Genomic DNA, 57,671 nt, shown 5'->3' on the forward strand with positions numbered 1-57,671 from the left:
GCGGCTTCGGTCCTGATTGTGAACCGTAATGAGGAACGGGCCCGTCAGCTGGCAGATAGCTTCAGCAGCCGGGGCAGCTTATGCGGAGCAGGGATGGATGCCGTTCCCGGCGTGCTTGGCAGCATGGATATTGTAATTAATACGACATCCGTAGGGATGTACCCGCATATGGAAGACATGCCGATCGATCCATCCGGGCTGCATGAAGGGATGATCGTCAGCGATCTGATCTATAATCCGCTGCATACCCGGCTGCTTACAGAGAGTCTGAAGCGCGGCTGCACCGTGCACGGCGGGCTGGGCATGTTCGTCTACCAGGGAGCTTATGCCCTGGAGTATTGGACGGGGCTTGTGGCGCCCGCCGCAATTATGCGGCAGACTATTGCGGATTGCCTCGGCCAGGTGCCGGGCAAATGATTTTCACTGAACAGGGTAATAATATATGTTAATTAAGGAGTTTTCACATTTATGTTAACAGGCAAACAAAAACGTTATCTGCGCTCTTTGGCTCATCATCTGGATGCTGTATTTCAGGTCGGTAAAGGCGGCGTAAACGATCATCTGATCCGTCACATTGAAGAAGCTATTGAGAAACGCGAGCTGATGAAGATCAGTGTATTAAATAACAACGCTGATGATCCCAAGGAAATTGGTGCCGCGCTTGCCGAGCAGTCCGGTTCGGAGCTTGTTCAGGTGATCGGCAAGACTATCGTTCTGTACAAGGAATCACGCGACAACAAAACGATTGAGCTCCCTTAGATAGGAGGTTGACCTCTTGAGAGTAGGCATAATGGGAGGGACCTTCGATCCTCTGCATATCGGCCATATGATGGCTGCTGAGACGGCGCGCGAGAGCTACGCTCTGCAGGAGGTCTGGTTCATGCCTTCGCATATCCCGCCTCATAAGCATGAGGCCGGGGCCACCGGTGAACAGCGGCTGGCTATGGTGGAGGGAGCGGTGAAGAATCACCCTTCCTTTGGCATTCTTGACTGGGAAATCGTGCGGGGCGGAGTATCTTATACGCTGGAGACTGTAATCAGCCTGCAGGAGGAATATCAGCAGCATGAGTTCTTTTTCATCGTGGGTGCGGATATGGTTCAGTATCTGCCCAAGTGGCAGGGGATCGAAGAGCTGGTGAAGCGGTTGACCTTCATCGGTGTTGGTCGTCCGGGCACTCCGCTGGATCTGGGACTGCTGCCGGAGTTCATTGCGGATAGAGTGCTGCTGGCGGATATGCCGCTGGTCGATCTCTCCTCCACCATGCTCAGAGCCCGGGCCGCCGAGGGAAAGTCGATCCGCTATATGGTTCCGGATGCTGTATATGAATATGTTCAAAGGAGTGGATTGTATGGAGTACAGCCGTGAAGCGCTGATTGAGGCGGTATCCGGCCAGATGCCGGACAAACGCTGGAAGCATACACTCGGGGTGATGGAGTCTGCTGTGAAGCTGGCGCAGCGTTATGGCGCTGACCCGCAGCGGGCCGAGACCGCAGCCATCCTGCATGATGTGGCCAAGTATTGGCCGGTAGAACGGATGCGGGAGATCATTGAACAGAACGGATTATCCGCCGAGCTTTTGAAATATGACAAGCAGCTATGGCATGCTGAGGTGGGTGCTTATACCGCCAAACATGATTATGGTATTCAGGATTCGGAGGTGCTGGACGCGATCCGTTACCACACCTCGGGACGGGAGAACATGGGCCTGCTGGAGCGGATCGTCTGTCTGGCTGATTATATTGAGCCGGGTCGGGACTTCCCTGGTGTGGAGGAGATCCGCAGGCTGGCAAAGGTCAGTCTGGAGCAAGGGCTGATTGCCGGGCTGGATTCCACAATTCGCGTGCTGCTGGAGAAGCGCAGGGTCGTATTTCCGCTTACGGTGCTGGCGCGCAACGATTTAGTTAGAACATTGGAGGAAAAAAAATGAGTGTACAATCAAACAAGCTGTTTGAGCTGGCGTTACACGCCGTTCAGGATAAAAAAGCAATGAATGTGGTGGCTCTTGATTTGCGCAGTGTGTCGCCGATCAGCGATTATTTCATCATCTGCCACGGTAATTCCGATACCCAGGTTCAGGCGATTGCCACTGAGGTGCGCAAGGTAGTTCATGAAGCTGGCGGAATGATCAAAGGCATTGAGGGGATGGATGCGGCGCGCTGGGTACTGATGGACCTTGGCGACGTGATTGTCCATGTCTTCCACCGCGATGAACGTGAATATTACAATATTGAGCGTCTGTGGTCGGATGCCAAGGTCGTGGAGACGGTATGAGTCTGATTGCAGGAACTACGGTTACGCTTGAAGTGATGCGGGAGGTCTCCCCTTACGGATACTTCCTGAGCGCAGGCGACCAGGATATCATGCTTCATTACACCGAGCTTGTGGGCAGCAAGCCGAAGATCGGAGATAAGGTTGAGGTGTTCCTTTTCTTCGATACCGAGGACCGTCCTGCAGCTACGATGAAGAAGCCTTATCTGACGCTTGGCGAGATGGCGCTGCTGGAGGTGGCGGATATTCATCCGCGGCTGGGCTGCTTCCTGGAAATGGGGCTTGGACGGCAGCTGCTGCTGCCGCTCAGCGAGCTTCCTGAGCTGGTGGAGCTGCGTCCGCAGATTGGCGACAAGGTCTTCGCAATTATGGAGCATGACAAGCAGGGACGTCTCCGTGCCAAACTGGCCGGAGAGCAGGAGCTTGCGCCGCTGGCCTTGCCTGCACCGGAATCCTGGCAGGGGCAGAGTGTCACCGCCCGGGTGTACAAGCCTCTGCAGATGGGGACCTTCGTGCTTATAGACGCTGGTGTTCTTGGCTTCGGCATCATCGGGATGGTCCACTCCTCTGAACGCACCCGTTTGCTGCGTCTGGGCGAAGTGATTGAAGCTCGCGTGGCGCATATCCGTGAGGATGGCCGCGTCAACCTTAGCATGGGCCACCGCAAGGAAGTGGGGCGTGATGTGGATTCGGCGGCTCTGCTTGATTTCCTGGCTTCCCGTCCGGGCGGCGGAATGCCGTATTCGGATGCTACGCCTCCCGATATTATCAAGCAGCGCTTCGGCATCAGCAAATCAGCGTTCAAGCGTGCGCTTGGCAAGCTGATGAAGGAAGGGCTGGTTGTCCAGAAGGAGAACTGGACCTATCTGGCTGCCCGCGAAGAGGAGCAGGCCGGACCGGACAGCGATTCCGACAACCAATAGTATAGAGAAAGCGGTGTACGCAGTGTCTTCCTATGGCAAATTTGCTTATGTATACGATGCGCTTATGGCGGATATGCCTTATCCGGATTGGCTGGCCTTTGCCGAGACGGCATGGGGCAAATACGGCAAGCCGCGCACGGTAGCCGAACTTGGCTGCGGTACCGGCAGCCTGACGATTCCGCTGGCGGCGGCCGGTTATCACATGACGGGGATTGATCTCTCTTCGGACATGCTGTCCGTTGCCCGGCGGAAGCTGGAGCAGCAGCCGCAGGGACGGCGCTTTTTGCGGGAGGGCAGTGTCCAGTGGGTTCAGCAGAACATGAAGGAATGGGAGCTGCCGGAGCCAGTGGACGCCGTCATCTCCTTCTGTGACTGTCTGAATTATGTGCTGGAGGAGCAGGACATCCGGTCTGTGTTCTCCAGTACATATGACGGACTGAAGCCGGGCGGGACCTTCTTGTTCGATGTGCATCATCCGAACACGCTGATCCGCTATGAGGAAGAGCAGCCTTTTGTGCTGGATGAGCCCGACATCTCCTACATCTGGACTTGTGAGCTGGACGTCCCCCGCCGGGAGATTGAGCATCACCTGTCCATCTTCGCCTGCGAGGAGGGCCGCTCAGACACGTACCGCCGCTTCGAAGAGACCCATACCCAGCGTGCCTATGACCCGGAGTGGATGAAGCAGGAGCTGCTTGCGGCCGGATTCAGCGAGGTGTCGGTGTATGCGGACTTCGAGTGGGTGGCGGCGGATGATTCCGCACAGCGGCTGTTCTATGTGGCTGTGAAATGAGGCTGCGAAATGAAGCTGCGAAAGAAACCTTGAAGCGTAATCGTCTCTGCGGAGAACATTTGGACTTCCGGCCGCTGTTGTCTGCAGATTTCTTGATTTAATACCGCTGCTCGCGGTAGAAATCCGCAGACAAAGGCGGACGCTCCCGCTCCTACAGTTCCAAATTTCCCCTCCGTTCCTTTTTGCTTCTTCTTGTTAAATTCTTTAGAGCTTCATATATGGTTGAGGTTGTATGGGAGGTCCTTACCTGAATTGGGTAAGGGCCTTCTTTGATCTTGATATGGACCAAATGTATGTGGAAAACAGCATACAATCGGCGTGACTGGTACATAGACCAACTGTGTGCGAAAAACCGAATGCTAGCTTCTGCCCCTCGTTCCCGCCGACAGCCCACTTTCAGCGAATTCAGGGGCACTTCTGCCCCTCACTCCCGCCGTTAGCCTATTTTCAGCGAATTAAGGTGCAACGAGCTGGGCACGAGGTGTATAGCGGCTCCTTCCCGCACAACACAGCAAACCAGACCCTATCCGATGGATAGGGTCTGGTCATCTTCCAAGTAGGCTTACCGGTGTTCGAACAAATCGATGGTGCCGAGTACAATATGCGCCAGACCAAATCCAAGAATGCCGGTTGCCGCGATCTTATATCTGCTCCCCAGAAAAGCTGCACTCGAAGCAGTAACTACGGTCCCCAGTACGGCTGGTATTAACCCTTCACGCATTCGAAACACTCCCTCACGGTAGTTTGAAAGACATTCGTTAGTGTGGGTTAAGGCCGGGACAATTATACTTCGAGTTTATACCAGCGGCGGCAGGGAGCGGCTGTCTGTTATAAACGATCAATCTGCCACTCCCGCTGTAGTCGCCTGGCCGGAAGGGTCTTCAACCTCATGCACATTGTAGAGCACACGCGCCAGCAGATCCTGGCTGTAATTGCCGAAATGCTTGCCGTAGATGGTCAAGCCGCGCTTGTTGACCGGCTTGTCGGTGACGGCAATACGGAAGGTCAGCTCGCTCTTGTAATCCAGCTTAATGTCATCCAAGGTGATGTCAGAGATGCGGCAGCCGTCAATGAAGCTGCCCTCCTGATTAATGCGGATCAGCTTCAGCATGCCATACTGGTTGAGATGGGGAGGCCACCAGTCCGGGTTGAAGGTGCCGCGCATGTCGCCGAAGTCCCCGGGGCTGGTCCAGAAGCCGATCTCGATGCCGTTCACATAGAAGTACAGATCCGAGGGGTAATTGTCGTTGAACCCGGGAGCCTCGGAGCCAATCTCCATGGAGAACTGGATTTCCCGGAAGGTCTGGTTGGCTTTGAGATAGTTAGGGATGCGGTACTCCAGGAAGCCTTCGGCCATCCAGATGATCTCGGAATCGATCCGTTGGGGATCGGCGAAGTAACGCGGCTCATCGAAGTCCCCAATGATGCTGTCCTTGGTGGCCAGACCGCAGGTCGGAACGGCCTGATAATTACTGTAATGGCCCACCTGAATCTCGACCTCGTACAGATTATCCACATCCTTGCTCCGCAGATCCACCATCAGCTTATCCTTATTCAGGTAGCAGACCTTCTGAATTCCGTGCTTGCCTACGGCAGTATTAATCTCAATTAAGCCGCTCTCCTCCAGCTTCTTGATATGCATTGTAATCGCCCCGTTGCTGAGATTCAGCTTCTTGGCAATTTCATTGAGATTCAGGGCCTGATTGGTCGCCAGCAGCTCCAGAATCTGGATGCGGATTTCCGAGCTGAGCGCCTTGAAGATATCAATCCCGCTCATCAGATCTTTAATATAAATCATATTTAGGGTACCTTCTTCCACTAAGGTCATGAGAATCGAAACTATTTTATAAAATTATAAACTAACCCGCCCTAAAAGGAAAGTATTCTGCCTTTATTTGTAGATAACGATTAAATTTAAGCTAAAAGTAAAAATTAAAGCCTATTTATTTTATATAAATGTGAACACTCAATGCGCTGTTAAGTCAATATTGAATGATTTTTTTCAGTAAAAGGACAATAAACAACGTTTAGTTTGAGTTTATTTAAAAAGATTTATACTTTTATATTTACACTCCGCTTTATATATGCTATTTTATACCTGTAAGCGAATACATTCAATTGTTTCTCAATTATTTAATTAAAGTATGAAGCATATGCATCACACGGTAGCTTGAACTACCAGAGCCGGTGAGGTTCCTAGTTCTTCTATATAGATTGTATCAATCGAGTTGCTCAGCAAATCCTAGGAGGGGTTACAGTGTTAAAGAAAAAGGGCTGGTTCACACTGCTGTCGTTGGTTCTGATGGTATCGGTTGTACTTACAGGCTGCGGCGGGAAGAACAATGCATCATCCGGGGGCAATAGCGGAAGCGAAGCTACGGCGAATGCCGGCAGCAAGGATTCCAAGGAAACCAAGAATCTTACCTTCATGTTCCGTGGGGGAACCGACGAGCAGAAGGCTTATGAGGGTGTTGTGAAAAAATATGAAGCCGATCATCCGAACGTCAAGGTTAAGATCGTTGTGACTGCGGCAGATCAATATGCGACTAAGCTGAAAGCCTCTATTACCGGGAACAGCGTGCCGGACGTATTCTATTTTGAATCCGGTGACCTGAAGGCTTATGTGAACAGCGGCGTGCTGCTGGACCTGACCAGCTATGTGGAGAAGAACCCTAACATTGATTTGAATAACATCTGGAAATATGGCGTGGATCTGTACCGTTACGACGGCACCATGGCCGGGCAAGGGAATCTCTACGGGATGCCTAAGGACGTAGGCCCTTTTGCACTCGGCTATAACAAGACCATGTTCGAAGCTGCGGGTATCCCGCTGCCGGACAAAGACAAACCTTACACCTGGGATGAATTCATCAAAGTCGCTCAGCAGCTGACGATTGACAAGGACGGAGACGGCAAGCTGGATCAATTCGGCGCGGGCTTCAACGTGCAATGGGCCTTGCCTTCCTTCGTCTGGAGCAACGGGGCGGACTGGCTGGATGCTACCAAGACCAAGGTTACCATTGATGATCCCAAGTTTATCGAAGCCCTGCAATTCTTCGCCGACATGCAGCTGAAATACGGCATTACTCCATCTACGGAGCAGGCTCAGACACTCGATACCTACCAGCGCTGGATGAAAGGTGAAATGGCCTTTTTCCCGGTAGGTCCGTGGGATATGAGCACTTACGAGAAGCTGCCCTTCGATTATGACCTGATTCCTTATCCTGCCGGCTCCACAGGCAAATCCGCAACATGGACCGGCTCACTCGGTATCGGTGCTTCCGCCAAAACCAAGCATCCCGATGAAGCCGTGGATCTGATCAACTATCTGACGGCCTCCAAGGAGGGAATGGAAGCGCTGGTGAAGGCTAAGGTGCAAATCCCGAACCTGATGGATATGGCTAAGGAATGGGCCGCTGATACTACGACCAAACCGGCGAACAAGGAAGAATTCCTCCAGGTTGTGAATGAATACGGACGGGTGCTGCCTGGCCACTACACGTACAATGCTGAATGGTATAACCTGTTCTACACGGACATCCAGCCGGTGCTTGACGGTAAGGTTACCCCGGAGGAATATGTGAAGGCGGAACAGCCGAAGATGCAAAAGCTGCTGGATAAAGCGGTCGAGCAAGAGGCGAAATCCAAGAAATAAGGGTTATAAACCGTTCTTATCTAGCATACAAAGTGATGCTCGGTCTCCTGTAACAGCGGGCCGGCATCACTTTATTCTGAGATAAACTTGTATATATTTTGGGAACCCCGCAAAGTATCTGGGGGAAAGTTATGGACTATCCGAATTTGAGGTGATTCTAATGAACGCTAAGTCCAATTTGTACCGCAAGGAGAAAATCTACGGATTTCTGTTTATCCTGCCTCCGCTGCTGGGACTGCTGATATTTACGCTCTACCCGATGATTTATTCAATCTATGGCTCATTCACGGATTGGGATGGGCTCGGCCAGATGAACTTCATCGGCCTAGGCAACTTCAAGGATCTGTGGTCGGATGAGCTGTTCCATAAGGCCTTATTCAATACCTTGTTCATGATGCTTGGCATTCCGATCGGCATTACGCTGGCGCTGCTGCTGGCACTTGGGCTGAACCGGGGGGTGCCCGGGACTACAGCATTCCGGGTCATCTATTATGTTCCGGTTATTTCTTCTCTGGCCGCAGTATCGATCATGTGGAACTGGGCCTATAACGGTGATTATGGTCTCGTCAACCAGTTCCTCGATCTCTTCGGAATCAGCGGGCCGAACTGGATGGCGAATAAATATACGGTCAAGCCGGCGCTGATCATTATGGCAGTATGGAAGGGCCTCGGTTATACGATGCTGCTCTATCTGGCGGCGCTGCAGAGTGTCTCCAGATCTTATTATGAAGCGGCGGAGCTGGACGGGGCGAATGGCTTCAAGTCCTTCTGGCATATCACCTGGCCGATGGTGCGCCCGGTAACGTTTTTCATCATCGTGACCAATATTATTGGAGGATCGCAAATTTTTACCGAGATGAACATTATGACCCCTACAGGCGGGCCTGAATATGCTTCAGCCTCCGTGGTGTTCTACATTTGGCAAAAAGCCTTCGGCAACTTCCAGATGGGCTATGCCTCTGCTATGGCAGTATTCCTCGGCGTGTTCATATTTGTTGTGACTCTTATCCAATTCCGAATGAACGAGAAGCAATCGTTCGATGTCGATTAACCGAAGAGGGAGGAGACCATAAATATGACGAGCAGAAGAAGAGTTACCCATAGCATTATTTTTGTTCTACTTTTAATCGGCGCGGTGTTCATGATCGGCCCGCTGCTCTGGATGCTGTCCACCTCGTTCAAGGATAAGCAGGATGTGTTTGCTCTGCCTCCGGTGTGGATTCCGCGGCCGTTCCATTTCGATAAATACAGTGAGATCTGGGAGGCGGGCCCGCTGCTGAGCGGGATCAAGAACAGCTTGATTATCGCCGTCACGGTAACGATCGTTGGTACGTTCACCTCCAGTCTTGCGGCGTTTTCCTTTGCTAAATTGCGGTTTCCGGGTAAAAATAAAATATTCCTCCTGATGCTCTCATCCCTGATGATTCCGTATCCGGCAGTCATGATTCCGCAGTTCTTCATGTTCTCGAAGCTGGGCTGGATTGACACACTGCTGCCGCTGATTGTGCCGGGCTTATTCGGTAATATCGTGATGATCTTCTTCCTGCGGCAGTATCTCAGCAGTGTGCCGAATGCGATTATCGAAGCGGCCAAAATCGACGGAAGCTCGTACTTCCGTCTGTACAGCTCCATCACTTTTCCGCTGATCAAGCCGGCAGTGGCGGCACAACTGATCCTGTGGTTCATGGGCATCTGGAACGACTACCTGTCTCCGATCATCTATCTGAATTCACCGGAGAAGCAGACACTTCAGCTGGTCATCGCCAACTTCAATGCGACCTATGCAATCCAAACGGACTATCCGCTGATTATGGCGGCTTCGATTATTGCCCTGCTGCCGATGCTGATTATTTTCCTTGTTTTCCAAAAGCAAATTATTGAATCTGTTGCCATTTCCGGAGTGAAGGGCTGACACAGACAAGACCACCAAAGGAGAAACCATAATGAATACAAATAGAGAGTACACTAATCCGCTTGTCGAACAGCGTGCAGATCCCTGGGTATACAAGCATACCGACGGCTATTACTATTTCACTGCTTCTGTGCCGGAATATGACCGGATTGAAGTACGCAGAGCGTTAACGATTGAGGGACTTCGGGAAGCACAGCCGGTAGTGGCCTGGCGCAAATATGAGAGCGGCCCGCTCAGCGCTAATATCTGGGCACCCGAAATTCATTACATGGACGGCAAATGGTATATTTACTTCGCGGCGGCCCGGACCACGGAGACGAAGGAAGGGCTGTTCGACCACAGGATGTATGCCTTGGAGAATACTTCAGCGAATCCGCTGGAAGGGGAGTGGACCGAGAAGGGGCAGGTGAGAACCGCCTGGGAATCCTTCGCGCTGGACGCTACAACGTTCGAGCATAGGGGCGTGCATTACTATGTATGGGCGCAAAAGGACCCAGAGATTGACGGGAACTCCAATCTGTATATCTCAGCCATGGAGAACGGCTGGACGCTTAAGGGTCCGCAGACGATGATCTCTTCGCCTGAGTATCCTTGGGAGGTCATCGGCTTCAAGGTCAACGAAGGGGCTGCCGTGCTGAAGCGGGGCGGCCGGATCTTCATGAGCTTCTCGGCCAGCGCCACCGATCACAACTATTGCATGGGGCTGCTTACCGCAGATGAGGACAGCGATCTGCTGGACGCTGCATCCTGGACCAAGCATCCCGAGCCGGTGTTCCAGACCAGTGAAGAGAACGGGCAATACGGCCCGGGCCATAACAGCTTCACCGTGGATGAGCACGGCGGGGATGTGCTGATTTACCATGCCCGTAACTATAAGGAGATCACCGGCGACCCGCTCTACGATCCGAACCGCCATACCCGCGCCCAGCGCCTGCACTGGAACGCGGACGGTACGCCGGATTTCGGCGTGCCGGTGAGGGATGGCGTGAAGTAGGGCGGATTTCAGCCGGGAAGAGAGTGGGATAACACGAAGAACTGCGGACATCTGTTGAAAGCCGCTCCGCAGGCGGGCTACCGGCTGCATAGAGTGAAAGGCAAAGAGTCCCGCAACCCTTTGAAGGGGGCGGGACTTTTGGTGCTGAGCAGCGGAATCAGGATAAGGAGACGGAGGTGCGCTGTAACAGTACTCTGCTGTTTGTACAGGATTTCCGAGCTGGCGGCTTCCATTTAGCCGCATTGTTGCACTAATTGCAGGATTTATCTAAATTTGTTACTGGCTATGGCGCATTGATGCAACTTTTGCAGGAATTCGGACGATAAGGTGCTAGTTGGGCTGACATTGTTGCATTTAGTGCAGGATTTTCGCATAGGCCGCTTCTACCGAGCAGCATTGTTGTATTCTGTGCATGATTTCCACGCAGATGGCTTCAAATGAGTAAGCCGTATAGTGTATTCCGCACAGGACTTCCGGGCTGGCTGGTCACTAGTAAGTTGCTCTGTGCATACGCCTCTATTTATTCCCTACAGGGACCGGAATAGTATGTCTATAGTACTTAATATAGTGAAAACCATCCATCTGCAGGAATTCCGGTCTCTCTGGTGTCTGGAAGGAATAAGTGCGTTCCCGCAGGATGTTGCCATTCTTCAGGTCCCAGGGCCGCGAGTCGGAGATGGAGGATACAGGCACAGTCGTTCCACCGGCCTGAACCGCTAAGCTATCCTTATCCAGACTGGTGAATTGTCTCCCGGCGATCACGATATCATAGCCGCCGGCAGTCCTGGTGACACTTCGAATCCAGAGCTTCTCCTGACCGACCGTAACGGAGTGGTCTGAGGGCGAGGCCAGCGGGATCGGCTGCCCGGCCTTCTGGTATCCGCTGAAGTTATCCAATACAAGTTCAACACTCTGCAGCTTGTCTGTCGGCAATGCATCATATTCAATCTGAAACTCTGCGACACCCGTTTTCTCATTGATACCCGACCTCATGGACAGGAAATTCGTTTCAATTCCATTGACATATAGTTTGGTTGCAGCAGAGAATCGCGGATGTTCCCCGTTATCCATCTTATAATGTCCTTTTACAATGGTTGACGTGGGGGAAGCCGTAATCGTGTCATAGTATACGGTTCCTTGATCCACCGGAACGGCTTGATGAATATCGGCGACCAGGATACTTTTCATGGCAAGGTTCGGGTCATATTTGAAGGAGACGGGAAATTGAATTCTTTCTCCGGTGGTGAGCTTTGCATTGAGATTCACAGTCAACTTCCTGGAGAAAGGGCTGACCGGCTCAAATTTGTATACTCCTTCGAACCCAGTCTTGTCCGGGTTGAAATCTCCGCTGCCTCCGGTAGGAGCAGAGTCCGTAAACAAGCCTTTAATATTGCTGAAGGAGTAATTGGAGAAGTCCGTCTCCTTAAACACCTGGCCGGGCGGATACTGTATACTGTAATGCATCAGCAGGTTATTGTCGTCTGCGATCACATCTTTGACCGTGAAGATGGTCCCGTCCTTAAGGGTTTCACTTTGGTTGACCGTTTGTCCGTAGCCCTGCTTAACCACTTCAGCAAAGTTCAGTGTAATCAGATCACTTTGACTGAACAGCTTTCCGCCGTAATAAGCCAATACCGGATACTGATAGACCCCTACCGTCAGTAACATAGCTGCGGCAGCTGTGGCGGCCCAGGTCCGTGCCCGTCCAGCCCGTGATTTCCGTCTAACCGGAGCCTGCTCCAGCGCCTTCCGCAATCTGCCTTCAAGTTCTGACGGCGTCATGGTCTGCTGATGCTCCTGTAATCTCTCCTCGATCGTTCTCATAACGGTCACCTCCAATCATAGCTTTTAGCTTCTGTATTCCCTGCGAGATTCTGGACTTGATCGTGCCGACTGGCGCTTCCGTAATATCCGCTATGGTCTGATACGGCAGATCGTGGACATAACGCAGCTCAATCGCTTCCCGCTGCCGGGGATTCAGCTGCGCGAGCAGAACGGACAGATCCATTTCGGACTCGGTATAGCGGTACGGGTTATCTGCAGTCCATGCCTCAAGGGAAGGCTCCAGCGCCTCGTTCTCCTCCAGGGGAACGAACCGGTTCTGGTTGCGGAGGACTGTTTTGCAGCGGTTGACCAGAATGGTTTTGCTCCAGCTGTAGAAGGCCTCGCGCTTCTTCAGTTGCGCAAGCTTCTCATAGAGCGTGACGATCATATCCTCCATTACATCCATCGCGTCATGCTCATTCCTCATGTAGCTATAGGCAAGACGATAATAAGCGTCCTGTTCGGTTAGGATTAGTTCTAACAATGCTTCTTTGTTGCCGCGCTGTGCGGATCTGACAAGACGGCTTATATTCATGTGCTCACCCCTTTCACAGATAAGAGTGCGTAGCAGCCCGGAAAGTTCATTATGCTCCCAAAAAAATATCCACAGCCTATTCAGAGAAATCGTTAGTCTCTGGAAGGGCTGTGGAGGGAGCGAAGAAGAGGCTGGAGCTGACGGATGCGCTCATGCTCATTCGTAGAACAGCAGGCGCTTGGCATAAGCGTTGCGGAACCCGGTAGGGGTGAGGCCGACAATTTTTTTGAACGATTTCATGAAGTTATGACAATCCTTATAGCCTAGCTGCAATGAGACTTCACTGACGTTCTGGTTGGTGTCGGTCAGCAGGAATTTCGCCAGCTCCATCTTCTGCTGCAGAATATATTGCTTCAGGGAGATCCCGGAAATGACAGTGAACAGATGGGAGAGATACTTCTCGTTATAGCCGAAATAGGCGGCGATCTGGGATACCTTAATATGCTCACTGCGGCTCCATTTGATGTAGTCTACAATATCGTGGTAGAGCTGCTCCTGCTTGGTTCTTTTGAACGGATCGGCATCGGTTGGAAGGGTCTGGCTGTACAACTCGCACAGAATAACGGTAGACATATAGTTACCCAGCACCGTCTGATTATAGCTCCGCACCGAATCCTGGAGCTGCTTCATCATGACGATGATTTTCTCCACATTCCGCAGAGTTCCGAATTGGGGCAGGTGAATTACATATCCTTCTTTATCGTCAGTTAACGGAGCAGGGCCCGCAGTCTGACTGCCGTTCGCAGCATGAAAATGCAGCCAATAAAAGCTACAGTCCGAAGACTTGTACCCGTATTGTCTGGTAAGCGGAGGCAGGAGCAGGAACTCGCCTTTGGACACGGCGAACTGCTGGTTGTCACCCGCCAGGTACAGCACGCCTTCGGTCATAACGATCAGCTCATAATCCTGCAAAATCCGGCTTAAGTGAATCCACTCCGCTGAGGGGGCCACGAATTTGCCGGTCATCTCCAGATGTACAGGCTTATCTACCAGCAGTGTGAACGCAGTCATATCATCATCCCCCGGGTACGGAAATAGTCTTATCCTATTACCATATCAAATAAGGGCTATCTTGAATACAGCAGAAGCTGCATCCGAGATAACCCCGGGCGGTACAGTATTGGCTATACTGCTAGAAGCTATTCTTTCACAATCTGAAGCTTATATTCCTGCACCGTAACATGATCCTCCGCCTTAACCGTGAGATTCACCTCAGTACGGCTATGCGGCAGCTTGATTTCGCGCGGAAGTGAATCCTCGATCAGAATTCCGTCTGCATAGACCAGTGCATTGTGATGATGTGGTGTAATGTTCAGCTGTACCTGGCTTGCTGTTTGCGGAACGCTCAGGCTATACGTGGTTATGCCGCCGCTGAAGGAGGTGGACAGCGTTCCTTCACTGAAGGCAAGCTGGCGCAGTCCGGCATTGTGATCATAACCGGTCATCATGCGCAGCAGGTCGAAGATGCCGTTTTCCTTCTCCGGAACCGTGAACTTGACTTCCACCTCAGTCTTGCCGCCAACCGCTTCAGCAGGAATCAGATAACTCCGCTCGTAGAAGCTGCGGGCTTCATCCGTATGCAGCACCTCGCTCGCAATCAGCTCTCCGTCTACATAAATCGCTATTTTCTTACCATTATTTCCTGAGAAATAAGTGACTGAGAGATAGTTGTCCGAACGAGGCGCCACCTTCATCCGGTAGCTGAACCAGCCGCCATTCTCCGCTTTGCGGATGTTATATCCGTCCCATGTGGCTACGGAGGTGTTCTCTCCCTCAATGCCATGCTCCAGCTCATACTGGTCATTGCCGACTGGGAGGCTGTCCAGTGTAGCGTCCTGTACACGCTGCCGGATTTTCCCCTGTAAAATGTGCTTCTGCAGCTCAGCCGAATCGGCCTCGACCAGCCGCCAGTAGATGCCGTAACGCTCACTGTGCTGCTTATAATGCGGAGTGAAGACCAGCCGCTGATCCTCATCCGTTCCCCGCAGCGCAAAGGCCAGTTCATCCTGCTCCAGCCGGACTGCGCGGTCCGCAAGCTGCGCCAGCCACTCCTGCGGGCTCTCGTTCACCGTCGTGATGAAGTCCTTCACCAGCATGTTGCGGGTTGGGACACTTACAGCAACGCCTGTAGCGGATACAGACAGATCACTCTGGCCCAGAGCAGTGCTCAGCACCACCGGTCCATACTTGAATGCGACCACCTGGCGGGCATCCGGCAGGCTGAAGTGTGCGAGCTTCATCGGCAGCTTGAGCTGCAGCGTGTCGCCGTCTTCCCATACTCTGTCCGTCAAGAGGTAGCCTCCGCTGATCTCTAAGTTCACAGGCTGCCCGTTCAATAGAAGCCCGGGTTCTCCGGCCAGCCAATCCGGCAGACGGAGCTTCAGCGTGGTGGACTGAGCTTGAGGCTGCATTACTGAGATTTTGAACTCTACAGTATCGCTATAAGGCAAGTTGGCCGACTGGATCAGCATCAGGCCGTGCGCGGCAGAGTCCAGAGTAGAGCTGAAGTACTGGTTGACCACAATGCTGGCCGCATCCTGGAAATACAGGCTGTCATTCAGCTTGGTGAAGCTCTCCATGCCGGTGCCCGTACAGCACCAGAAATGCTCGAACGGCGAGCTGTACACCTTGAAATACCCGGTCGCCATGGGCTGGAAATACATCGTCATCCCGGTATGCGGGTGCTGTGACGACACAATGGCGTTCAGATAGGTGTTCTCGTAGAAATCGGCGTAACGGGGATCTCCCGTGATTTTGAACAGCTCGCGGGTCAGCTTGAGCATATTGTAGGTGTTGCAGGTCTCCGCTGTGAAGTTGGAGCGTTCCCGGTCCAGCATATCCGGATCGCCGAAGTGCTCCCATTCGCTGTTCCCTCCGGTGATGTAGCTGTGATGATGGACAACCATCTCCCAGAACTGCACCGCCGCTTCCAGATAAAAGACTTCGCTCGCCCCGAGCGTCCGGTAACGGTTCAGCGCACCGAGGAATTTCGGAATCGTGGTATTGGCATGCTTGCCCTTGAGAATATCCTTGCCCTCATGGACTGGAGTGAACAGCGTCAGCTCGTCGAAGCTATGCGCTGCGCTTAAATGGCCTGCCTTTCCGGTAATTCTGTACAGGTCGTACAGGCAGTCATTCATCCCCCCGTATTCCACCGATAACACACGCTGATGAACCTCTTCAGACCAGGAGGCTGTGCGGCGGTAGACCCAGTCACCGAGCTTATCCGCCAGATCATAGGCCGTCTTACTGCCGGTGGCAGAGTAGGCCGAGGTGAGTCCGGCGATGATTTTGTGCATCGTATACCAGGGAACCCAGGCCGGCTGCTTGTTCTCCACATTATCGAAAAGGCGTTCCCCGAACGCGGACAGGTAACCGCTCTCATGCTGGCACAGGGCCAGCTCCTCCAGAAGATAGTCCAGCCTGAGCGCCAGCCCGTTATCCCGCGTACAGGCATAGGCCTGGGACAGCGCGGACAGATAGTGGCCCAGCGTGTGTCCGCGGATCTCTGTGTTCTCCCAGCCGGGATATTTGTCGGCACGCTTCGGCAGTCCCCGGTTCTCGCGGAAGCCCGCCAGCAGGCGGTCCGGATCATAGCTGGTCAGATAATCAATCTCCTTGGCAAAGGCGTTTGCGATATACGGATCGGACACACGGACCTGGTCCATGCGGTATTCCTCATACAAGGGCTTACCCTGAATCGGGGCCGCCAGCGGCTGATGGGGTGTAATTGTCATTTTGCATCCTCATTCCTATGGATTCTGTAGGGTTACTGCTGGATCAATATCCTATATTTAAGCTTATAGATAAAGGGCTTGGGGGTAAATAGTGATAGGATTGAATATGTGTGAAAAGGTTAGATTCCACAGAATGAGTCTGCGGACGGAACAAAAGAACAACAAAAAAGCCACAACCGCTGCTGGGCAACAGGTTATGGCTTGAGGTTTTTATATGGAAGGGATCAAAATAGCAACTCCCTTATGGAGTGTACTGCTGCACGATCGATACAATCTGGCCATCCTTGATCGTGATGTGATAAGGGGAACCGCTAAGATCAAATACATCCGTCTTGGCGAATTCATGTATGAACTTCTCCAGTGTGAGCGACTCGTTCCAGTTCGTATCCAAGTCTTCAAGCTTGCCGGTGTGGTCATAAATCTGCATGGTAACCTTGGCATCCGGGGCTACTGTATAAGTAGTCAGCGTGTCGCTGTCATTCACGATATAGTAACCGTCCGGGGCACCGCCGATTTCGGCTGCGGATTCCGGCTCCCGCTGGGCGAAGATAGCATCCGCGGCTGCGCCTGCATACCATTCGATCTCATCCCCGGTAAGGGTCGTCTGACCGTTATGATTCTCTAAGGAATGTATATACACCGTCAGATGCTGGGTTGCCCCGTCACTCTTGGCATCAGCGGTTTTTATCGTTGTGCTTGCCGTAGTCACGAGGGAAAGGAACAACAGGACCAGAACAGGAAGCAGGTAGACGTTTTTGTTTTTTAACATTATGAATTTCCCCCTTGGCTTAATCTTACACGGCATGAGTCTACACTCCTTATTTACCCTGCCGGCATATTCTCAAACTTGTTTATACCCTAATAAACGTTGGTTCAGCAGAAATGTTGCAACTATTTATGTATTGCTTCTTTCCAGGGCATATTAGGGCTTATTAAGGTATACACAACATGAGGCGAAAGGATGACTGGCCGTGAAGGAGATTTGGCAAATATACCAGACAGATTGGCTCAGGCTGTTCAAAATCCCCGTTGCTCTGCTGCTTATCGCGGCGCTTGTTATACTGCCTTCCATCTATGACTGGTTGAATGTGGCGGCGGTATGGGACCCCTACAGTAATACCTCCGGTATAAACATCGCGGTTGCCAGTCTGGATCAGGGCGCAGAAGTCAAGGGTACCCGCTTCAATATCGGGGCAGAGGTGCTGGACAGTCTGCGGAGCAATAAGAAGCTCGGCTGGCGGTTCACCGATGCGCAGCAGGCGGTGGAGGGGGTGCGGCGCGGCGATTACTATGCCAGCATCGTCATTCCTCCGGAGTTCTCGGAGCGGATGACCGGTATTCTGAAGGGGAAGCTGGAGAAGCCTGAGCTTGAGTATACCGTGAATGAGAAGATCAATGCGATTGCGCCAAAAATCACGGACAAAGGCGCATCCACCGTCACCGCGCAGATTACGGAGCATTTCACCAAAACGCTAAGCAGTACAGTGCTGACCTCCCTGTACGGAATCGATAAGGAGTTCCAGTCCGAGCTGCCGGCTATCCGCCGGGTGGAGTCCGGCCTCTTCAGGCTGGAGGCGGAGCTGCCGGAGCTGGAGAAGGCCAGCCGGCTGGTGCTGAAGCTCCAGCGGGACTGGCCGGAGATCTCCACCTCGGCCGCGCGGATTGCCGGACTGACCGCAAGGCTGCCGGAGGTGGAGCAGGCGGGAAAGACGGCAGAGGCGATTGACGGGCATTGGCAGCAGATTACGGACGCCGCCGAGCAGTTGAACCAGCTGCAGGACAAGCTGCCGAAGCTTGAACGCGCCGCTCTGCTCGTGTCGGAGCTGGATTCGAACTTCGGGAAGGTGGACCTTGTGCTGGGCCGGGCCATGGACCGGCTGGAGCAGGCCCGGTCCGTCATCGCGGCGGCGGCCCAGGCTCTTCCGGCGGCGGATCGCCTGGCCGCCGCAGGCAGCAGCTTCGGGCTTAAGCTGCAGCAGTTCCTGGACAGGAACGCCGCCGCCTTCGCGGCTGTCCCGGAGGTGCTGCAGCAGCATCTCTATCTGCTGCAGCAGGCCGGGGACACGGCGGTCCAGTGGGCCGCGCCCTCTGACGCCGCGCGGCTGCCGCTTGCTTCGGCCCGGCTGTCAGCCGCTGCCGAAGGGCTTGCCCATACAGGGCGGATGCTCGCCGCCGTGAATGTCCTGGCGCCCGGCACTGCGGGCGCCGGGGATCTCCACGCCATCGCGGCGGCGCGGGAGCTCTACCGCAGCGCCGCCGATCAGGCAGCGGCGCAGGCGGCACAGCCCGGGACTGCCGGGCTGCAGCAGGTCCGTGAGGCAGCGGCGCAGGCGGCAGCTGCTCTGGACGGGATCATCCCGCGCTACAACGCGGAGATAATGCCTGCGCTGGGGCAGGCGCTGGGCAGGCTGACCGCCGATGCGGGGCAGGCCGCCGGGGCGCTGCAGCAGGTTCCGCAGCGGCTGGAGGCGCTGGATACCGTGCTGGATGAAGCGGGGGCTGTCATCCGGTATGGACAAGACGGTCTGACCGCGCTTGCGCAAGAGCTGCCGGCGGTCCGTGAGCAGGTGCACGGCGCAGCGGCCAATCTCACGCAGAAGATGGCGCAGCTCCATAATCTGTTCGCGAACGTGCTTCCGCGCGTTCAGGCGGAGCTTCCCCAAGTGGGCGGGCAGATTCACGAGGTGGCCGAATACTCCAGAAAGGAGTTGCCGGCAGCGGAGGTGAAATTCCGCAGGGCAGCGGATGTGATCACGACCGGATTGCCGCAGGCTGGTCAGGGCGTGAACCGTGCTGCAGCCTGGGTGCGCAGTGATCTGCCTGCACTGATCGCCTCTGTCCGGCACGGGGCAAAGGCGCTGCGCGGAATCAAGCAGGAGGTGGACCTGAAGGAGGTAGCAGAGCTGCTGAGCGGCAATATTCAGGGCCAAAGCGATTTTTTGGCCAATCCGGTTGTGCTGCGGCAGCAGAACTTATATCCAATTCCCAACTACGGGTCAGCGATGACCCCGTTCTATGTCGTATTGTCCCTGTGGGTGGGCGGCACTCTGATGATCTCGCTGCTGCGTACCAGCGTAGATTCCGGAGGGAGGAGCTACCGCAGCTATCAGGTCTATCTGGGGCGTCTGTTGACGTTCCTTACAATAGGTATACTGCAGGCGCTGGTAGCCGTACTGGGCAATATTTTTCTGCTGGGCTGTTATGTAGCTGACCCGGTGTGGTTCGTTCTGTCTGCTGTGCTTATCAGTCTCATCTTTGTGACGATCATCTTCACGCTGGTCTCCGTATTCGGCAGCATCGGCAAGGGGATAGCTATTGTATTCATGGTTCTGCAATTCTCCAGCTCCGGTGGCACCTTCCCCATCAGCACCACCGGGCATGTATTCCAGGCGATTAACCCGTATATGCCCTTTACCTACGCCATCAGTCTGCTCCGGGAAGGGGTAGGCGGTCTGCTGCCTGAGGTTGCGTTCCGGGATGCGCTGCTGCTGGTTCTATTCGGTGTTCTTTCGCTTCTCATTGGCCTGACGCTTCGCAAGCCCTTGCAGGGCTTCATCCGCAGAACAGCTGCGAAGGTGGAGAAGTCGAAGCTGATTTCTTGAAGGAAATGGGGATATATAACAAAAATTCCGTCTTTGTCAACCACTTTTGAACCGTTCAAACCAGATTGACCTGCCTAATTAAGGGATTTATGATATAGGAATATCTGGATTTTTACTAGAATATCTGGTTCTTGAGGGGCGGTATTGGTTTGCAACAGCACACTACAATTCAAACAGAACTGGCTGCTTTTCTTAGAAAAGAAGGCCAGACAATCAATCAGTTCGCAGGAATCTCCGGTGTCAATTCGGGTACGCTCAGCAGCATTATCAATGGTAACCGTCCTATTGCCATGCAGCAGCTGGACCGGATTACCGCCGGAATGGGGCTTCCTGAAGGAGCATTTTATGAGTTATATATAGATGAATGTGTGGTGCATTCCGCACCCGACTGGCGGCGGCTGGGACCCTTCCTGCACCGCTGTGCAGAGCTGGACAAGCTGGAGTGTATCCGGCAGGTGGTTCAAATCATCATGGACACTATTACATATGCCCCGCTCCTGTTCGATACGGCGGAGGAATTCTACGGGCAAGGCAAGCTTCAGGCAGCGGCTCTGCTGTATGAAGGGGTAGCCGACAGTGAGAAATATCAGCATTCGGAGCGGCTGGCCCTGTGCCAGTACCGGCTGTTCACGATCCGGACCGGTCAGAGCCCGGAGGCGGACTTCCGCGCGGCGACCCGGTTTGAATATTTCGTAGAGCGTCTGGAGGAAATAGACCAGTTGGAAGCGCTTCGGCAGCTCGCGGATATTTATATTGCTCTACAGCACTGGGAGAAGGCCAGACTATTGGCAGAGGAGCTGCGCCATAAGACATCTATCCAGTATGAAATCAGATTTTACAAAACCAGAAAGAAGAAGGAGCTAAGGGAAGCGCCCCAACCTCTTTGCTTCTATATACTGTATGCTTACTGGCTGCAATCCAAGGTATGCGAGGAATCGGGTGAATATGAGCGGGCACTGGAATATGTCGGCCTCTACTCTGAAATGAGCTGGATTGTCGAAGAATCGGCAGAGGTTGAGCAGATCAGAGACCAGTTCAGCAGGCTTGGTAAAGTCTATGCATGTCTTTACCGTATGATGTGCGGTGAACTTGAGGTTCTTCCTGAGGTTGTGAAATATATCGGCACCCCCGCGCTCGGACTGCTGGACGGGCTGCTTAAGACAGTTCAGACAGCTAACCGGTATGGCTGGGAGGTAGATGAGCTTATCAGCCGTTTCCAGCCGCGGCTTACGCCGGAGGGAGCGGCCTTCGGGCAAGCTGAGGGAACTCCGGGCAGAGAGACGCCGGATCAATATCCGGTACTGCTCTATGAGCTGGCGGTGTACTCTCTCAAGGCAGAGAAGACAGAGCAGGGGATACGATACATCTTCTGGAGCCTTGAGGCTTCCGCCGCACTTGGCAGCATAGACTGTGTGATCCGCTGCGTAAGATTATTCGAGCAATTCCGGACGTATGCTTCAGCAGAGGATCAGGAGCGGTATAAGCAACTAATTAATAGGGTGCAGGTTGCTCATGCTCAGCAGACAGTTAAGACACAGGACCGGTTGTAGAATGCCGTAGTTCGTATGCAAGAAGCCCCTTCCTGGATGGAGGGGGCTTCCTTTGCATGGCCGAATGTATGCGAAAAACCGATTATAATGTGCCAGATGATGCTGTGCGGACCCAATGTAATCGAAAAACCGACTACATTGCGCCGGAGGGTGCTGTGCGGTCCAAATGTAATCGAAAAACCGATTACAATGCGCCGGAGGGTGCTGTGCGGTCCAAATGTAATCGAAAAACCGATTACAATGCGCCGGAGGGTGCTGTGCGGACCCAATGTAATCGAAAAATCGATTACAATGCGCTGGAGGGTGCTGTGCGGTCCAAATGTAATCGAAAAACCGATTACAATGCGCCAGATGATGCTGTGCGGACTCAATGTAATCGAAAAACCGATTACAATGCGCCGGAGGGTGCTGTGCGGACCCAATGTAATCGAAAAACCGATTACATTGCGCCGGATGATGCTGTGCGGACCCAATGTAATCGAAAAACCGATTACAATGCGCCAGATGATGCTGTGCGGACTCAATGTAATCGAAAAACCGACTATATTGCGCCGGAGGGTGCTGTGCGGTCCAAATGTAATCGAAAAACCGATTACATTGCGCCGGAGGGTGCTGTGCGGTCCAAATGTAATCGAAAAATCGATTACAATGCGCTGGAGGGTGCTGTGCGGTCCAAATGTAATCGAAAAACCGATTACATTGCGCCGGAGGGTGCTGTGCGGTCCAAATCTAATCGAAAAACCGATTACAATGCGCTGGCCGCAAAGCCGTTTACACTCCACCTCGCCCACACCCGTCTCTACCGCGCCCCGGTCCTACCACGCCCCGGTCCTACCACGCCCCGGTCCTACCACGCCCCGGTCCTACCGCGCCCCGGTCCTACCACGCCCCGGTCCTACCACGCCCCGGTCCTACCACGCCCCGGTCCTACCGCGCCCCGGTCCTACCACGCCCCGGTCCTACCACGCCCCATCCCTACCACGCCCCGGTCCTACCGCGCCCCGGTCCTACCACGCCCCGGTCCTACCACGCCCCATCCCTACCACGCCCCGGTCCTACCACGCCCCGGTCCTACCACGCCCCGGTCCTACCGCGCCCCGGTCCTACCACGCCCCGGTCCTACCACGCCCCGGTCCTACCACGCCCCGGTCCTACCGCGCCCCGGTCCTACCACGCCCCGGTCCTACCGCGCCCCGGTCCTACCACGCCCCGGTCCTACCGCGCCCCGGTCCTACCACGCCCCATCCCTACCCGCACCCCGTCCCTATCTAGCCGGTGCGAAGCCGGCGACCTCGCTAAGAATGTCATCGATTGCCTTCAGCGTATCCGGCTGAAGCACCGCGTCCACAGCCTGCGCATTCTCAAGCACCTGCTCCGGTCTGCTGGCACCGATCAGCGCCGAGCTTACGCCGGGCTGGCGCAGCACCCAGGCCAGGGCCAGTTGTGACAGCTTCAGGCCCTGCTCTGCGGCAAGCTTATCCAGCTTGCTGACCACCTCCAGCACATCATCCCGCAGGTAGCTGCGGATGACGCCGTTCACAGAATCATCCGCGCCGCGCGTACCGGCCGGCGGGAGCTGACCGGCCTTGTATTTGCCGGTCAGAATGCCCTGGGCCAGCGGGGAGAAGACCACCTGTCCCAGGCCTTCATGGGCGGATACTTCAAGTACCTCGTTCTCGATATACCGCTCGAACATGTTATAGATCGGCTGATTGGCGGCGAGCGGCCGCAGGTTCAGTCTGCGGCTGATGCCAGCCGCCTGCGAGATCTGGGCCGCGCTCCATTCGCTGACGGCGGAGTAGAGGATTTTGCCTTGGGCGGTAAGATCATCAAGGGCGCGGAGCGTCTCCTCCACAGGAGTGTCCTGATCGAAGCGGTGGCAGAAATACACATCGATATAATCCGTGCCAAGGCGCCGCAGGCTGGCTTCGCATTGCTCCATAATATGCTTACGCGAGAGCCCGCGGTCATTGACGCCGTCGCCCATCGGGAAATATACCTTGGTGCTGAGGACATAATCGGAACGCTTATAAGGGCGGAGTGCGGCCCCGATGGCCTTCTCGCCTTCGCCCCGGTTATAGGCATTGGCCGTATCGAAAAAATTGATACCGCATTCAAAAGCGCTCGCGACGCACGCATCCGCCGCCTGCTGTTCTGCCGCTGTTCCATACGTAAGCCAGCTGCCAAGTCCGATTTCGCTGACTTTCAGGCCGGTATTGCCCAGTCTTCTATATTTCATATTCTCTCAATTCCTCCTTCAAGGTAAGGGGTTTCCTTCCAGTGCTTTAATTCGTCAATTGGTGAAGGACCACAGCACACGCACCGGTGGCTACAGAATGCTCACCCAGTCTGCTCCGGGTGAAGCGGACGTTATACTGCTCCCGGTAATAGGTTCGCTCAAGGGCGGTCCGTGTGGCCGTTTGGTAGAAATCATCTGCTGCAAGGAACAGCGGCCCGCCGAGAATAACCTCCTCGGGATGCAAAATATTGATCAGGTTCGCCAGCCCGATGCCGCAGTACACCGCCATTTCGTTGAACAACCCCACCACAACAGGGTCGCGCTCCTTAAGCGCTTCGATCAAGTGGGCGAATTCCAGTTCTCCGGCATGCCCGGCCAAGCTGCGGAGCCTGCCGCTGCTGCCCTGCCTCCATGCCTCACGGGCTTGTTCTTCCAGGGTGTGGACCGAGACATAGCTCTCCCACGCCCCGGCATTGCCTCCCCGAATCTGCGGCGGCCGCCCCGAGCCCTCGATGATCATCTGTCCGACCGCTCCCTCGGTATCAATGATGCCGTAGAGCAGCCGTCCATCGTTCATAATGGCGGAGCGCAAGCCGATTCCGGCATGGAGATAGAGGAGATGCTGCTGCATCCGGTTGCTGCTGGCCCAGTATTCGCCAAGCAGAGCCGTATTGGCTCCATTATCCAGATAGACAGGCACCCCCAGGCGCTGCTCCAGCTGCTCCTTGATATGTACCTGCGACCAACCCTCTGCAGGGAAGCGGGCCGGATTCAGGATGACTCCGGCTGTACGGTCCAGCGGACCGACTGCGCCAATGCCAAGTCCGGCGACCCGGCTGAGCTGGACGGAGGCTGCGTCAAGCATCTGCAAGGCTTGTCTGTGAAGCGACTCCATCAGCAGCCCGGGGGTAAGCCCCGCGTCCATGCTCCAGGTATATTCGCCCAGCAGCCGCAGATGAAAGTCCGTCAGCACAAGCTTGGCATGCGTACGGGAGATCTCCAGTCCCAGCAGATAAGCGTAAGACGGATTCGTCTCATAGAGGGTAGGGCGGCGTCCTCCGGTGGATTCGCCGAAGCCGACTTCAACCAGAAGCTCCCGGGACAGCAGTTCGTCCAGTATACGCGTTAAGGTGCTTATCGTCAGTCCGCTTTCTTCCAGCAGGGTCTGCTTGGAGACGGTACCGTGTGTTCTTACGGTGAGGTAGATTTCCCTGGCTTTGGGATTGGCGATGATTTCGTGAATGAGCAGCACGGACGATTCTCTCCTTATGATGTACTAGACCTGTTTTTACAATGACATAAAAATCAGGGGGCCGCAACTATCACAAGGAGAGAATACAAGAGGAGCCTAACCGGGGGAGGCATAGTGCGGATTGCCGGAGCGCGCATGCGTGTAGAAGCGGGCGCTGCTCAGGGAGACTGGGCGTGGGCTAGAGCAGTGCCTTGAAGGAATGGCGGATCACATCGCCGCGGCTGATGATGCCGACCAGCACATGGTTCCGCTGGACGGGAACCTTTTTGATCTGCTTTTTGCCGAGGATGGTAGCGATGGCTTCAATGTCTTCTTCGGCGTGCACCGTGATGACCTTCTTCTTGGCGATAGCCATTACGTTCAGACCCAGCAGCTTCTGCGCCCGTTCCTCGAACAGATCATTATCCCCGACGAACACATTAATCTGGAAAAAAGAATCCACGATCAGATCCTCATGCCTGCCGATATAGCGCATGATATCCCCGTCGCTGAGGTAGGCGACAATCTCGTTGCGGTCATTGACAACTGGCATGCCGCTGATCCGGTGGGCAATACATTTCTCAATAAAAGTCCTTACGGTGTCTTCCTGCTTAACCTTATACACCTGACGGACCATGAATTCATGGGCTTTCATAACGGTTCCCCCTGAAATTAGCTTTTGCAGAAATAAGTTGTATCATGAAAGTATATACTTGTATTATACAAGTCAAAAGAGTAAAGTCAATGAATAAAAGAGAAGAGGGGCGCCCGGCATGGACAAACATTCAATTGAGACAATAGAGCTGGAAATGGCGGTTCTGTTCCGCCGTCTCACTTCCATTACCACGTTCAAAAAAATCGGCAATCTGGATCGTGCGGCCTATCTGCTGCTGCATCATATTGAAGCTCGCGAGGGAACTGCCGGAATCAAGGCAATCTCCGATGAGTTTCAGCTGGATATTTCTACGGTCAGCCGGCAGGCTGCCTCACTGGAGAGCAAGGGGTTCATCACCCGGGTACCGGACCCTGTGGACGGGCGGGCCTATTCGCTGCAGATTACGGAGACGGGCCAAGCAAGTCTGGAGGAGAACCGGCAGGTCCGGCAGGAAATGATCGAACAACTGCTAAAGGGCTGGTCGGAGGAGGAGGGACAGCTGTTCGGGGAGCTGCTGCTGAAGTTCAATGCAACTTTTCTGGAGGAGAGCTGATGGGGCCCGGAGGAATTCTATTGTATTTTGTACATCAGATGATGCAAAAAGGGCTATATTTGCTTTGCCCCGGTTCTACCGTATTAAATGCATTCGCCTCCTTCTTGATCCTGTGCGAGTCTCTGGAAGCTCCGGGGACTATCGCAGCATAAGGGCCGTCCACAGTGTGACTTCACGCTGCAGACGGCCCTTTGCATACTATTCAGACAGGCGGAGCAGGCTTCAGGCAAAGCCTGCATTCCCGCTCATCCCCACCCACAGCGGGGATTGCTCCAGACAAGCGGCGAGCTGCAGTAGCAGATCCTCGCGTCCCTTGGAGGCCATAACCTGTACGCCGATCGGCATTCCTTCGGCAGTAAGGTGCACCGGCATGCTCATGGCAGGCTGGCCGGTCAGATTGGCGAGCTGGGTGAAGGGCGTGTAGGTCAGGCTCGGCTCGAACATCTCGTAGATCATCCGCCGCTGCGCTTCCTTCGGCAGCCCGCTGACCTGCATCAGCTTCTCTGTCTCCGCCGCGGTCTGGGTCAGCTCACCAATCTTCGGAGCGGAGTCCGCATTGGCCGGGGTAATATACAGATCGAAGCGGTCCATCAGCGCGGCCATCTGCGCAGCGGCTACATCCCATTCGTGCAGGCTGTGCACGAACTCAGCCGCCGAGACCTGCTTCCCGGCTTCGGCCAGCACCCAGGTGACAATATCCACTTCCTCTGCCTTAATTGCACGGCCCATGGCGCTCTCCAGTGAGAGGAACATGGCGGATACTTCTCCGGCGTTCATCGTATAATAGTTGTCCATCAGCCGGACCCCGTTGACCGGGCTCAGCTTCTCTTCCACCTCATAGCCCTCGGACTCCAGCCACTTGACCGTCTTCCGCACGGCCTCTACCGCCTCAGCGGATACCGGTGTTCCCACCGGCGAAGCGGTGGTGAAGGCGATCCGCAGCTTCCGCTGCGTGGGCTTCAGCAGATCGTCCAGGTAGACGCCCGGATACAGCGGCGTCTGAAAAGCCGCTTCCGGCTGCACCACCTGCAGCAGATCCAGCATCGCGGCGCTGTCCCGCACAGAGCGCGTCAGCGCAAAATCAATCGACGCGCCCTGCCACTGGCGGCCGATTCCCGGGCCGACCGGCGTGCGCCCGCGCGTCGGCTTCAGCCCGAACAGGCCGGTGAACGAGGCCGGTATGCGGATGGAGCCGCCGCCGTCACTGGCTCCGGCGGCCGGGACGATCCCGGCGGCAACCGCTGCCGCCGCACCGCCGCTGGAGCCGCCGGGTGAACAGGCGGGGTTCCAGGGATTGCGGGCCGGGCCGTGGAGAAGAGGCTCGGTGATGTTTTTCAGCCCGAATTCCGGCGTATTCGTATGGCCCAGCGGAATGAAGCCGCCGCGCCGGATACGGGCCACATAGTTAGAGTCCCGCTTCGCGACATTGTCCTTCATCAAGAGAGCGCCCGAGGTCAGCGGTTCGCCGCTAACCGCCTGGGAGATATCCTTCAGCAGGAAGGGAACGCCGGCGAACGGACGGGTGGTATCTCCGGAATCAAGGGGCATCTCCGCAGCCTCCTTCAGCGCGGCCTCCCGGCGGGTGCGTACCACCGCATTCAGCAGCGGATTCACCTTATCCATCCGCGCGTAGGCAGCTTCCACAAGCTCACGCGCAGTGATCTCCCGTGCCTTCACTAGGGCGGCAAGCCCCAGGGCATCATAACCGGAATAAGCAGACAACGACATAGGTATAACCTCTTTCTGGCAGGAACAGGCAGGCTACTTAGCATTCAGGCTATAGCTGCAGTCTCGCGCATAATATATTGCGTTATAAGGAGGGCAGAGACTTTTCAAATGCGATCTTCTGTCAGGTATTGTTTGACCGGGGGAGGGGTGTAGTCTGCCATCTGGCGCAGAATGCCCTCCGGAGTTGTATCGTTCAGCATGATGGAATGATGCTTCTCCTGCATGAATTGTTCCCGGGCCATGTTACTGAACAGGGCAATCAGCGGATCATAATAATGGTTCACATTCAGCAGCCCGCAGGGCTTCTGATGCAGGCCGAGCTGGGCCCAGGTGAAGATCTCGAAATACTCCTCCATTGTGCCCGGGCCGCCCGGCATAGCAATGAATCCGTCCGCCAGCTCCGACATCTTAAGCTTCCGTTCGTGCATAGAGTCCACCATAATCAGCTCTGTCAGACGGGTGTGTTCGATTTCCCTTTGCTTCAGAAAATGCGGCAGCACCCCAATTACACGGCCTCCCGCCTGCATCACGCTATCTGCAATAGCACCCATCAAGCCTACAGTAGCTCCGCCATAGATCAGCGTAATGTCGCTTGCGGCAAGCTCCTTGCCGAGTAGAATAGCGGATTCCTTGTATACGGGCGAAGCTCCTTCACTGGAGCCGCAGAAAACAGCTATACTCTTCATAAGCTGCTGACTCTCCTTTGCCAAAGTTTGTGTAGCTATATCCAAGATACCACACGAGCCCCGGCGGTTGAAACTGCCTGCTGAACGCTGGAGAGGATATTACCACACGGGGAAGGAAAGAGTAGAGATTATGAGCTGCTATAACAGCTAGAGAAGGAGACGATCATTATGCCGCTCAAACCATATGGAGTGTTAAAAGGAACCATCATCCAAGGCATACCTGCACCCCCCTCGGGTAACCGCACTGCGCATTATCAGGCAGTGGTTCAGGCTGCCGGCAGAGAGTACACAGCAGCGATTAACGTTCTGTCCAGGCAGAAGCCTTCAGAGCTGTTATATCTGGTAGGAGATCAGTTCAGAGCGGAGCAGCTTACCCATCTGCAGAGCCTGGAAGACGGGGTCACGATCATTGACGAATCCAACCGCGAAGACCTTGCCTTGGATTACATCCGCGGGGGATTGTTTGATCCTGCCAGGATGATCGCCCTTCCCTACCACGCAGACGGTCCGGATAATGACCTGAATGAGAAGGTCGACACTTACCTTCGGCGGGCCATCACAGATCAGACAGCCACCATCTATATATACGGCGAAATGTTCCCGGGCGGCGTTCATGACATTCATATGAATCAAGGCAACGTTGAAAAATATAAAGCAGACGACGGGATCTGGCAGGATGGCGGAATAGTGATTCATTTTGGACGGGACAACAAATGGCAGGGGCTGTTCCTCGCCTTCCAGTCACAATCCTGGTGCACCGATCCCCGAGGCCATAGGGTGCGTCCGGCCAGTGAATGCAATCATCTCACGCCGGTGGCGGCCAGAGCGTTCAGATCCGGAGGATAGCCGGCAGATGCATTGACAACCATTTTAGAAGCGGCTATACTTTCTGTAATCTTATAGTTGGTATACGTTGAACGAGCCAGTAGCAGCCTTGTCCCTGTTCCCAGAGAGCCGGGGGTCGATGGAACCCGGTACATACAAGCGGACTGCGAATTACGCCTCGGGAGTATCTTGGGTAATGCCAAGCGGAGCTAAGCGAACGATAACTCGCCTGAGAGTGGTACGGACCTGTGCGCAATATGGGGTCTGTGCAATTTGGGTGGTAACACGGTTAATACTAATCGTCCCTGTGTCTGAATAGACAAGGGGCGATTTTTTGTTGTCTGTGCAGTTTACTGGCTGGATGCGTGGCGGACCTTCAGCTTCTGAGGCTGATGCGGCTTTGCTGCTGCTTTTTTGACGGATACCAAGCGATATAGAATAATCACTTACACAAAAGGGGCTGTACATGTTGAACATTATCGACGAGCTATTGTGGCGCGATGCCATTAACCAGCAGACAGATGCGGACGGACTGCGTGAATTGACGGAGAGTAAGGCGGTATCGCTGTATTGCGGCGTGGACCCGACGGGCAACAGTATGCATATCGGCCATCTGATTCCATTCATGATGCTACGCCGCTTCCAGCTGGCCGGCCACCGTCCGGTGATTCTGATCGGGGGAGCTACGGGAACCATCGGCGATCCGAGCGGACGCCAGAGCGAGCGCTCTTTGCAGACGCTGGAGCAGGTGCAGGAGAATGTAGATGCGTTGACCGCCCAGATGAAGAAGCTGTTCATTACCGATGGCGACAATCAGGTGCGGATGGTGAATAACTACGACTGGACCAAGGATATGAATGTCATCGAATTCCTGCGTGATATCGGCAAAAACTTCAGCATCAACACGATGCTGGCCAAGGACGTAGTAGCGAGCCGCCTGGACAGCGGGATCTCGTTCACAGAGTTCTCATACCAGATTCTGCAATCCATGGACTACCTGCACCTGTTCCAGCACGAGGATGTGCAGCTCCAGATCGGCGGGTCCGACCAATGGGGCAATATTACGAGCGGCCTCGATCTGATCCGTAAAAAAGAGGGCAACGAAGCCAAAGCCTTCGGTCTCACGATCCCGCTCATGCTGAAGGCCGACGGCACCAAGTTCGGCAAAACCGCCGGCGGCGCCATCTGGCTCGATCCGAAGCAGACCACGCCTTACGAGTTCTACCAGTTCTGGGCGAACACCGATGACCGCGATGTGGTCAAATACCTGAAGTACTTCACCTTCCTGAGCAAAGAGGAGATCGAAGCGCTGGAGGAGAAGGTAGCGACCGAACCGCATAAACGCGAAGCGCAAAAAGCGCTGGCTGAGGAAATGACCCGCTTCGTGCACAGCGAGGAGCTGCTGGAGCAGGCCAAGCGCATCAGCGCAGCGCTGTTCAGCGGCGATATCCGCTCGCTGACTGCGGATGAGGTCGAGGAAGGCTTCAAGGAAATGCCGACCTTCACAGCAGGCAAAGAGACCAAGAACATTGTAGACTGGCTGGTGGAACTCGGCATTGAGCCGTCCAAGCGCCAGGCGCGCGAGGATATTACCAAAGGCGCGATCTCGATCAACGGCGAGCGCGTGAATGAGCTGGAGACGGAGATTACAGCCGAAGACGCCATCGGCGGCAAATTCATCATCGTCCGCAAAGGCAAGAAGAACTACAGCCTGGTGAAGCTCGTCTAAGCGCAGGCTGCCGGGTGATGGATTGCGGAAGGCGAGTAAGCGGGCCTGAAGTTGAGCCAGATCCGGAGCGGTGTTAGGCTGGAGCGAGGCTGAGGGTGAACTGGCACGTGGTTGATGGTGGCCAGAGTGAGCTTAGTTGAGCTAGAATGAGATAGATATGAGTGTGATTTGGCTAGGTGAGCTAGAGTGAGCCGTATGGCGTAGGGTGAGCAAGGTTGGCCAGAGTGAGACAGATGACATAGGGTGAGCTAAGTGAGCCAGAGTGAGACAGATGACATAGGGTGAGCTAAGTGAGCCAGAGTGAGGCAGATGACAAAGGGCGAGCTAGGTGAGTTAGAGTGAGGCAGATGACAAAGGGCGAGCTAGGTGAGTTAGAGTGTAATAGATGAGTGTGATTTGGCTAGGTGAGCTAGAGTAAGAATGGTGTGAAGTAACTGAGTGATTGGGCTATCCCGCTGTCAGCAGTGACGGGGATAGCCTTTTTTGGTGGCCGCGGGGTGCAGGTTGGTCTCACAGCCTGTTCCTGACCGCAGTAGGCCGGAAGCATGGCTGCGTGGGCTGCGTGGTGAAATCAGAGGGATAAATCCCTCATATATTGCTGGAAGTGGGCTAAATGAGCAAATCAAATGTATAAATCCCTCATATATTGCTGGAAGTGGGCTAAATGAGCAAATCAAGTGTATAAATCCTAAGCCTGTTGATTACCTATATTTTGGTGATAATGTCAGTGGAATGGGCTAAGTAAATCCTCCACTCCACAGGTAGCTTTTGCAGCGTAAATAACCGATCAAACTCGGCGAACGTTAATCTAGCGCTAACATGCACAGTACTATTTCCCTGCTCAAACAGAAACTTTAGCAACACATAAACCAATAAAGCCACATATAGCTGTCCATATACTGCATTTTCTGTGGTTCCAAACAGTTTGGGAATGTTTAAATGCTGCTTGATCCAACGAAAGAAAACTTCAATCTGCCAACGTTTTTTATAGATGTTTGCTATGGCTTCTGGGGAGTGCCAATGCAAATTTGTTGCAAGAATGACGGGATTCCCTTTGGGATCTTTAAGAATCACCACCCGAAACCGATTCTTGGTGAGTGCCTTAACCTTTCCTAATTGACACGTCAAATCTTGCTCGATACTTCCCTCAAATGGGCGATTTCGTAAACGCGGGATCGGATGTACGAGTGTGGTATTATCCTTGAGGCGAATCACAAAATATTGCCGCTCTTTCTTCTCTTGATAGCTGTCAAACAGCCCGTGCTTCCCGTAAGCGCGGTCTGCTACCAAAATATATAGGCTGTCCAGCAGGAATGCACAGCTGTTTAAATCATGCTCTAACCCCGTGGTCTCCGTCACTTTGTGCAATTCATTCGAGTCCCCAAGTAATCCGACATGCAGCTTAACGCCTGCTTTTTGGCCTTTGATGGGAGCCCAAGGCAGTCGGCCGAGACCGACCGAAATGGTGGTAGAATCCACGATTAACAGCTCTTTTGGGATACCGAGTACGCGCTTCGTTTTCCGATTACACAGCCCTATCATGAGATTCAATAGACGCTTAAATAATTGAAAGTGAACCCCTTTGGCCTTTTTAGAAAGCGTTGAGTAATTCACCGCACGTTGCCCATACAGGGACATCCGTTCTGCGCCGTCCCGGTATCCGTCCCACTGCTGGAACGCAGCTTCAGCTAAAAACAAAAACAAATCATAAACGGTAAACTTACGCGCAACGTCAACATACTTTATTTCTTTTAAGATCGGTTTTAATTGTTCCTCGGGAATCAATAATTGCAGAATATTTGAAATTGAAGTAGACTTTTTCATGAGGTCGCCTCGTTTCGGATGTTTGTAGGGGTACAAACACTTTAACGAATCAGCGGCCTTTTTGCTACCTTTTTTTGGGTAATCAACAGGCTTATATAAATCCCTCAGATATCGCTGGAGTTAGGCTGAATGAGGAAATCAAGTGTATAAATCCCTCAGAGGGGCTGCAGAGTGGTAAGAGGGAGCCATCAGGTGCACAAGGGCACCCGAATTCGGCACAAACGGCCGAAACTAGCCAATCAGGTGCACAAGTGCACCCGAATTCGGCACAAACGGCCGAAACGAGCCAATCAGGTGCATTAGTGCACCCGAATTCGGCACACGCACCTCATCCGCCCGACCCCCCCAGTCCAGCGCATCATCTGACGGGAGAGCCAGGCTTCAAAACAAATAGAAAATAATTCCTTTACCAGCGGCCACAGTCTGGCTGTAGAACCGCTGGATCTCGGTGAAGAACTGGAGCAGGTAGGCAAAGAACGCATCCGCATCATCGTCAGACACCGTATCCGGGTCCAGCGGGTAGACCTCCTCCTCGGCCATGGTCTGGAAATCATACTGCTGGCGCAGCTGCGCTTCATCCAGCCCGGAGATGGCGTCAAGCGCTTCGGCCACTTGTCCGGCACGCAGGCAGAATGCCCCGTATGCCCCGAACTCGATGCCCTGGTCTGAATGCAGCGGAACCACATATCCAAGCGGCGCAGGCCCGTCCGATATATCACCGCACAGCAGATAGTGAATCGCCTCCCAGGCACGGTCGATATCCAGCCCCGGGTATTTGTCTATGTTCAAGCTCTCAATCGGGGTGCTCCCTGCGGCAATCTGCTGCACCAGTTCATCTTCCATTGCAAAGTAATATCCGCGTATCGCCATTATATCAGCCGTCCTTCCATAACTTAGGATAGAGTAGTTGTGTTTAATCTTCAAGCAGCGCAAGCTTGTCTTCGAGTTCAGCAATCTTAAGGCGGATAGCTTCTGCCCGGGGCTCATCCTGCGCCTTCACAGCAACTTCCAATTCATCGGCGGCTATGCCGATCTGATACTCCAGATACGTGTAGTCGGATGCGGCGGCAGGGTGGGTGGAGCGTTGGGAATAGGTCATGTGCCGAAGCCTCTTTTCTCTGATCTGTGATATATTCATGATACAGGGTTTGCAGAAAGGGCTCAACCTTGTTCCATGGAAACCCGGCACAGGCTGAGACATTGTTCACAGACAATGAACCTGGTTCTGGTTTTACCATAGTAGTATTGAAAAATATAGTTTAATTTTTCAGTAACAGTATGCGGGAGGAAGTCCCGCAAAGGAAGGTTTGGTATACATAATGATTGCTGTAACTTTTGACACCTTGGACGAGGCCAGGCACTATCTGGAGAAGCTGGATGTGAACCGTGGCCTGGTGCTGTTCGCTGCGGCTGCGGCTGTCCGGGAATTATCCCGTCATGCGCCATCGCGGGCAGTATTGTGCTCAACCAAGGGGGAATATACTCCGCAGGGCTACCGCAGCGGTGTAATTACTGGTTTCGAATTTGAAGCCGGTATAGCAGAGATTGTGGGCATTCTGCACCCTCCCGTGCTTAGCGCAAGCACGCTGGAGATTGCTTACCGCAAGGTCCGGGGCAATCCGAATGCTTTTCTGATGCTGCTCTGTGACGGCACAGGCGGGATGGAAGAGATGCTGCTCTCCTCGCTGTATTTCATGGCCCCGCAATTTAAGGTGATTGGCGGCAGTGCGGCTGACGATGAGCGCGGCGAGACTTACCTCTATATAGGAACCCGGCGGGTACGGAACCTGGGGATTTATTTCAATATGCCTGCCCGCACCGCCCTGATCAAAGAGAATATATATGTCCCGTCCGGGAAGACGCTGCTGGTGACAGAAGCCGATGTGTTCGGCAGACGGGTCTATTCCTTCAACGGGCGGCCTGCAGCCGGGGAATATGCGCGTGTCCTGGGTGTGCCGGAGAAGGAGCTGGCAGAGCATTTTCTGAGCAGCCCGCTGGGCAAAAGATACGAGGATGATTGGATCATAGCCTCCCCGAAGGCGGTTCATCCGGATGGCTCTGTCACCTTTTACAGCCAGATTATGTCTAGTACTTATGTGGAGGTGCTTAGTTCAGCCGATCCGCTGGCAGTGCTGGAGGAGACGCTGGGCGGCAGTCCGTTCAAGCCTTCGTTTGTCCTCAATATTAACTGTACGCTGCGGGACCAACTGTTTACACGTGACGGTCTTTGGGGAGCTTTTGACGGGAAAATGCTTGGGTTCTGCGGTAACACTACAGGCTTCATCAGCTATGGAGAGCAATATTATACTAAGCATGCCAATCAGACGATGATTCTGCTGCTGGTTGAATAAGGGAGAGTTGAAATCGGATGGAGTGGTTAAGTAAACTGCGCACAGCTTGGGGGAGAACCCCCTCTGTTGCAGGCGTTCAAAGTCACAGTAATACAAGCGGGTTAGCGGAGAAAGCCATGGCAGAGCGTGTGATCGGGGCTAAGGGTACGGCCGCATCAACAGAAACGGTTAAAGCAGCGGGAAAAGTCGCATTAGATGAAGCTGGCGGTAACGGTAACGAAGGGCCGTCTGCTCACACTTCAGACTCGGTGTCTTATGGGGAACATGCTTATACCTTGGCGGAGCAGATCCGCCTTGAGACTGGAGCTATCCTCAAGGAAGAGGCCCAACTGGTGGAGGACTTCGAGGCTTTGCGGGCAGGCGGCGGGGAGATGATCGGCCAAATCGCCGGGACCCAGCAGCTCCTGGAGCATTTGAAAGCCAACAACGGACAGACTGAAGATCTGATTAATGAAATGTACGGCAGCTTATCCTACTCCTCCAATAAAATCGAGTTTGCCAAGGAAGCCAATATCCAGATCTCTGCGGAAATGCAGAAGGCCTCGGAGGTATTTACGGAGTTCGTTACTTTGAATGAGGATCTGCGGGAGCATTTCCACAGCATTGAGCAGCTGGCCAGGATTATCACGGATATTGCCGAGCAGACGAATCTGCTCTCGCTGAATGCGGCGATTGAGGCGGCGCGGGCCGGTGAGCATGGACGCGGCTTCGCCGTTGTCTCCACGGAGATCCGCAAGCTTGCTGACAGCACCCGCAGCCATGTGAAGGAGATCATGGGTTCACTCTCTGGAATGACCCGCGTCATGGAGCAGATTCACAGCAAGTCCGGGGATGGAACGCTCGCGATGAACGAGACCACGGCGAAGATCGGTGAGTCCACGTTATACATGAATGAGATTGTAGAAGCAGAGGAGCAGGTCTTCGAGCATCTGGAGAAAATCCAGGAGTCCCAGGAGAGCAGCATGGAGGATGTGGAGCAGATCAACAGCGACCTGCTGCGTATTCTGGACAAATCGGGCCAGGACACAGGCCAGTTCCGTAAGCTGGTTCTTACCGTTCAGAAGAAGGCCGACCATTACCAGCAGCTGCTGAATCATCTGCATCAGATCGGGCTGCTCCAGCAGGCGGAAGAAGCAGAGGAGACTAACGTATAATCAGATGTGGTAAAAGGAAACACCCGGCGGCGGGAGAGGCTGCCGGGTGTTTTTGTGTTGTGCCCAGCGTGGACCCAGGTAAGCGCTCCTCCTCTTGCTGGTGAAACACCGCTAAGAGGGAGGGGTCCAGCCAGCCTAAGCGTCACGCGCCGTAGGACTAGGCAACTCGCGAATGATGCGGGAGGGAAAGAGTTGGATAAACTCCACCTGCAGAGCGAGAACCGCCCTCTGCCAAAACAGTAATTGGATAAACAGCACTTAAATGAAACCATTTCCCCGAAGCTGGCTAAAACAGCCATGATTAGTTGTTGTTTATCCACTTGCTTCCGGAAATCCCTTGGAAATCAGCATAGCAAGCTGCATTTTTCCACTTGTTGCGGTGAGGCGGGGCTCACCGCCATCGGCAGGAGGATGTTCCACTACTGCAGGGCGATCAGCTTGTATTCATAAGCGCCAATGGACAGTATACCGGCGGGCACAGGAGTGCCGGTCAACACATCCTGCCCGCTGCGCGGCAAGGTGACGCTGCCGCCAAGACCGTCCATGTTGACGAGCGTCCACAGCACACCAGAAGCGCCGCATCTCGGGCAGAGAATGCTGCCCGGCGTGACATCACTGCGCCGGGTGACTCCGGCGCGGGCGGCATAATGCTCAATCAGCGCGCATAGCTGCTTGTCGCCTTCGCTGCCTGAGGGCAGCGAGCCGAGCATCACGATGGCTCCCCGGCCATAGGGCTGCTCGGTCAGGTAGGCCAGGCCCGGTGTCCGTCCCTCCGCAATGACGCCGATTACGGAGGCTCCGTCCGGCAGTGGCTCGAACACCGTGCTCCACAGCGACAGCGGTGCGGAGCAGCCGAAGGCCTCCCCGATGCTGCCCGTTCCCTCCATCGGGTAGACGAACTTAGAGCAGACGCCGGCCAGGCGCTCCAGCTCACCCAAAGCAGCATCCGTATGCAGCGTATGCTCGGCGGTGCGGCCTCCGCTGAGCGGGCCGCAGATCCAGATGCCGCCGCCCGCAGTGAAGTCAAGCGCCCGCGCCATGTATTCCGGCGACAGATAATGTATGAAGGGCGTGAACAGCAGCTTATAGCCGCTGAGATCGCCGCCTTCCGGCAGCAGGTCACGGTGAATCCCCAGATCGAGAATCCGCCGGTAGAAGTCTCCCAGCAGGGAACGGTAGTTCAGCTGCCGGTGCGGCTCCGTGGCCAGGAACGCCTTGGCCCGGTCCGAATAAGTAATCGCCACCTCGGCCTGCACCGGCCGGGTATTCAGCATGTGCGGCTCAATCTGCAGCCTGGCGGCGGAAGCCGCGCGCACATTGTCATACCCGAGCGCAGGCTGGCCCCACGCGCTGATGATCGAGCTGTGCGGCTGCTCGCTGCCTGTGCGCTGCTGCCGCCACAGCCAATAGCAGAAGGCGCCTGCTCCCAGCGCGTAGGCGGCCACAGCTTCGGCGGTAAGATAGCCGTCCGGGTGCGGCTCGCCGTAGCTTGTCAGCGAAGCGGCATAGGCCGGGCCGGTCTCCATCAGCCAGAAATCCCGCCCGGGCTTGAACCCGCGCCACAAATCACAGTTCAGCAGATAAGCGTGCCTGTTGGCCTGAGAGGCGTAGGTGTCGAATGAAGCGAAATCAAGCTCCCGGAACAGCTGCTCATTGTCCAGATGAAAAGGAACATTGCTGTTGTGCGTGATCGGAGCCGCCGAATAGCGGCGGATGATCGCCGCCTGTTCCCCAGCGAACTCCGCGACCTTCTCCATCTGGAATAACCGGTACTGGGTGACGAGCGATGAATTATGCAGGAAAGGCGTAGCCACCGGCTGCGGCACCTGGTCAAACCGCTGGTACGTCTGGCTCCACACGCCGGTTCCCCATGCATCATTCAGCTCTCCGATACTGCCGTAGCGGTGCTCCAGCCACTCCTGCCACAGGGAGCGGCAGGACCCGCACATGCATTCCGCCACATGCGCCTTCAGCTCATTGTCGAGCTGCCAGGCGGCAAGGCCAGGGAGCTGCCCCAGCACCCTAGCCAGTTCTTCCGTAATTACCGCAGCCCGCTGCCGGAAATAAGGATTATTCGTGCAGACATGCTGTCTGGACCCGTGGCTCATCACCGCTCCGTCTGCCCGGATGTGCAGGCGCTCCGGGTGCCTGTGAGTCAGCCAGATTGGCGGGGTTGCGGTCGGCGTACACATGACTGTATCGATGCCGTGATCATGAAGCTGACGGATATGCTCAGCGAACGGCCGCACATCGATAGAGTCCTCCTCCGGCTCCAGCAGCGACCAGATGAACTCGCCCATGCGTACCAGATTAATGCCGGTCTCCTGCATGAGCCGAAGATCCTGCTGCCGCTCAGCCTCCCCCCACAGCTCCGGGTACCATGCGGCTCCGTAATATAGTTTTTGCTTCATTCTTTTAACCTCCTGGAAAAAGCCCCATACGGGCTCTGTATGATCTTATCTTTCTATTCCCCATCCCTAAGCTATATAGTTTGAACTTGAAAACATAAATTTTGGGAGGAGTGGCGGAGGGGAATTTTGGAGCTGTAGGAGCGGTAGCGTCCGCCTGAAAGCTTTCCGCAGGAAAGCTCGCTATCTACAGCATCAGCTGTCTGCGGATTTCTACCGCGAACAGCGGTCTAATCAAAGAAATCTGCAGAAGGGCAGCGGCCGGAAGCCCAAAACTTCTCTGGAGTCACGATTCTCCCAAAAATGAAATTATCATTTCAATCTATATAGTGTCCGCCCCCCACAATCAATAGTAAACTTTTGCCGGTTTTGGACTTTATTGCGGAAGCGGCGCAGAAAACGTACAAATCGCTGTCCAAAAAGTCCGATTGCCGGAAAAACACCCGCCAACCATAATAGAAAGCGCAGCCACGGCAATGTAGTGAAGTGCAGCGCCAGGCTGCTTATCCATACGGAGGTGAATGTAAATGAAGCAAGGAGCGGCAATGGGGGCAGCAGAGCTCAGCGCGGGCACAAGCTTCCGCCGCAGCAGGCGCGAGCAGCGCTTCAGACGTCTGAAGCGGGACAAATGGCTCTACATACTGCTCAGCCCCGGACTCCTGTATTTCCTGGTGTTCAAATATGTGCCGATGTGGGGAGTGCTGCTCGCCTTTAAGGATTACCAGCCATTTCTGGGCTTCTGGCAGAGCAGCTGGGTGGGCCTTGAGCATTTCCGCACGTTTTTTCAGAACCCTGATTTCTTCATGCTGCTGCGCAATACGCTGGTGCTGTCGCTGTATAACCTGGTGTTCTTTTTCCCGGCACCGATTATCCTGGCCCTGCTGCTGAATGAGATCCGGCTGTCCTTCTACAAAAGGACGATTCAGACGCTTATCTACGTGCCCCACTTCATCTCTATGGTCATCGTCGCCAGTATCTCCTACGTGTTCCTTACGACACAGGGCGGTGCGGTCAATGAATTCCTCTTCACGGTTACCGGGCGCAAAATTGATTTCCTCGCCAATCCTGACTGGTTCCGCCCGATGATTATTCTGCAGACCATCTGGAAGGAATGCGGCTGGGGGACGATTATTTTCCTCGCTGCGCTGGCCGGTGTCGATGTGGAGCAATATGAAGCTGCCGTGGTGGACGGAGCCAGCCGCTGGCGCCAGACCTGGCATATTACGCTGCCTGCGATCCGCAGTACGATTGTCATTCTGCTAATCCTGCGGATGGGCACGATTCTGGATAACGGGTTCGAGCAGATCTATCTGATGATGAATGCGCTGAACCGCGAGGTGGCCGAGGTCTTCGATACCTATGTGTATGCGCTGGGGATTACCCAGGGGGCATTCAGCTACAGCACCGCCGTCGGCTTGTTCAAATCAGTCATCGGGGTCGTGCTGGTGCTCGGCACCAACTGGCTCGCCAAGAAGTCAGGCGAATCGGGATTATATTGAAAAGGAGGCCAAGAGTGTGGCTAAACGTTACCGCAGCGCCGGAGAGATTACCTTTGACGTCTTTAATTACCTGGTGCTGGGCATCATCGGGATCGCGGCCATTCTGCCGTTCCTGTTTGTCGTCGCCGGTTCCTTCGCCACCGAGGCGGAAATTACGAAGCGCGCTGTGTTTCTCGTTCCGACGACGATTTCGCTGGATGCTTACCGGTTTATTTTCTCCACAGATACCATTGTCCGCAGCATCGGGGTGTCGCTGTACGTGACGGTGATCGGGACAGCAGTCAATCTGTTCTTCACGGTTACCATGGCTTATCCGATGGCAAAGCGTTACCTGATGGGCCGCAATCTGATCCTCAATCTAGTCATCTTCACGATGCTGTTCGGGGGCGGGATGATTCCCACCTATCTGGTAATCCGCGAGCTGCATCTGCTCGATACGCTGAATGCCTTGATCTTTCCGGGGGCGATCAGCGCCTTCAACCTGATTATTGTGAAGAACTTTTTCCAGGAGCTTCCCGCCGAGATGGAGGAGGCGGCCCGTATCGACGGCTGCACGGAGCTCGGGCTGCTGTGGCGGATTGTGCTGCCGCTGTCGAAGCCGGTGCTGGCGACGTTTACGCTCTTTTATGCGGTTGGACACTGGAATAACTTCTTCTCGGCGCTGCTCTACATCAATGATCCGTCCAAGTGGCCGCTGCAGGTGATGCTGCGCCAGATCGTCATGCTGTCCCAGTCGGCAGCGGGGGATCTCAGCTCCATGGACCCGAATTTCGTGCAGCCGCCCGAGCAGTCGATCAAAATGGCCGTCATCGTAGTCGGCACCCTGCCGATTATGTGTGTCTATCCGTTTCTGCAGAAGCATTTTGCCAAAGGGGTGATGCTGGGTTCAGTCAAAGGGTAAGCGGTTAGTCAACATATAAAGGGAGGCCAAGTGATGAAGAAGATGAAGCGGAGTGAAGGTTCACGGTCTGCGAGAAAAGGGTTGTTCATGCTGCTGGCTATGATTATGCTTCTAAGTGTATTGTCCGGCTGCGGCGGGAATGGGGAGAATGCAGGAGCAGGAGAGAAGGAGCCTGCCGCAGACAGCGGGAAGACGGACGGTACAGCCAAGGGGGAGAAGCCGCTTGAGCTGACGCTGATGCTGCCGATTTTCAAGACCAATTATCCGAAGGACGGCAGTCCGGTCGCCGCCAAGCTGGAGGAGCTGACAAACACCAAAATCCATTTCGAATGGGTGCCGAATGCGTCGTATGCCGATAAATTCAACATTACGCTGGCTTCCGGCAAGCTGCCTGATATTATGTATGTAGGTGACGTGAAAGCGTCCAGCTTCGTCAATGCGGCCAGATCCGGCGCGTTCTGGGAGGTGGGTCCGTATCTCAAGGATTATCCGAATCTCAGCGGGGCGAAGGAGGTCATTCTGAATAACTCGGCCATCGACGGCAAGAATTACGGGATCTACAGAGGGCGGGCGCTGGGACGTAACGGCGTGGTGTTCCGCAAGGACTGGATGGAGAAGCTGGGGCTTGACAATCCGAAGACTGTGGATGATTTCTATAATATGCTGCGAGCGTTCAAGGAGCAGGACCCGGACGGCAACGGCCAGGCGGATACGTACGGCATGGTGCTGGTCAAGTGGACCGGCCAGTGGGCCAGCGGCTTCGATACGATGAAGCTGTGGTTCGGTTCCCCGAACAAGTGGGGCGTGCAGGAGGGGAAGCTTGTGCCTGAGCATGAATACCCCGGGTATTTGGAAGCGCTTAAATTCATGAAAAAGCTCTACGACGAGCAGCTGATCAACGCCGACTTCGCGGTGATGGACAGCTCCAAATGGAATGATCCGGTCGTCAACAACAAGGCCGGTGTCATTGTCGATGTGGTCGATAACGCAGCCCGGCTGGATGACAAGATTCATGCTGCTCTCGAAAAAGAAGGCAAAGATGAGCCGGAACGCCATTATATGGATGTCATCGGCGGTGTGAGCGGAGCGGACGGTGCGCTGCATACTCTTCCGACCTCCGGCTTCTCCGGCATGCTGGCGATTCCGAAGTCTTCGGTCAAGACCGAGGAGGAGCTGAAGCAGGTGCTGGCCTTCCTGGACCGGCTGAATGACGAGGATCTGCAGACGATGCTGAACTATGGAATGGAAGGCGTGCATTACAAGCTGGTGGATGGATATATCGAACGCTCCAGCGATACGGTTCTGCTGGAATCGGAAGTGGAGGGCCTGAACCAGATGCTGCCGTTCATCCCGGAGGACAAGGCGAAGCAGGTGAAGCAGACGCCGCTGCGGCTGAAGCAGACCGAGGTACAGAAGACCAACGAAGCGACGATTGTGACCAATCCGGCCGAAGCGCTGATCTCGGCAATCTACACGCAAAAAGGCTCGCAGCTGGATAACGTAATCAACGATGCGCGTATCAAATTCATTGTCGGCCAGATGGATGAGGCCGGTTTGAAGTCTGCTTTTGAGGTATGGCGGAAGACTGGCGGAGATGAGCTTGTGAAGGAAATGAATGAATTGTACGCCTCAGCGGGCAAGTAAAGTCCGGTCCTGCTCCAGTCTCCGGCCGGTCTGTCCCCGCTGCGGCTGCAAGGCTGCAACTCTAAACTAAGGATTCGGCTGGTGAATGCAATGGAGAATGAAGCGGCAGGAGCACGGAACAGGTATACCGGAGGCCGGGCGGGACGCAAGGGCCGTTATTACCGCAATAATCTCATTATTGTACTGATCGTCTCGTCCATTCCCGGGCTGATCATCGGGCTGCTGGTCTATTTTATGGCCGGGGGGAATCTGGAGAAGGAACTGCTGAGGATGCATAACCGCCAGATTGAGCAGAGGGCGGACAACATTAACGATCAATTGTCCAACCTGGAGCTGATGCTGGCCCACTGGGCGTTCGATCCGAAGTTCGACTATGGACTGAGCAACATGGATTTCACCCTGAATCATGAGCGGGCCTGGGATATTACCAAGACACTGGTCGTCATGCAGGGCTCGAATTCCATGGTGCGGCAGGTTGAGCTGTATCTGGCCGGTAGACAGCCGGTGCGCTTCGGCACAGAGTACGGGACGCTGGCTGCGGAGGAGGAAGTACTGTACGGGAAGCTGCTGAAGCAGGAGCGGAGCACGTACTGGACGGAATGGGCTTTTGATCCGGAGAATCAGGAGCAGAAGGAGCTGACGCTCGTGCACTACATCCCCGGCGGCAGTCTGCAGCCCTTCGGGGCGCTGCTGCTGCGGATGGATACAGAGAAGGTATCGGCGATGCTGCGGACCATGACCCCATATAACACGGGGGAGGTGTTCATGGAGCAGAAATCCGGCGGACTTTTCATTTCGGGGAGCGGGATGGAGAAGTCCACTCCGCTGGTTACGGCGCTGCGGGCTGCTATTACAGCCAGAGGCAACCATGATAGCGGGTCCTTTCTGTATGACTGGAACGGGGTTACGTATGCGGTGACCTATGGTGATTTCCCGCGGATTGCCAGTGAATGGCGGTATGTGTCGGCTTCGCCGATCTCCAGCGTCACCTCTCCGGTGGTCTGGCTGTCCCGGATGATTATTCTGGTAAGCCTGTGTGCCTTGCTGCTGGCGGCGGTTCTGTCCTGGATTGCTTCCCGCCGAATCTATTCGCCGGTCCGCCGCCTGCTCCAGACCCTGCTCCCTGAGCATGCGGCCGCAGGCGGCCGGGTGGATGAGCTGACGCTGATCGAGCGGCACTGGCAGAACCTGTACGGACAGCAGCATGCCCTCGAATACACGCTCTCAGAGCAGCTTCCGCATGTGCAGCAGAGCTTCCTTCACCAGCTGTTCCAGGGGTATCTGTATGCTTATTCCGAACAGGACTTGCAGAGCCGGATGAAGCAGTACAAATGGGAAGTGGAGGACTGTACGTTCGTGGTGCTGTATATCCAGCTGACCGGCATCTCCAGCCTGGAGGCCAAGTTCCGCAGCGGTGACGAGAGTCTGGTGTCGTTCGCGGCTGTTAATATCATCGGGGAGCTTGCTAAGGAGCATTTCGGCCGGGCAGAGACGGTCAATCTGCATGACCTTACCTCCGGTATGCTGCTGATGGAACCGGGGAGCGGCCCGGACCCGGCCCGCGTGGGGGCCTTCGGTGAAGAGCTGGCGGCTACCCTGAGCCGGATGCTTAAGCTTCAGGCTACAGTAGCCTACAGTGCAAGGATCGGGAGCATCTCCGCGATTCCGCGGTCCTTCGAGGCGGCGAAGCAGGCGGCAAGCCACAGCAGGTACGGGGGCGGGAACCAGATCATCAGCCTGGAGCAGCTGGAGCGCGAGGGGCAGGGCACACCTATGCCACAGTATTCCTTCACGCTGGAGCGCGGGCTGATTCAGGCGCTGCGGACCGGCGAAGCGGAGGAGGCGGACCGGCTGCTGGAGGAATTCCTGGAGACGCTCTCCGCAGGCGGTGCGAAGGTAATTGACGTACAGCAGGGGATGCTGCATCTGCTCGGCGCGATCCTTCATGCGGTGCTGGAGGCCGGGATGGCCCAGAGCCAGCTGCTGCGCGGCAGGAATCTGTATGCCAGCCTCTCGCAGATCCATGAGCCGGGGCTGATTCTCTCCTGGTTCCGCACGCAGGTGATTGCTCCTTTCCTGAAGGAGCTGTGCGAACGCTCCGACGCCGGTATCAGGCGGACCATCGACCAGGCGATGCTGTACATTCAGCAGCATTATATGGACAATATCTCGCTGGACAGCTGTGCGGATTATACAGGCACCAGCCCTTTTCTCCTCAGCAAGTCGTTCAAGCGGGTCACCGGGCAGAATTTCATCGATTATCTGACAGAGCTGCGGCTAAACAAGGCGAAGGAACTGCTGCGTGACACCGATCTGAAGATGAATGATGTCGCCTTGCAGGTTGGCTATCAGCAGAGCTATTTCAACCGGATTTTCAAAAAACAGGAGGACATCACTCCGACACGTTACCGTGAACTGAGCCGGCAGGAGGGGGAGAAGGAGAATGGAACCCGCTAAGCGGGGAGCGGCTCCAGAATGACAGCGGCTCACTTCCCGTAATCCCGGCGTCCGCAGGCCTCCTGCTCCGGGAGCGGTTCATTCGTCCGGGTGATGTCCCATCAAGGAGATGACAGACAATGACTGCTATATCCTCGGCCCTGCCGGTCCAGCTACGGTGGTTAAACCCGCCTGCTGCGGCTGCGGGGGTGACCTGGGGTGTCCCTTGGCGCAAAGGAGATCTGAAGCGCGGTGAACTGGACGCGTTATGTCTTGGCAGCGGGGCTGACGATGGCCCCCGTCTGCCGCTGCAGAGCTGCCCGGCTGCGTATTGGCCGGACGGCAGCATCAAATGGTCTTTGCATTCTGCCGTATGCCCGGAAGGGAGTGCGGCAGGATATATGCTGGAACGCTCAGCTGGTCAGAGCGCTCTGCCCGCAGCTTTTCAAGTATCGGTGGAAGAGACGGAAGAAGCTTATATTGTTGATACCGGCAGCATTCGTTGCACCGTGGTCAAGCATGGCCCGGGTGTGATCTCCCGGATTATCCGCCGGGACACGGTGGAATCCGGGGGAGCGGACGGCAATCGCGGATATTCTGGAGCTTCAGAGGTGGGGTTAGGAGCAGGTGCAGGCGTGAGTATGAGCAAGGCGGAGGGTGAGTGTGCAGGCGCTGTGAGCGTAGGTGCTGAGGTGAGTGCAGGTGCGAATGCGAGTATGAGTGCAATTTCGGATGCAGGTATAGATTCAGCCGGTGCAGCTATAGGCGCGGCGAAGCAGCCCTGTCCGGCAGAGCATGTGGTGTGCAGCGGAAGCGAACTGGTCTGTCTCCGCGAGCAGCGGGACATCCTCAGCGGGGAGCTGACGCTGCGGCAGGAACGGTTCACCGGAGTGACGCTGAAGGCCAGCCTGGAGGAGCGGGGACCGGTGCGTGCCGTGATCCGGCTGGACGGGCGGCATAGAAGCACAAGGGGAGTCCGGGAATGGCTTCCTTATACTTTGCGGCTCTATTTCTATGCCGGGCTTGCGTCGATCCGGCTGGTGCATACCTTCTATTATGACGGCAATCCGCAGCAGGATTTCATCAAGGGGCTGGGCCTGCTGTTCAAGGTGCCGCTCAGCGGTCCGCTGTACAACCGTCATGTCCGGCTGGCGGGCAGCGGCGGAAGCTTCAGCGAATCTCCCAAGACGCTCCAGACCCGCAGAACGCGGGGCAAATATGCCGAGATGTTCGCCGGACAGCTTGAGGGGCAGAGCCAGCACTTTGACCCGGTTGAGGATGCATACTTCACCAGCCTGCTCCAGGATTCGGCGGTATGGGATGACTTCTGCCTGGTGCAGGATTCGTCTGAGCACTATGCCGTGCATAAGCGGACCGGGCCGGACTGCACCTGGATTAAGGGCGCTGAAGGCCGGAGGGCCGGAGGGCTGGGCTATGTCGGCTGTGACGGCGGAGGGCTGGCTGCCGGCGTGAAGGATTTCTGGCAGAAGCACCCGTCCGGGCTGGAGATCACTGGCACCTCCGGCGCGGAAGCGGCGTTAACGGTCTGGTTCTGGACGCCGGAGGCACAGGCGATGGACCTGCGCCATTATGATACGAAGACGCATGTCGAGTCTTCCTATGAAGGCGCGGAGGAGCTGCGGGCAACCCCTTACGGCATCGCCAATACGAACGAGCTGACCTTGTGGTGTACCTCGCGGACACCAGATTATGCGCAGTTTCAGCAGATGCAGCAGCAGGCGGATGAACCGCCGCTGCTGGTCTGTAAGCCGGAGTATTATCACCGCACCCGGGCGTTTGGACTCTGGAGCCTGCCGGACTGGAGCACGCCGGCCAAGGCGTATCTGGAGGAGCGACTGGACGGGATCATCAGCTTTTACCAGAAGGAGATTGAACAGCGGAAGTGGTACGGCCTGTGGGATTACGGCGACTTCATGCACAGCTATGATCCGGTCCGTCATGTCTGGAATTATGATCTGGGCGGCTGCGCTTGGCAGAATGCCGAGCTGGTGCCGAATATGTGGCTGTGGGTGAGCTTCCTGCGGACCGGACGCGCGGATATTTACCGGATGGCTGAAGCGATGACCCGCCATACCAGCGAGGTGGATGTGTATCATTTCGGGGAATATGCGGGTCTTGGCTCCCGGCATAATGTTGTGCACTGGGGGTGCGGCTGCAAGGAGGCACGGATTGCCATGGCCGGACTGCACCGCTACTACTATTATCTGACCGGGGATGAGCGGACCGGCGACATCATGGACAGTGTGAAGGATGCGGATTATTCCACGGTGAATCTCGACCCGATGCGGGCGTATTTTCCGAAGGATGAATTCAAGACGCATGTACGGGTGGGGCCGGACTGGGCCGCGTTCAGCTCCAATTGGATGACCCGGTGGGAGCGTTATGAGGATACCGCCTACCGCGACAAAATCCTCACCGGCATCGACTGCATCAAAGCAGCCAATCTGCGCCTGATCTCCGGTCCAACCTATGGATACGATCCCGCAACGGGAATTCTCAGTCCTATGGGCGATGACAACTGGGGACGGCATCTGGCCATCTGCATGGGCGGGCCGCAGGTATGGTTCGAGCTGGCGATGATGCTGGAGGACCCGGAGTGGGAGGACATGCTGGCGGAGTTCGGCGTCTTCTATAACTTGCCCGAGGAAGAGCAGCTGCTTAGATCTGGAGGTGCGATTACAGGCAAACAGCGCTTCGAGCATCCGGTGCTGAGTGTGGCTATTGCCGCCTACGGCGCATGGGTCAAGGACGACCGGGCTACGGCGGAACGCTGCTGGAGCATTCTGCTTGAGAATCCGTTCGGGAAGCTCCGGCTGGAGGAGGAACTGAAGCGGGTTATGTATACGGAAGCGCTCGGTGAGATTGACTGGATGAATACGAACGAAGCCTCGCAGTGGTCGCTGAATACGATCATTGCGCTGGAGCTGATTGCTGAAGCTCTGCCTGTACGGGAGGCAGAAGCGGGTACGGGGAACGGGAGATACAGTTAGTGTGGTTTACCTCACCCTGATTAGGCTGCAAGGGGTGGGCTTAGTTGTAATTTGTACAACTAAATCGCCGGATTTGCTGCCTTATCTCGGTTTAGATGTAGTTCGTGCACTTAAAATGCCTCTAATTCTGGATTTTCGCCCATCCGGGTAAATTTAGTTGTACGAACTACAATTAGATGAGGAAGTCCACCCGTTTCGTTCTTTTTAGATGTACAGAATACACTTAACCCTGTTGCTTCGCTACGAACTCAGCTTCATCCCTTACCCCATTTATGGAAGGAAATCACTTGTTTAATTCTGATGGTCTACTAGTAGCTTAGGTAATGTGAGAGATGGAGGAATTGCCGGGAATGGTGCGTGAACTGGTGATAAGGCTGGTTCATGAACAGGTGCAGAAGCTGAGATTAGCGCGGGGGCCGGTGCCGAAGTTGACAATAATGCCGGTGCCGGGAAAGGTGAGGTGGTTTAATGACGGTGCAGCAGGCTAATGCAGGCGTTCCTGAGGGCTGGCAGGAGATCTACCGCAATACGCTGGAGGGTCCCGCTCAGGCGGAGGGGTTCCGCTTGGAAGGTGATGGAGTCGTTACTTTTCCGCAGGGAAGGCTGCGGCTGGAGAGCACCCGGGGGGCTGAGGAGGGGCAGAAGGCGAATGTGGTCTTGTGGTGCCCAGAGGTGTTCCCGGCGGAGCTCGCCATCTCCTGGAGGTTCCGTCCGCTGCGTGAGCCGGGGCTGGCCATTCTGTTCTTCGCGGCTGCCGGTGCCGGGGGCAAGGATCTGTTCGACCCGTCCCTGCCGGTCCGCACGGGCGAATATGACCAGTACCATCATGGGGAGATGGATGCCTATCATATCTCGTATTTTCGCCGGATGTGGGAGGAGGAGCGGGCTTTTCATACCTGTAATCTGCGCAAAAGCTACGGCTTCCACCTTGTCGCCCAAGGCGCTGACCCGCTGCCGGATACCGCCGATATGACTGCGGACTACCGGATGCTGGTGGTGAAGCGGGGGGCTGACGTGACTTTTGCCATCAATGAATTGCCGGTGCTGCACTGGTTGGATGATGGCTCGTCCTTCGGTCCGCTGCTCGGCGCAGGCAGACTTGGCTTTCGCCAAATGGCCCCGCTGATAGCGGAATATAGTGATCTTGTCGTCTATTCTCCCTGAAACTGGGATAGGTGGTTGGGCGGATGAACAATTCAGTATAAAGGAGGCTTAACAGCAATGCCGGGAGTGTATTACTGCTATCCGCAAGGCCGTCATAAGGCACTGACCATGAGCTATGATGACGGACGGCGGGCGGATGAACGGCTGGTTGGCTTGTTCAACCAGTACGGAATCAAGGGCAGCTTCCATCTGAATTCGGGACTGCTTGGCGAAGGGGACCGCATCAGGGCGGATGAGGTGGCGGGCCTCTACCACGGACATGAGGTCAGCGTGCATACGCGGAGTCATCCGACGCTGGCGCGCTGCCCGCAGGAGCTGGTCGTGGAGGAGATTATGGAGGACCGCAGGGTGCTGGAAGGACTGGTTCGTCAGCCGGTGCGAGGGATGTCTTATCCGAACGGCTCCTATACGCAGGAGATCAAGGAGCTGCTGCCGCATCTGGGCATTGAATATGCCCGCACGGTGCAGTCTAGCGGCGGGTTCGCCCTCCCGGAGGACTGGCTGGAGTGGCAGGCGACCTGTCACCATAACCGGGGGCTGCTGGCTCACGGGGAGGCTTTTGTGGGGCTGCATAAGCGGCAGTATCTGTATTTGATGTATGTATGGGGACACAGCTACGAGTTCGACAATGACCACAACTGGGATCTGATGGAGCGCTTCTGCACCATGGCGGGCGGACGCGGCGACATCTGGTATGCAACCAATCTGGAGCTGGTGCATTACATGAAGGCTTGCCGGGGGCTGCTGTTCTCGGCAGCAAGGGATTTGGTCTACAATCCGGGAGCGGCTGCTGTCTGGCTGGAGGTTGACGGTACGCTAGTCGAGGTGCCAGGAGGACAGACTGAGGATTTAGGCTGATACAGAGCAGGGATAGAGTGAAGGAGGATGTATTGTGAATCATATGGATCATAGTCAAAAGCTGCACCGGCTGGCCGGGCTGGATATCTCCGCCGCCGGTCCAAGATGCAAAATGCTGCTCGGCGATCTGGACGGGGACGGCCGGGCCGAACTGCTGCTGGTGCAGCCGGATAACCGCCAGGATGTCCGTTATATTCCGCATCAGGTGCAGTGCCTGACGGCTTACAATCTGGACGGCCGTCTGCTGTGGCAGACGGGAACGCCGGACCCGGGCGCAGGCAGCCAAGGCTCCGATTATCCGGCGCAGATTGCCGATATCGATGGTGACGGCGCTCTGGAGGTGCTGTGTGTGATGAAGGACCAGCTGTATATTCTGGAGGGGGCAACGGGCAAGGTCAAAGCGGTTCATCCGCTGCCGGCGAAGGAGGCCCATGACTGCATCATTATTGCCAACCTGTCAGGCGGGGACTATCCTTCCGACATCATTCTCAAAGACCGCTACCATCAGCTGTGGGCGCTGGACCGGAACTTCCGGCTGCTCTGGACCCATCAGGGCAATGTGGGGCATTATCCCTGGGTGTACGATCTGGACGGAGACGGGCGCGATGAAGTTATGGCCGGATATGATCTGCTGAGCGCGGAGGGCAAGCTGCTATGGAGCTGCAAGGATCTGGAGGATCACGCGGATTGCCTGTGGGTCGGCGATGTGAACGGGGACGGGGTGCCGGAGCTGGTCATCGGCGGCAGTGTGACGGTGATGTACGGCCGTGATGGATGCGAGCTGTGGCGGTACGAAGGCTCTGTCGAGTCGCAGCATCTGGCGCTCGGGCGGTTCCGCCCGGACCTGCCCGGCCTGCAGATTGCGGGCCTTGACCGCCTGGTCCGCGAGGACGACGGCAAGGGCCTGCGGGGCAGGGATGCCATGTTCCTGCTGGACGCATCCGGCTGCGAGCTGTGGAAGGAAGAGCGCACCACTGACGGATGGCTTACCATTGTCGAAGCCGTCAGCCGGTTCTGGCCGGAGGCACCGGACTATATTCTGGCGTACCGCCGGGGGGAAGCCGTGCTTCCTGCGCTCTATGACGGCTATATGAATATTGTTGCCGAGTTCTCCGAGCAGGGCTACGCCGTTCACGGGGATCTGCTGGGCAGCGGAACGGAGCAGGTCATTATTTATACGGATGAGCTGGCCGCCGTCTATGCCGGTGAAGCATTCCCGCTGCAAGCGGTCCACCCCGGGCAGCAGCTGCCCCAGCCCAAACGGCTGTACAGCTCCACCCTGTACCCCGGCGGTGAGGTGGCGCTGTGATGGGGACTGGGGACGAGAAGGCGGTGTTGAGTACCGAGGAAGGGCATGCCGTGAAGGGTGCTGCATTGAGAGCGGAGTCGGTGAATACTGATGCCGTGCAGGATAGTGCATTGAGAGCGGATTCTGTGAAGAGTACCGTGAAAAGTAGCCCGCCGGGCAGCAGAGGTGAGGTTGCGCAGGCTAGCGTTCCTGCCTATTTTCATCCGCGACACTCTATCGTCCGTACAGCCGGAGACGATACGGAAGCGATGCTTGCCGTTATAGCGAACCGCTATATAGGTGCGAATCCGCCGCAGCCTCCGGTCTACCGCGTGCACCTTACGAACAGCTTTCCGCGGCTGGCGGATTGCCGGTACCGGCTGAACCTGAAGGAGCGGCTGCCTGAACTGAAGGAAGGGGAATTTGTCTATGCCTGGGGGAAGCTGTGGAGCGATGCAGACAGCGAAATACCGCTCGCTCTCAGCTGCTTCGGTCCGGTGACGGTATATGTCAATGGCGTTGCCGTGTTCGCGTCCAATCTGAACGATGATGTGTTCCCGGACCGCAAGGCGTTCTTTCGTACCGGACTGAAGGCAGGCTGGAATCACTTCCTGCTGGAATGCACCGCCGTCGGCACCGGCTGCGGCGGGATTTTTGGCACCGGGAGCGTGAAGGGCGCGCCGCTGCATTTTCTGGCCCCGGCCGCGGAGCGCAGCGGCTGCGAGGGCTGGATCTACAGCGCGCCGCAGCAGAGCAGATGGACGCTGCAGCCGGAGGGCGGCGGCGCTCCAGCGGGAGAGGCTGCGGCGCGCCGCGCGGAGCCTTCGCAGCGCGTCCGCTGCGGCGAAGCTGCGGAGGCCGCCGAAGCTGCGCTGGCGGCCCGTTGTGTCTGGTATCCGGCGGCCGGATGGCCGGATGACGCGGCGCCGCGCGGGAACCTCGCGCGCGTGCTCGGCGCGGAGCCCGGCGCGAAGGCGCTGGCCTGGAGCAGGCTGGCGGTGAGCGCGCCGGGCGGAATGGACGTCCGGCTGTCCCTCCGCAGCCGGGATGTAGCGGCACTCAAGGTCTACGTGGATGGCAGGCTAGCCGCCATCCAGCCCGAAGAGAGTGCCGGCCTTGAGTGTATGCTGCCGCTAAGCTTCGGCAGCCATGACCTGCTGGTCGAGGCCGTGTGCGGCGGCCCCGGTTGGGGCTTCCGCCTGGAAGCGGCGGAAGCAGTTCCCCGTGTCCAGGCGGGGGACACGGAAGATAGCTCTTGTGCCGCTTTAAGCTCCATCGGCACATTGAAGCTGGTGAGTCCTTACCCGGTGGAAGGGCAGACCGGGCCATGGCTGTACCTGGGTCCGTTTCTGCAATCGGCGGCACCGCAGCCTTTGGAGGCAGCTTCTATGAATGCTCCCTTCGGCGAAGGGGCGGAGGAATGCTTTTGGAGAGTGGACCGTCCTGGCGGCGCAGTCAGGCCCTATCTGGAGAGTGCGCTGTACGGCCGCTGGAATTATCCGCTCGGGGTAACCCTGTATGGTCTGCTGCGAACAGGTCAGGCTCTGGGCGATCCTCATTATTCCGCTTATGCCAGAGGACATATTGAGCAGTGTACCCGGCTTCATGCTTATTCGCTCTGGGACCGCAGCCGCTATGGTGCTCCGGGGATCAACCAGCAGCTGGCGCTCATGGACTCACTGGATGACTGCGGCTCCTTCGGTGCGACGATGCTCGCTGCCCATGCCGAACAGCCGCTGCACGGAGCGCCTGATACAGCGGCGTATATCGCCCGGTATATTACTGAGGAGCAGTCCCGCGATAAGGAAGGGGTGCTCTACCGTACACGGGGCACTACTGACTTCATGCAGGGAACAATGTGGTGCGATGATCTGTATATGAGCACTCCGTTCCTGAGCAGGTATTATATGCTGACGGGTGATCCCGCATATCTGGATGATGCAGTGTCTCAATTTCTCCATTACCGCAATCGGCTGTTCCAGCCGGAGCTTGGCATTATGCATCATGTGTATGACTACAAATTCAGCAAGCCGAACGGTGTAGCCTGGGGGAGAGGCAACGGATGGGTGCTGTTCTCGCTGACTGAGCTGCTGGAGGTACTGCCGGAGCAGCATCCGCAGCGGGAAGAACTGCTAGAGTATTACCGGCTGCTGTGCGAAGGGTATTTACGGCTGCAGGACGCCGCAGGATTATGGCATCAGGTGCTGACTGATCCCGATTCTTATGCGGAGGCATCCTGTTCTTCGATGTTTGTGTATGCTTTTGCGCGCGGCGTGCGTAGAGGCTGGCTGACTGAGCCGTATTCTTATACGGATGCAGCGTTACGCGGCTGGACGGCGCTGGCCGAATACTGCATCGATTATCAGGGGAATGTCTACGGCGTCTGCCGGGGCTCGGGCTATTCCTTCAACAAACTATATTACAAAGAACAGCTCACCTGGCAGCTCAACGATACTCACGGAATCGGTATAGTGCTGCTGGCCGGTATTGAAGCGCTTGAGCTCACACGGGAGCTGGAGGCACAGCAGTATAAATTATAATGTAGTGAAGGCGGCTTAGAAAAGTAATTTTGATTTTACTGGGAGCGAACGTACCGGGGAAGTAGGCCATGTGTAGGTTGGTAGCCAGAATGAAAGGGATAAATCCCATTCATTCAGCTAAAAGTGGATGATGAGCGGAAATGAAAGGGATAAATCCCTCTGAAAAAGCTGGAAATGGGCGATGGGCCGAAATCAAAGGGATAAATCCCATTGATTTAGCTGAAAGTGGGCGGTGAGCGAAAATGAGAGGGATAAATCCCATTGATGCGGATAAAAGTGGATGATGAGCTAAAATAAAAGGGATAAATCCCTCTTAGCCGTCAGAATGAGGAGCACAAGTGCACCTGAATTTGCCAAAAGCCGGCCTGAAGCGTAAACGAGGGACACAAGTGCCCCTGAATCCGCCACAATCACACAAAACCCCGCAGGAGGAAAATTTTTTCCTGCGGGGTTTTTGCGCGTAGTGCCCTACGGGTATGTAGCACAGGCAGGCTGTGCGGTTAATCCTTATCGATGAGCTCAAGCTTTTCAAGGATCTTAAGGGTGGTAACGGCGGATAATTGCACAGCTAGCTGAATGCTGGCCTGGCTGTTTCCACTATGCTCCAAGGCAGCTTGGTTCTCGGATAACACTTCTTCCGTCACCTGCTGGATCAGACTTTTAACAATCTCATTGTTCATAATAGGCTCCTCCTTCCGAATGTAAATCCTCTCATTCTATATTTCGGCCGGACCCAGGAATTTACTTAGGGAGCAGGGAATGTTATCCGGCAATCTGCAGGAAATCCACATATAACACAGACTTGGAGCGGAATCTGTAGTAAACTGGAAGGAATGTATTGTACGCCTGCAATTATTCTACAGAAAAGAATGTGATTAATGTATGCAGCTTCAAGCTCCTCAACCGGCCAAGAAATGGCTGGAAAAATATCTGTCCGGAGACAGCATGGATTACCGGCAAATTATCGCCTTGTTTCTGCCTATTCTCATTGACCAGGCTTTCATTATCGGACTGAATCTGGTCAACACTGCGATGATCAGCTCATCAGGGATGGCGGCGGTCAGCGCGGTGAATATGGTGGATTCCCTGAATATTTTTCTGATCAATGTATTTGTGGCGATTGCGACCGGGGGGACGGTGGTGGTTGCACAGTACAAAGGAAGCAGGAACGACCGCATGGTCTCCCAGGCTACAGCCGGCTCGGTAACCTCTGTTTCGTTGCTTGCGGTAGGTATCGGTCTGCTGCTGATGTCCTTCCATACGCCAATTCTGAATCTGCTGTTCGGAACGGCGTCAGCCGATGTGCTGGACAATGCCCGGGTCTATATGATCGGCAGCAGCATTTCATATCTGGGGATTGCCGTGGTTCAGGCCGTATGCGGTGCGCTGCGGGGCGTGGGCCGGACACGGGCTTCGCTGATGCTGTCGCTGATTATGAACGTGCTGTACGTCATCCTCAACGTTGTCTTTATTAACCTGCTGGATATGGGCGTGCTGGGCATGACACTTGCGGTCAATATTGCGCGTTATGTGGGGATGGCCTGTGCCTTGATCTATCTGTTCAAGTTCGATTCGGTGCTGCGTGTGCAGTTCCGCGACCTGTTCCATGTTCCACTTGAGATGCTGCGCAAAATCATGTTCATCGGCGTACCATTCGCCGCAGAGCAGATGTTCTTCAATGGCGGCAAGCTGCTGACGCAGATCTTCATTGTCAGTCTGGGTACATATGCCATCGCCACGAATGCGATTGCCGGTTCACTGGCGATGGTCTTTCAGATTCCGGCCAGTGCGCTGTCGCTGACGATTGTAACCGTGGTCGGCCAGTGTATCGGACGGGGGGATGTGGCGGATGCCCGGAAGTTCATCAAGTCCTTCCTGTGGATCGGTTCCGCCTCATACGCCCTGGTGGCTTTGATCCTGATGCCGCTGTTCCACCCGCTGGTGTCTATTTTCTCCCCGCCTGCGGAGATTATCGACGATCTGTTCGTGGTGCTGCTGGTCAATGCAATTGCCCAGATTCCGCTCTGGGCCTTCAGCTTCATTCTGCCGTCCGCGCTGCGGGCAGCGGGTGATTCCCGCTTCACCTCAATTGCTTCAATGCTGACCATGTGGCTGTTCCGGGTGGTGTTCGGCTACATTCTCGGGATTGTACTGGGCTACGGGGTGCTGGGGGTATGGCTGGCGATGAACTGCGAGTGGGCGGTCCGCGGAGCAGTATTCCTGTGGCGCTTCCGGGGCAAGAAGTGGTATGCGCACAAGCTGATCTAGCATAGGATGAGACAACAACACCCAAAGAGCGGGTTATCGGTGAGATAACCTCATCTTTCTCGCTGGAACGGATACCGTCCTTTTGAAGGGCGGTATCCGTTTCTACTTTACAGGATAAAGAAATCCATTTAACAGACGAGTGGAATAGTTTTACTTTTATAGACTACTGTGATAGTATAGAATCAATTCAGACTACTGAAGTAGTATGGAGGGGAGGAGGCATATGATTATTAAACTTTACGATTCTGAACTCAAGGTAATGGATGTGTTATGGAAAGAAGGTGTGCTAACCGCCAAGCAGCTTGCCGGTATCTTGAAAGAACAGGTAGGCTGGAACAAGAATACCACGTACACCGTGATCAAAAAATGTATTGAAAAAGGGGCCATAGAACGAATGGAACCTAATTTTCAGTGCAGGGCAGTCTTGGCTAGAGAACAGGTGCAGCAGCAGGAGACCGAGGAGCTTGTGAACAAAATATTTGACGGCTCGGTTGATTTGCTGTTTGCTGCTTTATTGAACAAGCGAAATTTATCGACTGAAGAAGTTCAAAGGCTAAAACGGCTTGTTAATGAGCTGGAATGAGGTAGGGATATGGGGATCTATATCTATGATAAAAGCTTAACGGCAGCGGTTATGATCTTAGCAATTATCACAATACGGACGCTTGCTTTGTACAAATTACCCAGGAGGACTTTTTCTATATTATGGGCAATTGTGATTGTTCACCTGTTCGTGCCGTTCTCGGTGGCCTCGCCGTTCAACGTGTACGCAGGGGTTAACTGGCTAAAGCAGATGATGGTTAGTACGAAGGAAGTCATTGTGCCTGTATCGGCTACCAGCGTGGACAGGGGCAACATTATGGTACTCAAGACGGCAACTGGCAC

General features: G+C 55.2%; 48 protein-coding genes (2 of these 48 running past the window's edge). 30 read left to right on the forward strand and 18 right to left on the reverse strand.

All coding sequences use genetic code 11. The features are described 5' to 3' along the window. The 7 genes in view from aroE to MKX63_RS20525 are tightly spaced (at most 51 nt apart) and all read left to right on the forward strand, a layout consistent with a single transcriptional unit that may run on beyond the window. Positions 1–417, forward strand: the 3' end of a protein-coding gene (gene aroE, locus MKX63_RS20495) for a shikimate dehydrogenase (protein ID WP_341019665.1). The gene continues 462 nt to the left of window position 1, outside the view; the window shows 417 of its 879 coding nt (coding positions 463–879); the start codon falls outside the window, past its left edge; the stop codon is at positions 415–417. Positions 418–468: 51 nt separating this feature from the next. After that, positions 469–759, forward strand: a complete 291-nt coding sequence (yhbY, locus tag MKX63_RS20500) for a ribosome assembly RNA-binding protein YhbY (RefSeq protein ID WP_341019666.1) — start codon at positions 469–471, stop codon at positions 757–759. 16 nt (positions 760–775) lie between these two features. Then, positions 776–1,366 (forward strand): nicotinate-nucleotide adenylyltransferase, encoded by a 591-nt coding sequence (locus MKX63_RS20505; protein WP_341019668.1) that lies wholly within the window; start codon positions 776–778, stop codon positions 1,364–1,366. Continuing rightward, positions 1,350–1,928 carry a bis(5'-nucleosyl)-tetraphosphatase (symmetrical) YqeK gene (yqeK, locus tag MKX63_RS20510; protein ID WP_341019669.1) on the forward strand — a complete coding sequence of 193 codons (579 nt, stop codon included), beginning with the start codon at positions 1,350–1,352 and terminating at the stop codon, positions 1,926–1,928. Before MKX63_RS20505 ends, yqeK begins: the two co-directional genes overlap by 17 nt. Further along, positions 1,925–2,272 (forward strand): ribosome silencing factor, encoded by a 348-nt coding sequence (gene rsfS, locus MKX63_RS20515; RefSeq protein ID WP_036725699.1) that lies wholly within the window; start codon positions 1,925–1,927, stop codon positions 2,270–2,272. The genes yqeK and rsfS overlap by 4 nt, the downstream gene beginning before the upstream one ends. Beyond that, positions 2,269–3,192: a CvfB family protein gene (locus MKX63_RS20520; protein ID WP_341019671.1), complete on the forward strand. Its 924-nt coding sequence runs from the start codon at positions 2,269–2,271 to the stop codon at positions 3,190–3,192. The genes rsfS and MKX63_RS20520 overlap by 4 nt, the downstream gene beginning before the upstream one ends. A 22-nt stretch (positions 3,193–3,214) precedes the next feature. Next, on the forward strand, positions 3,215–3,985 hold the full coding sequence (locus tag MKX63_RS20525) for a class I SAM-dependent DNA methyltransferase (RefSeq protein ID WP_341023154.1): 771 nt from the start codon (positions 3,215–3,217) through the stop codon (positions 3,983–3,985). A gap of 562 nt (positions 3,986–4,547) precedes the next feature. Here MKX63_RS20525 and MKX63_RS20530 read toward each other — a convergent pair. Further along, positions 4,548–4,706: a hypothetical protein gene (locus MKX63_RS20530; protein ID WP_036697952.1), complete on the reverse strand. Its 159-nt coding sequence runs from the start codon at positions 4,704–4,706 to the stop codon at positions 4,548–4,550. Positions 4,707–4,823: 117 nt separating this feature from the next. Further along, positions 4,824–5,783, reverse strand: a complete 960-nt coding sequence (locus tag MKX63_RS20535) for an ArsR/SmtB family transcription factor (RefSeq protein ID WP_341019673.1) — start codon at positions 5,781–5,783, stop codon at positions 4,824–4,826. Positions 5,784–6,242: 459 nt separating this feature from the next. On the opposite strand from MKX63_RS20535, the gene MKX63_RS20540 reads away from it, so the two are divergent. From MKX63_RS20540 to MKX63_RS20555, 4 genes are all read left to right on the forward strand, one after another. Next, positions 6,243–7,640 carry an ABC transporter substrate-binding protein gene (locus tag MKX63_RS20540; protein WP_341019674.1) on the forward strand — a complete coding sequence of 466 codons (1,398 nt, stop codon included), beginning with the start codon at positions 6,243–6,245 and terminating at the stop codon, positions 7,638–7,640. 160 nt (positions 7,641–7,800) lie between these two features. Continuing rightward, positions 7,801–8,691: a carbohydrate ABC transporter permease gene (locus MKX63_RS20545; RefSeq protein ID WP_341019676.1), complete on the forward strand. Its 891-nt coding sequence runs from the start codon at positions 7,801–7,803 to the stop codon at positions 8,689–8,691. A 24-nt stretch (positions 8,692–8,715) separates the two neighbouring features. Next, positions 8,716–9,552: a carbohydrate ABC transporter permease gene (locus MKX63_RS20550; protein ID WP_076155496.1), complete on the forward strand. Its 837-nt coding sequence runs from the start codon at positions 8,716–8,718 to the stop codon at positions 9,550–9,552. 31 nt (positions 9,553–9,583) lie between these two features. Next, on the forward strand, positions 9,584–10,546 hold the full coding sequence (locus MKX63_RS20555; RefSeq protein ID WP_341019678.1) for a glycoside hydrolase family 43 protein: 963 nt from the start codon (positions 9,584–9,586) through the stop codon (positions 10,544–10,546). A gap of 516 nt (positions 10,547–11,062) precedes the next feature. Here MKX63_RS20555 and MKX63_RS20560 read toward each other — a convergent pair. From MKX63_RS20560 to MKX63_RS20580, 5 genes are all read right to left on the reverse strand, one after another. Beyond that, positions 11,063–12,370: a DUF4179 domain-containing protein gene (locus MKX63_RS20560; protein ID WP_341019680.1), complete on the reverse strand. Its 1,308-nt coding sequence runs from the start codon at positions 12,368–12,370 to the stop codon at positions 11,063–11,065. Further along, a complete protein-coding gene (locus MKX63_RS20565) occupies positions 12,309–12,905 on the reverse strand; it encodes a sigma-70 family RNA polymerase sigma factor (RefSeq protein ID WP_341019681.1) in 597 nt (198 codons plus the stop codon). Before MKX63_RS20565 ends, MKX63_RS20560 begins: the two co-directional genes overlap by 62 nt. A gap of 156 nt (positions 12,906–13,061) precedes the next feature. Further along, on the reverse strand, positions 13,062–13,916 hold the full coding sequence (locus MKX63_RS20570; protein WP_341019682.1) for an AraC family transcriptional regulator: 855 nt from the start codon (positions 13,914–13,916) through the stop codon (positions 13,062–13,064). A gap of 128 nt (positions 13,917–14,044) precedes the next feature. Continuing rightward, entirely contained in the window at positions 14,045–16,642 is a 2,598-nt protein-coding gene (locus MKX63_RS20575) for a beta-L-arabinofuranosidase domain-containing protein (protein WP_341019683.1), read from the reverse strand. A gap of 241 nt (positions 16,643–16,883) precedes the next feature. After that, a complete protein-coding gene (locus tag MKX63_RS20580; RefSeq protein ID WP_341019685.1) occupies positions 16,884–17,411 on the reverse strand; it encodes a hypothetical protein in 528 nt (175 codons plus the stop codon). A gap of 202 nt (positions 17,412–17,613) precedes the next feature. On the opposite strand from MKX63_RS20580, the gene MKX63_RS20585 reads away from it, so the two are divergent. Together MKX63_RS20585 and MKX63_RS20590 are read left to right on the forward strand one after the other, a co-directional pair. Beyond that, positions 17,614–20,244, forward strand: a complete 2,631-nt coding sequence (locus MKX63_RS20585; protein ID WP_341019686.1) for a YhgE/Pip domain-containing protein — start codon at positions 17,614–17,616, stop codon at positions 20,242–20,244. 149 nt (positions 20,245–20,393) lie between these two features. Then, on the forward strand, positions 20,394–21,794 hold the full coding sequence (locus MKX63_RS20590) for a transcriptional regulator (RefSeq protein WP_341019687.1): 1,401 nt from the start codon (positions 20,394–20,396) through the stop codon (positions 21,792–21,794). Here MKX63_RS20590 and MKX63_RS20595 read toward each other — a convergent pair. From MKX63_RS20595 to MKX63_RS20610, 4 genes are all read right to left on the reverse strand, one after another. After that, positions 21,761–22,576 carry a hypothetical protein gene (locus MKX63_RS20595; protein WP_341019688.1) on the reverse strand — a complete coding sequence of 272 codons (816 nt, stop codon included), beginning with the start codon at positions 22,574–22,576 and terminating at the stop codon, positions 21,761–21,763. The genes MKX63_RS20590 and MKX63_RS20595 overlap by 34 nt on opposite strands. 482 nt (positions 22,577–23,058) lie before the next feature. Further along, positions 23,059–24,033: an aldo/keto reductase family protein gene (locus tag MKX63_RS20600; RefSeq protein ID WP_341019689.1), complete on the reverse strand. Its 975-nt coding sequence runs from the start codon at positions 24,031–24,033 to the stop codon at positions 23,059–23,061. Positions 24,034–24,079: 46 nt separating this feature from the next. Further along, positions 24,080–25,285, reverse strand: coding sequence for an ROK family protein (locus tag MKX63_RS20605; RefSeq protein ID WP_341019691.1), 1,206 nt, complete (start codon positions 25,283–25,285; stop codon positions 24,080–24,082). A gap of 178 nt (positions 25,286–25,463) precedes the next feature. After that, positions 25,464–25,919, reverse strand: coding sequence for a CBS domain-containing protein (locus tag MKX63_RS20610; RefSeq protein ID WP_341019693.1), 456 nt, complete (start codon positions 25,917–25,919; stop codon positions 25,464–25,466). A 118-nt stretch (positions 25,920–26,037) separates the two neighbouring features. Between MKX63_RS20610 and MKX63_RS20615 the strand changes: the two genes are divergently transcribed. Beyond that, a complete protein-coding gene (locus tag MKX63_RS20615) occupies positions 26,038–26,472 on the forward strand; it encodes a MarR family winged helix-turn-helix transcriptional regulator (RefSeq protein WP_341019694.1) in 435 nt (144 codons plus the stop codon). Positions 26,473–26,694: 222 nt separating this feature from the next. On the opposite strand, the gene MKX63_RS20620 is transcribed toward MKX63_RS20615, so the two are convergent. Together MKX63_RS20620 and MKX63_RS20625 are read right to left on the reverse strand one after the other, a co-directional pair. Then, positions 26,695–28,200 (reverse strand): amidase, encoded by a 1,506-nt coding sequence (locus MKX63_RS20620; RefSeq protein ID WP_341019695.1) that lies wholly within the window; start codon positions 28,198–28,200, stop codon positions 26,695–26,697. Between the two features lie 104 nt (positions 28,201–28,304). Beyond that, positions 28,305–28,886, reverse strand: coding sequence for an LOG family protein (locus MKX63_RS20625; protein WP_341019696.1), 582 nt, complete (start codon positions 28,884–28,886; stop codon positions 28,305–28,307). A 168-nt stretch (positions 28,887–29,054) separates the two neighbouring features. Here MKX63_RS20625 and MKX63_RS20630 point away from each other — a divergent pair, with 168 nt between their 5' ends. Further along, on the forward strand, positions 29,055–29,732 hold the full coding sequence (locus tag MKX63_RS20630) for a YukJ family protein (RefSeq protein WP_341019697.1): 678 nt from the start codon (positions 29,055–29,057) through the stop codon (positions 29,730–29,732). A gap of 448 nt (positions 29,733–30,180) precedes the next feature. Beyond that, the gene (gene tyrS, locus MKX63_RS20635) at positions 30,181–31,440 is read left to right on the forward strand and encodes a tyrosine--tRNA ligase (RefSeq protein ID WP_341023155.1); all 1,260 of its coding nucleotides are present in this window, start codon (positions 30,181–30,183) and stop codon (positions 31,438–31,440) included. Between the two features lie 705 nt (positions 31,441–32,145). Here the strand turns inward: tyrS and MKX63_RS20640 are convergent. The 3 genes from MKX63_RS20640 to MKX63_RS20650 all read right to left on the reverse strand — a co-directional run bounded on the left by MKX63_RS20640 (position 32,146) and on the right by MKX63_RS20650 (position 34,363). Beyond that, positions 32,146–33,264 (reverse strand): IS4 family transposase, encoded by a 1,119-nt coding sequence (locus MKX63_RS20640; RefSeq protein WP_341019699.1) that lies wholly within the window; start codon positions 33,262–33,264, stop codon positions 32,146–32,148. 381 nt (positions 33,265–33,645) lie between these two features. Next, the gene (locus MKX63_RS20645; protein WP_341019700.1) at positions 33,646–34,134 is read right to left on the reverse strand and encodes a YfbM family protein; all 489 of its coding nucleotides are present in this window, start codon (positions 34,132–34,134) and stop codon (positions 33,646–33,648) included. Between the two features lie 43 nt (positions 34,135–34,177). Next, a complete protein-coding gene (locus MKX63_RS20650) occupies positions 34,178–34,363 on the reverse strand; it encodes a hypothetical protein (RefSeq protein ID WP_341019702.1) in 186 nt (61 codons plus the stop codon). Between the two features lie 220 nt (positions 34,364–34,583). Between MKX63_RS20650 and MKX63_RS20655 the strand changes: the two genes are divergently transcribed. Both MKX63_RS20655 and MKX63_RS20660 read left to right on the forward strand, forming a co-directional pair. Further along, positions 34,584–35,615, forward strand: a complete 1,032-nt coding sequence (locus MKX63_RS20655; RefSeq protein ID WP_341019704.1) for an FIST signal transduction protein — start codon at positions 34,584–34,586, stop codon at positions 35,613–35,615. A 116-nt stretch (positions 35,616–35,731) separates the two neighbouring features. Further along, the gene (locus MKX63_RS20660) at positions 35,732–36,769 is read left to right on the forward strand and encodes a methyl-accepting chemotaxis protein (RefSeq protein ID WP_341019705.1); all 1,038 of its coding nucleotides are present in this window, start codon (positions 35,732–35,734) and stop codon (positions 36,767–36,769) included. Positions 36,770–37,188: 419 nt separating this feature from the next. Here MKX63_RS20660 and MKX63_RS20665 read toward each other — a convergent pair whose 3' ends face one another. Continuing rightward, positions 37,189–39,180: a beta-galactosidase gene (locus MKX63_RS20665; RefSeq protein WP_341019707.1), complete on the reverse strand. Its 1,992-nt coding sequence runs from the start codon at positions 39,178–39,180 to the stop codon at positions 37,189–37,191. Between the two features lie 524 nt (positions 39,181–39,704). On the opposite strand from MKX63_RS20665, the gene MKX63_RS20670 reads away from it, so the two are divergent. The 9 genes from MKX63_RS20670 (at position 39,705) to MKX63_RS20710 (ending at position 54,518) form a co-directional block, all read left to right on the forward strand. Further along, on the forward strand, positions 39,705–40,676 hold the full coding sequence (locus MKX63_RS20670) for an ABC transporter permease (RefSeq protein WP_445321798.1): 972 nt from the start codon (positions 39,705–39,707) through the stop codon (positions 40,674–40,676). 16 nt (positions 40,677–40,692) lie between these two features. Continuing rightward, on the forward strand, positions 40,693–41,577 hold the full coding sequence (locus tag MKX63_RS20675) for a carbohydrate ABC transporter permease (protein ID WP_341019708.1): 885 nt from the start codon (positions 40,693–40,695) through the stop codon (positions 41,575–41,577). 42 nt (positions 41,578–41,619) lie between these two features. Next, positions 41,620–43,221 (forward strand): extracellular solute-binding protein, encoded by a 1,602-nt coding sequence (locus tag MKX63_RS20680; protein ID WP_341023159.1) that lies wholly within the window; start codon positions 41,620–41,622, stop codon positions 43,219–43,221. Positions 43,222–43,311: 90 nt separating this feature from the next. Further along, positions 43,312–45,678 (forward strand): helix-turn-helix transcriptional regulator, encoded by a 2,367-nt coding sequence (locus MKX63_RS20685; protein WP_341023160.1) that lies wholly within the window; start codon positions 43,312–43,314, stop codon positions 45,676–45,678. Between the two features lie 119 nt (positions 45,679–45,797). Beyond that, positions 45,798–48,668 (forward strand): exo-rhamnogalacturonan lyase family protein, encoded by a 2,871-nt coding sequence (locus MKX63_RS20690; protein ID WP_341019710.1) that lies wholly within the window; start codon positions 45,798–45,800, stop codon positions 48,666–48,668. A gap of 468 nt (positions 48,669–49,136) precedes the next feature. Next, positions 49,137–49,832 carry a DUF1961 family protein gene (locus MKX63_RS20695; RefSeq protein WP_341019712.1) on the forward strand — a complete coding sequence of 232 codons (696 nt, stop codon included), beginning with the start codon at positions 49,137–49,139 and terminating at the stop codon, positions 49,830–49,832. Positions 49,833–49,889: 57 nt separating this feature from the next. Then, the gene (locus MKX63_RS20700; RefSeq protein WP_341019713.1) at positions 49,890–50,690 is read left to right on the forward strand and encodes a polysaccharide deacetylase family protein; all 801 of its coding nucleotides are present in this window, start codon (positions 49,890–49,892) and stop codon (positions 50,688–50,690) included. 43 nt (positions 50,691–50,733) lie between these two features. Beyond that, positions 50,734–51,999, forward strand: a complete 1,266-nt coding sequence (locus MKX63_RS20705) for an FG-GAP-like repeat-containing protein (protein ID WP_341023163.1) — start codon at positions 50,734–50,736, stop codon at positions 51,997–51,999. After that, positions 51,999–54,518 carry a glycoside hydrolase family 88/105 protein gene (locus tag MKX63_RS20710; RefSeq protein ID WP_341019714.1) on the forward strand — a complete coding sequence of 840 codons (2,520 nt, stop codon included), beginning with the start codon at positions 51,999–52,001 and terminating at the stop codon, positions 54,516–54,518. Before MKX63_RS20705 ends, MKX63_RS20710 begins: the two co-directional genes overlap by 1 nt. Positions 54,519–55,018: 500 nt before the next feature. Here the strand turns inward: MKX63_RS20710 and MKX63_RS20715 are convergent, their stop codons facing one another. Next, positions 55,019–55,198 (reverse strand): hypothetical protein, encoded by a 180-nt coding sequence (locus MKX63_RS20715; protein WP_341019715.1) that lies wholly within the window; start codon positions 55,196–55,198, stop codon positions 55,019–55,021. A gap of 202 nt (positions 55,199–55,400) precedes the next feature. On the opposite strand from MKX63_RS20715, the gene MKX63_RS20720 reads away from it, so the two are divergent. The 3 genes from MKX63_RS20720 to MKX63_RS20730 all read left to right on the forward strand — a co-directional run. Continuing rightward, positions 55,401–56,786, forward strand: a complete 1,386-nt coding sequence (locus tag MKX63_RS20720; protein ID WP_341019717.1) for an MATE family efflux transporter — start codon at positions 55,401–55,403, stop codon at positions 56,784–56,786. A gap of 223 nt (positions 56,787–57,009) precedes the next feature. Then, positions 57,010–57,369 (forward strand): BlaI/MecI/CopY family transcriptional regulator, encoded by a 360-nt coding sequence (locus tag MKX63_RS20725; RefSeq protein ID WP_341019719.1) that lies wholly within the window; start codon positions 57,010–57,012, stop codon positions 57,367–57,369. Between the two features lie 9 nt (positions 57,370–57,378). Continuing rightward, positions 57,379–57,671, forward strand: partial view of a M56 family metallopeptidase gene (locus MKX63_RS20730; protein WP_341019720.1) — the 5' portion only. Its footprint extends 1,072 nt past the window's final position; the window shows 293 of its 1,365 coding nt (coding positions 1–293); it begins with the start codon at positions 57,379–57,381; the stop codon falls past the right edge of the window.

Source organism: Paenibacillus sp. FSL R7-0179 (genome assembly GCF_038002265.1).
Taxonomy (GTDB): Bacteria; Bacillota; Bacilli; order Paenibacillales; family Paenibacillaceae; genus Paenibacillus_AQ.

What these genes read in the sequence shown, in the direction of transcription:
- yhbY (WP_341019666.1), top strand. Translation starts at nt 469, where the DNA reads ATGTTAACAGGCAAACAAAAACGTTATCTGCGCTCTTTGGCTCATCAT.
- yqeK (WP_341019669.1), top strand. Translation starts at nt 1,350, where the DNA reads ATGGAGTACAGCCGTGAAGCGCTGATTGAGGCGGTATCCGGCCAGATG.
- rsfS (WP_036725699.1), top strand. Translation starts at nt 1,925, where the DNA reads ATGAGTGTACAATCAAACAAGCTGTTTGAGCTGGCGTTACACGCCGTT.
- MKX63_RS20520 (WP_341019671.1), top strand. Translation starts at nt 2,269, where the DNA reads ATGAGTCTGATTGCAGGAACTACGGTTACGCTTGAAGTGATGCGGGAG.
- MKX63_RS20530 (WP_036697952.1), bottom strand. Translation starts at nt 4,706, where the DNA reads ATGCGTGAAGGGTTAATACCAGCCGTACTGGGGACCGTAGTTACTGCT.
- MKX63_RS20535 (WP_341019673.1), bottom strand. Translation starts at nt 5,783, where the DNA reads ATGATTTATATTAAAGATCTGATGAGCGGGATTGATATCTTCAAGGCG.
- MKX63_RS20545 (WP_341019676.1), top strand. Translation starts at nt 7,801, where the DNA reads ATGAACGCTAAGTCCAATTTGTACCGCAAGGAGAAAATCTACGGATTT.
- MKX63_RS20550 (WP_076155496.1), top strand. Translation starts at nt 8,716, where the DNA reads ATGACGAGCAGAAGAAGAGTTACCCATAGCATTATTTTTGTTCTACTT.
- MKX63_RS20555 (WP_341019678.1), top strand. Translation starts at nt 9,584, where the DNA reads ATGAATACAAATAGAGAGTACACTAATCCGCTTGTCGAACAGCGTGCA.
- MKX63_RS20560 (WP_341019680.1), bottom strand. Translation starts at nt 12,370, where the DNA reads ATGAGAACGATCGAGGAGAGATTACAGGAGCATCAGCAGACCATGACG.
- MKX63_RS20565 (WP_341019681.1), bottom strand. Translation starts at nt 12,905, where the DNA reads ATGAATATAAGCCGTCTTGTCAGATCCGCACAGCGCGGCAACAAAGAA.
- MKX63_RS20570 (WP_341019682.1), bottom strand. Translation starts at nt 13,916, where the DNA reads ATGACTGCGTTCACACTGCTGGTAGATAAGCCTGTACATCTGGAGATG.
- MKX63_RS20575 (WP_341019683.1), bottom strand. Translation starts at nt 16,642, where the DNA reads ATGACAATTACACCCCATCAGCCGCTGGCGGCCCCGATTCAGGGTAAG.
- MKX63_RS20580 (WP_341019685.1), bottom strand. Translation starts at nt 17,411, where the DNA reads ATGTTAAAAAACAAAAACGTCTACCTGCTTCCTGTTCTGGTCCTGTTG.
- MKX63_RS20600 (WP_341019689.1), bottom strand. Translation starts at nt 24,033, where the DNA reads ATGAAATATAGAAGACTGGGCAATACCGGCCTGAAAGTCAGCGAAATC.
- MKX63_RS20610 (WP_341019693.1), bottom strand. Translation starts at nt 25,919, where the DNA reads ATGAAAGCCCATGAATTCATGGTCCGTCAGGTGTATAAGGTTAAGCAG.
- MKX63_RS20615 (WP_341019694.1), top strand. Translation starts at nt 26,038, where the DNA reads ATGGACAAACATTCAATTGAGACAATAGAGCTGGAAATGGCGGTTCTG.
- MKX63_RS20620 (WP_341019695.1), bottom strand. Translation starts at nt 28,200, where the DNA reads ATGTCGTTGTCTGCTTATTCCGGTTATGATGCCCTGGGGCTTGCCGCC.
- MKX63_RS20625 (WP_341019696.1), bottom strand. Translation starts at nt 28,886, where the DNA reads ATGAAGAGTATAGCTGTTTTCTGCGGCTCCAGTGAAGGAGCTTCGCCC.
- MKX63_RS20630 (WP_341019697.1), top strand. Translation starts at nt 29,055, where the DNA reads ATGCCGCTCAAACCATATGGAGTGTTAAAAGGAACCATCATCCAAGGC.
- MKX63_RS20640 (WP_341019699.1), bottom strand. Translation starts at nt 33,264, where the DNA reads ATGAAAAAGTCTACTTCAATTTCAAATATTCTGCAATTATTGATTCCC.
- MKX63_RS20645 (WP_341019700.1), bottom strand. Translation starts at nt 34,134, where the DNA reads ATGGCGATACGCGGATATTACTTTGCAATGGAAGATGAACTGGTGCAG.
- MKX63_RS20650 (WP_341019702.1), bottom strand. Translation starts at nt 34,363, where the DNA reads ATGACCTATTCCCAACGCTCCACCCACCCTGCCGCCGCATCCGACTAC.
- MKX63_RS20655 (WP_341019704.1), top strand. Translation starts at nt 34,584, where the DNA reads ATGATTGCTGTAACTTTTGACACCTTGGACGAGGCCAGGCACTATCTG.
- MKX63_RS20660 (WP_341019705.1), top strand. Translation starts at nt 35,732, where the DNA reads ATGGCAGAGCGTGTGATCGGGGCTAAGGGTACGGCCGCATCAACAGAA.
- MKX63_RS20665 (WP_341019707.1), bottom strand. Translation starts at nt 39,180, where the DNA reads ATGAAGCAAAAACTATATTACGGAGCCGCATGGTACCCGGAGCTGTGG.
- MKX63_RS20670 (WP_445321798.1), top strand. Translation starts at nt 39,705, where the DNA reads ATGAAGCAAGGAGCGGCAATGGGGGCAGCAGAGCTCAGCGCGGGCACA.
- MKX63_RS20680 (WP_341023159.1), top strand. Translation starts at nt 41,620, where the DNA reads ATGAAGCGGAGTGAAGGTTCACGGTCTGCGAGAAAAGGGTTGTTCATG.
- MKX63_RS20685 (WP_341023160.1), top strand. Translation starts at nt 43,312, where the DNA reads ATGGAGAATGAAGCGGCAGGAGCACGGAACAGGTATACCGGAGGCCGG.
- MKX63_RS20690 (WP_341019710.1), top strand. Translation starts at nt 45,798, where the DNA reads ATGACTGCTATATCCTCGGCCCTGCCGGTCCAGCTACGGTGGTTAAAC.
- MKX63_RS20695 (WP_341019712.1), top strand. Translation starts at nt 49,137, where the DNA reads ATGACGGTGCAGCAGGCTAATGCAGGCGTTCCTGAGGGCTGGCAGGAG.
- MKX63_RS20700 (WP_341019713.1), top strand. Translation starts at nt 49,890, where the DNA reads ATGCCGGGAGTGTATTACTGCTATCCGCAAGGCCGTCATAAGGCACTG.
- MKX63_RS20705 (WP_341023163.1), top strand. Translation starts at nt 50,734, where the DNA reads ATGGATCATAGTCAAAAGCTGCACCGGCTGGCCGGGCTGGATATCTCC.
- MKX63_RS20710 (WP_341019714.1), top strand. Translation starts at nt 51,999, where the DNA reads ATGGGGACTGGGGACGAGAAGGCGGTGTTGAGTACCGAGGAAGGGCAT.
- MKX63_RS20715 (WP_341019715.1), bottom strand. Translation starts at nt 55,198, where the DNA reads ATGAACAATGAGATTGTTAAAAGTCTGATCCAGCAGGTGACGGAAGAA.
- MKX63_RS20720 (WP_341019717.1), top strand. Translation starts at nt 55,401, where the DNA reads ATGCAGCTTCAAGCTCCTCAACCGGCCAAGAAATGGCTGGAAAAATAT.
- MKX63_RS20725 (WP_341019719.1), top strand. Translation starts at nt 57,010, where the DNA reads ATGATTATTAAACTTTACGATTCTGAACTCAAGGTAATGGATGTGTTA.